At 73.9% G+C, this 56673-nt stretch carries 49 protein-coding genes and 2 pseudogenes (2 of these 51 running past the window's edge); 30 read left to right on the forward strand and 21 right to left on the reverse strand.

Annotated elements, in window-relative coordinates; all coding sequences use genetic code 11:
• Together VE614_RS31015 and thpR are read left to right on the forward strand one after the other, a co-directional pair.
• On the forward strand, positions 1 to 339 hold the 3' end of the coding sequence (locus tag VE614_RS31015; protein ID WP_324944723.1) for an MFS transporter. Its footprint begins 1029 nt before the window's first position; only the last 339 of its 1368 coding nucleotides appear in the window; its start codon lies beyond the left edge, outside the window; its stop codon occupies positions 337 to 339.
• Between the two features lie 42 nt (positions 340 to 381).
• Complete coding sequence (gene thpR, locus VE614_RS31020) at positions 382 to 954, forward strand: RNA 2',3'-cyclic phosphodiesterase (protein ID WP_324944726.1); 573 nt, start codon at positions 382 to 384, stop codon at positions 952 to 954.
• A 191-nt stretch (positions 955 to 1145) separates the two neighbouring features.
• Here the strand turns inward: thpR and VE614_RS31025 are convergent, their stop codons facing one another.
• Both VE614_RS31025 and VE614_RS31030 read right to left on the reverse strand, forming a co-directional pair.
• On the reverse strand, positions 1146 to 2138 hold the full coding sequence (locus VE614_RS31025; protein ID WP_324944729.1) for an aldo/keto reductase: 993 nt from the start codon (positions 2136 to 2138) through the stop codon (positions 1146 to 1148).
• A 162-nt stretch (positions 2139 to 2300) separates the two neighbouring features.
• Positions 2301 to 2975: a GDSL-type esterase/lipase family protein gene (locus VE614_RS31030; protein WP_324944732.1), complete on the reverse strand. Its 675-nt coding sequence runs from the start codon at positions 2973 to 2975 to the stop codon at positions 2301 to 2303.
• Positions 2976 to 3074: 99 nt separating this feature from the next.
• On the opposite strand from VE614_RS31030, the gene VE614_RS31035 reads away from it, so the two are divergent.
• Positions 3075 to 4061: a WD40 repeat domain-containing protein gene (locus tag VE614_RS31035; RefSeq protein WP_324944735.1), complete on the forward strand. Its 987-nt coding sequence runs from the start codon at positions 3075 to 3077 to the stop codon at positions 4059 to 4061.
• Positions 4062 to 4097: 36 nt separating this feature from the next.
• On the opposite strand, the gene VE614_RS31040 is transcribed toward VE614_RS31035, so the two are convergent.
• Both VE614_RS31040 and VE614_RS31045 read right to left on the reverse strand, forming a co-directional pair.
• Positions 4098 to 4847 carry a sporulation protein gene (locus VE614_RS31040; RefSeq protein WP_324944739.1) on the reverse strand — a complete coding sequence of 250 codons (750 nt, stop codon included), beginning with the start codon at positions 4845 to 4847 and terminating at the stop codon, positions 4098 to 4100.
• Positions 4848 to 4904: 57 nt separating this feature from the next.
• Positions 4905 to 5690, reverse strand: a complete 786-nt coding sequence (locus tag VE614_RS31045) for a TetR/AcrR family transcriptional regulator (protein WP_324944743.1) — start codon at positions 5688 to 5690, stop codon at positions 4905 to 4907.
• A 94-nt stretch (positions 5691 to 5784) separates the two neighbouring features.
• Between VE614_RS31045 and VE614_RS31050 the strand changes: the two genes are divergently transcribed.
• Both VE614_RS31050 and VE614_RS31055 read left to right on the forward strand, forming a co-directional pair.
• Complete coding sequence (locus VE614_RS31050; protein WP_324944747.1) at positions 5785 to 6750, forward strand: ATP-binding cassette domain-containing protein; 966 nt, start codon at positions 5785 to 5787, stop codon at positions 6748 to 6750.
• Complete coding sequence (locus VE614_RS31055; RefSeq protein ID WP_324944751.1) at positions 6747 to 7568, forward strand: ABC transporter permease; 822 nt, start codon at positions 6747 to 6749, stop codon at positions 7566 to 7568. The genes VE614_RS31050 and VE614_RS31055 overlap by 4 nt, the downstream gene beginning before the upstream one ends.
• A gap of 106 nt (positions 7569 to 7674) precedes the next feature.
• Here the strand turns inward: VE614_RS31055 and serC are convergent, their stop codons facing one another.
• Positions 7675 to 8793, reverse strand: a complete 1119-nt coding sequence (serC, locus tag VE614_RS31060) for a phosphoserine transaminase (protein ID WP_324944753.1) — start codon at positions 8791 to 8793, stop codon at positions 7675 to 7677.
• 106 nt (positions 8794 to 8899) lie between these two features.
• Here serC and VE614_RS31065 point away from each other — a divergent pair, with 106 nt between their 5' ends.
• Both VE614_RS31065 and VE614_RS31070 read left to right on the forward strand, forming a co-directional pair.
• Positions 8900 to 11740: an FAD-binding and (Fe-S)-binding domain-containing protein gene (locus VE614_RS31065; protein ID WP_324944756.1), complete on the forward strand. Its 2841-nt coding sequence runs from the start codon at positions 8900 to 8902 to the stop codon at positions 11738 to 11740.
• A 100-nt stretch (positions 11741 to 11840) separates the two neighbouring features.
• Complete coding sequence (locus VE614_RS31070) at positions 11841 to 12773, forward strand: EamA family transporter (RefSeq protein ID WP_324944759.1); 933 nt, start codon at positions 11841 to 11843, stop codon at positions 12771 to 12773.
• On the opposite strand, the gene VE614_RS31075 is transcribed toward VE614_RS31070, so the two are convergent.
• Positions 12770 to 12985, reverse strand: a complete 216-nt coding sequence (locus tag VE614_RS31075; protein ID WP_324944762.1) for a DUF397 domain-containing protein — start codon at positions 12983 to 12985, stop codon at positions 12770 to 12772. The two genes, VE614_RS31070 and VE614_RS31075, sit on opposite strands and share 4 nt — an antisense overlap.
• Before the next feature lie 74 nt (positions 12986 to 13059).
• On the opposite strand from VE614_RS31075, the gene VE614_RS31080 reads away from it, so the two are divergent.
• The 9 genes and pseudogenes from VE614_RS31080 to VE614_RS31120 all read left to right on the forward strand — a co-directional run bounded on the left by VE614_RS31080 (position 13060) and on the right by VE614_RS31120 (position 22730).
• Complete coding sequence (locus VE614_RS31080) at positions 13060 to 13875, forward strand: TIGR03084 family metal-binding protein (protein ID WP_324944764.1); 816 nt, start codon at positions 13060 to 13062, stop codon at positions 13873 to 13875.
• On the forward strand, positions 13872 to 15548 hold the full coding sequence (locus VE614_RS31085; protein WP_324944767.1) for an acyclic terpene utilization AtuA family protein: 1677 nt from the start codon (positions 13872 to 13874) through the stop codon (positions 15546 to 15548). Before VE614_RS31080 ends, VE614_RS31085 begins: the two co-directional genes overlap by 4 nt.
• Positions 15545 to 17143, forward strand: a complete 1599-nt coding sequence (locus tag VE614_RS31090) for an acyl-CoA carboxylase subunit beta (RefSeq protein ID WP_324944770.1) — start codon at positions 15545 to 15547, stop codon at positions 17141 to 17143. Before VE614_RS31085 ends, VE614_RS31090 begins: the two co-directional genes overlap by 4 nt.
• 8 nt (positions 17144 to 17151) lie before the next feature.
• Positions 17152 to 19059 carry an acetyl/propionyl/methylcrotonyl-CoA carboxylase subunit alpha gene (locus VE614_RS31095; protein WP_324944773.1) on the forward strand — a complete coding sequence of 636 codons (1908 nt, stop codon included), beginning with the start codon at positions 17152 to 17154 and terminating at the stop codon, positions 19057 to 19059.
• An 8-nt stretch (positions 19060 to 19067) separates the two neighbouring features.
• A complete protein-coding gene (locus VE614_RS31100; protein WP_324944940.1) occupies positions 19068 to 20219 on the forward strand; it encodes an acyl-CoA dehydrogenase family protein in 1152 nt (383 codons plus the stop codon).
• Between the two features lie 25 nt (positions 20220 to 20244).
• A pseudogene (locus VE614_RS31105) lies at positions 20245 to 20697 on the forward strand (AMP-binding protein); the annotation flags it as partial.
• A gap of 47 nt (positions 20698 to 20744) precedes the next feature.
• Positions 20745 to 21479, forward strand: coding sequence for an enoyl-CoA hydratase family protein (locus VE614_RS31110; RefSeq protein ID WP_324944776.1), 735 nt, complete (start codon positions 20745 to 20747; stop codon positions 21477 to 21479).
• Positions 21480 to 21500: 21 nt separating this feature from the next.
• Positions 21501 to 22103 carry a TetR/AcrR family transcriptional regulator gene (locus tag VE614_RS31115; RefSeq protein ID WP_324944779.1) on the forward strand — a complete coding sequence of 201 codons (603 nt, stop codon included), beginning with the start codon at positions 21501 to 21503 and terminating at the stop codon, positions 22101 to 22103.
• 6 nt (positions 22104 to 22109) lie between these two features.
• Positions 22110 to 22730: a hypothetical protein gene (locus VE614_RS31120; RefSeq protein ID WP_324944782.1), complete on the forward strand. Its 621-nt coding sequence runs from the start codon at positions 22110 to 22112 to the stop codon at positions 22728 to 22730.
• Here the strand turns inward: VE614_RS31120 and pdxH are convergent.
• Positions 22679 to 23368, reverse strand: coding sequence for a pyridoxamine 5'-phosphate oxidase (gene pdxH, locus VE614_RS31125; RefSeq protein WP_414719675.1), 690 nt, complete (start codon positions 23366 to 23368; stop codon positions 22679 to 22681). The two genes, VE614_RS31120 and pdxH, sit on opposite strands and share 52 nt — an antisense overlap.
• A gap of 292 nt (positions 23369 to 23660) precedes the next feature.
• Here pdxH and VE614_RS31130 point away from each other — a divergent pair, with 292 nt between their 5' ends.
• From VE614_RS31130 to VE614_RS31140, 3 genes are all read left to right on the forward strand, one after another.
• Positions 23661 to 24761, forward strand: a complete 1101-nt coding sequence (locus VE614_RS31130) for a citrate synthase 2 (protein ID WP_324944785.1) — start codon at positions 23661 to 23663, stop codon at positions 24759 to 24761.
• 326 nt (positions 24762 to 25087) lie between these two features.
• A complete protein-coding gene (locus VE614_RS31135) occupies positions 25088 to 25480 on the forward strand; it encodes a RidA family protein (protein ID WP_324944788.1) in 393 nt (130 codons plus the stop codon).
• A 138-nt stretch (positions 25481 to 25618) separates the two neighbouring features.
• Entirely contained in the window at positions 25619 to 27013 is a 1395-nt protein-coding gene (locus VE614_RS31140) for a PAS domain-containing protein (RefSeq protein WP_324944792.1), read from the forward strand.
• Between the two features lie 73 nt (positions 27014 to 27086).
• On the opposite strand, the gene VE614_RS31145 is transcribed toward VE614_RS31140, so the two are convergent.
• A complete protein-coding gene (locus tag VE614_RS31145) occupies positions 27087 to 27842 on the reverse strand; it encodes an SIS domain-containing protein (protein WP_324944795.1) in 756 nt (251 codons plus the stop codon).
• Positions 27843 to 28195: 353 nt separating this feature from the next.
• Between VE614_RS31145 and VE614_RS31150 the strand changes: the two genes are divergently transcribed.
• The gene (locus VE614_RS31150; RefSeq protein WP_324944798.1) at positions 28196 to 28888 is read left to right on the forward strand and encodes a metal-dependent transcriptional regulator; all 693 of its coding nucleotides are present in this window, start codon (positions 28196 to 28198) and stop codon (positions 28886 to 28888) included.
• A 583-nt stretch (positions 28889 to 29471) separates the two neighbouring features.
• Complete coding sequence (locus VE614_RS31155; RefSeq protein ID WP_324944801.1) at positions 29472 to 30338, forward strand: alpha/beta hydrolase; 867 nt, start codon at positions 29472 to 29474, stop codon at positions 30336 to 30338.
• A gap of 17 nt (positions 30339 to 30355) precedes the next feature.
• Here the strand turns inward: VE614_RS31155 and VE614_RS31160 are convergent, their stop codons facing one another.
• The 7 genes from VE614_RS31160 to VE614_RS31190 all read right to left on the reverse strand — a co-directional run bounded on the left by VE614_RS31160 (position 30356) and on the right by VE614_RS31190 (position 39682).
• Positions 30356 to 31015 (reverse strand): hypothetical protein, encoded by a 660-nt coding sequence (locus VE614_RS31160; protein ID WP_324944804.1) that lies wholly within the window; start codon positions 31013 to 31015, stop codon positions 30356 to 30358.
• Positions 31012 to 31179: a hypothetical protein gene (locus VE614_RS31165; protein ID WP_324944808.1), complete on the reverse strand. Its 168-nt coding sequence runs from the start codon at positions 31177 to 31179 to the stop codon at positions 31012 to 31014. Before VE614_RS31165 ends, VE614_RS31160 begins: the two co-directional genes overlap by 4 nt.
• A 39-nt stretch (positions 31180 to 31218) precedes the next feature.
• A complete protein-coding gene (locus VE614_RS31170) occupies positions 31219 to 35646 on the reverse strand; it encodes a CHAT domain-containing protein (RefSeq protein ID WP_324944811.1) in 4428 nt (1475 codons plus the stop codon).
• 3 nt (positions 35647 to 35649) lie between these two features.
• Positions 35650 to 36444 carry a hypothetical protein gene (locus VE614_RS31175; protein WP_324944814.1) on the reverse strand — a complete coding sequence of 265 codons (795 nt, stop codon included), beginning with the start codon at positions 36442 to 36444 and terminating at the stop codon, positions 35650 to 35652.
• Positions 36445 to 36522: 78 nt separating this feature from the next.
• Complete coding sequence (locus VE614_RS31180; RefSeq protein WP_324944818.1) at positions 36523 to 38124, reverse strand: transporter; 1602 nt, start codon at positions 38122 to 38124, stop codon at positions 36523 to 36525.
• On the reverse strand, positions 38121 to 38894 hold the full coding sequence (locus tag VE614_RS31185; RefSeq protein WP_324944821.1) for an ABC transporter ATP-binding protein: 774 nt from the start codon (positions 38892 to 38894) through the stop codon (positions 38121 to 38123). Before VE614_RS31185 ends, VE614_RS31180 begins: the two co-directional genes overlap by 4 nt.
• Before the next feature lie 134 nt (positions 38895 to 39028).
• Positions 39029 to 39682 carry a bifunctional DNA primase/polymerase gene (locus VE614_RS31190; protein ID WP_324944824.1) on the reverse strand — a complete coding sequence of 218 codons (654 nt, stop codon included), beginning with the start codon at positions 39680 to 39682 and terminating at the stop codon, positions 39029 to 39031.
• 353 nt (positions 39683 to 40035) lie between these two features.
• On the opposite strand from VE614_RS31190, the gene VE614_RS31195 reads away from it, so the two are divergent.
• Together VE614_RS31195 and VE614_RS31200 are read left to right on the forward strand one after the other, a co-directional pair.
• Positions 40036 to 41421, forward strand: a complete 1386-nt coding sequence (locus VE614_RS31195; protein ID WP_324944828.1) for a transcriptional regulator — start codon at positions 40036 to 40038, stop codon at positions 41419 to 41421.
• Between the two features lie 176 nt (positions 41422 to 41597).
• A complete protein-coding gene (locus tag VE614_RS31200; RefSeq protein ID WP_324944831.1) occupies positions 41598 to 43352 on the forward strand; it encodes a hypothetical protein in 1755 nt (584 codons plus the stop codon).
• Between the two features lie 31 nt (positions 43353 to 43383).
• On the opposite strand, the gene VE614_RS31205 is transcribed toward VE614_RS31200, so the two are convergent.
• Positions 43384 to 44709 (reverse strand): ABC transporter substrate-binding protein, encoded by a 1326-nt coding sequence (locus VE614_RS31205; RefSeq protein ID WP_324944834.1) that lies wholly within the window; start codon positions 44707 to 44709, stop codon positions 43384 to 43386.
• Between the two features lie 117 nt (positions 44710 to 44826).
• Here VE614_RS31205 and VE614_RS31210 point away from each other — a divergent pair, with 117 nt between their 5' ends.
• Both VE614_RS31210 and purU read left to right on the forward strand, forming a co-directional pair.
• The gene (locus VE614_RS31210; RefSeq protein WP_324944836.1) at positions 44827 to 45336 is read left to right on the forward strand and encodes an SCO4402 family protein; all 510 of its coding nucleotides are present in this window, start codon (positions 44827 to 44829) and stop codon (positions 45334 to 45336) included.
• A gap of 69 nt (positions 45337 to 45405) precedes the next feature.
• A complete protein-coding gene (gene purU / locus VE614_RS31215; RefSeq protein ID WP_324944840.1) occupies positions 45406 to 46287 on the forward strand; it encodes a formyltetrahydrofolate deformylase in 882 nt (293 codons plus the stop codon).
• A 189-nt stretch (positions 46288 to 46476) separates the two neighbouring features.
• Here the strand turns inward: purU and VE614_RS31220 are convergent, their stop codons facing one another.
• Complete coding sequence (locus VE614_RS31220) at positions 46477 to 47733, reverse strand: maleylpyruvate isomerase N-terminal domain-containing protein (protein WP_324944843.1); 1257 nt, start codon at positions 47731 to 47733, stop codon at positions 46477 to 46479.
• The gene (locus VE614_RS31225; RefSeq protein WP_324944846.1) at positions 47730 to 48308 is read right to left on the reverse strand and encodes a sigma-70 family RNA polymerase sigma factor; all 579 of its coding nucleotides are present in this window, start codon (positions 48306 to 48308) and stop codon (positions 47730 to 47732) included. The genes VE614_RS31220 and VE614_RS31225 overlap by 4 nt, the downstream gene beginning before the upstream one ends.
• Positions 48309 to 48669: 361 nt before the next feature.
• Between VE614_RS31225 and VE614_RS31230 the strand changes: the two genes are divergently transcribed.
• From VE614_RS31230 to VE614_RS31240, 3 genes are all read left to right on the forward strand, one after another.
• A complete protein-coding gene (locus VE614_RS31230) occupies positions 48670 to 49086 on the forward strand; it encodes an STAS domain-containing protein (protein WP_324944849.1) in 417 nt (138 codons plus the stop codon).
• Positions 49087 to 49222: 136 nt separating this feature from the next.
• Positions 49223 to 49735: an EF-hand domain-containing protein gene (locus tag VE614_RS31235; protein ID WP_324944852.1), complete on the forward strand. Its 513-nt coding sequence runs from the start codon at positions 49223 to 49225 to the stop codon at positions 49733 to 49735.
• A 771-nt stretch (positions 49736 to 50506) separates the two neighbouring features.
• A complete protein-coding gene (locus VE614_RS31240; protein ID WP_324944946.1) occupies positions 50507 to 50965 on the forward strand; it encodes an ATP-binding protein in 459 nt (152 codons plus the stop codon).
• Positions 50966 to 51326: 361 nt separating this feature from the next.
• On the opposite strand, the pseudogene VE614_RS31245 reads toward VE614_RS31240, so the two are convergent.
• Positions 51327 to 51440: pseudogene (locus tag VE614_RS31245) on the reverse strand (cyclase family protein); the annotation flags it as partial.
• A 178-nt stretch (positions 51441 to 51618) separates the two neighbouring features.
• Here VE614_RS31245 and VE614_RS31250 point away from each other — a divergent pair.
• Positions 51619 to 52977: an MFS transporter gene (locus VE614_RS31250; protein ID WP_324944855.1), complete on the forward strand. Its 1359-nt coding sequence runs from the start codon at positions 51619 to 51621 to the stop codon at positions 52975 to 52977.
• Here the strand turns inward: VE614_RS31250 and VE614_RS31255 are convergent.
• Complete coding sequence (locus VE614_RS31255) at positions 52873 to 53916, reverse strand: GlxA family transcriptional regulator (protein WP_324944858.1); 1044 nt, start codon at positions 53914 to 53916, stop codon at positions 52873 to 52875. The genes VE614_RS31250 and VE614_RS31255 overlap by 105 nt on opposite strands.
• Positions 53917 to 54131: 215 nt before the next feature.
• Between VE614_RS31255 and VE614_RS31260 the strand changes: the two genes are divergently transcribed.
• Entirely contained in the window at positions 54132 to 55376 is a 1245-nt protein-coding gene (locus tag VE614_RS31260; RefSeq protein ID WP_324944949.1) for an MFS transporter, read from the forward strand.
• Positions 55377 to 55554: 178 nt separating this feature from the next.
• Here VE614_RS31260 and VE614_RS31265 read toward each other — a convergent pair whose 3' ends face one another.
• On the reverse strand, positions 55555 to 56673 hold the 3' portion of the coding sequence (locus tag VE614_RS31265) for an NAD(P)/FAD-dependent oxidoreductase (protein WP_324944861.1). The gene runs 108 nt beyond the window's last position; only the last 1119 of its 1227 coding nucleotides appear in the window; its start codon lies off the right edge, out of view — the gene reads right to left on this strand; it ends in the stop codon at positions 55555 to 55557.

The raw sequence follows: 56673 nt of genomic DNA on the forward strand, positions 1-56673 counted from the left end.
CTCGGCGTCTTCGGCATGACGGTGAACGTCACCGCCAACACCGGCATCCAGATGGCCACCGACCCGGCCATGCGCGGCCGGGTGATGGCCTTCTACATGATGGTGTTCCTCGGCGGCTCCCCGGTCGGCGCCCCGGTCGTCGGCTGGATCACCGACACCTACGGCGCGCGGGTCGGCCTCGCCGCGGGCGGTGCGATCGCCGCGCTGGCCGCCGCCACGATCGGCCTGATCCTCGCCCGCACCGGCGGCCTGCGCCTCGCCGTCGGCTGGCACCACGGCCACCCGACCCTCCGCTTCGTCCCGCGCGAACGCCGGGAGCGGCTGGCCACGGCGGCGTGACACCGCCCCCCGGGGGCAGGCCGGCTGTGCCAGGGTGACCGCATGAGACTCTTCGCCGCCGTGCTGCCCCCCGACGACGTCGCCGGGGAACTCGCCGCGGAGCTGGCCGTCCTGCGCGAGCTGCCCGGCGCCGACGGGCTGCGCTGGACCGGGCGCCCCGGCTGGCACTTCACCCTCGCCTTCTACGGCGAGGTGGACGAGCATCTGGTGCCCGGGCTGTCGGCCCGCCTGGAGCGGGCCGCGCACCGCACCGAGCCCTTCCCGCTGGCGCTGCGCGGCGGCGGCCGGTTCGGGCACGGGCGGGCCCTGTGGACCGGCGCGGACGGCGATGTGTCGACCCTGCGACTGCTGGCCGACCGCGCGGAGTCCGCGGCGCGCAAGGCGGGCGTGCCGATGGGGGAGCACCGCCGGTACAAGGCCCACCTGACGGTGGCCCGCAGCCGGACGGACATGGACGTGCGGCCGTACGTCCAGGCCCTCCAGGCCTTCACCAGCCGCACCTGGACCGTGGCCGAGCTGACCCTGGTCCGCAGCAGCCTTCCGACCTCCGGAGAACCCGGCGAACAGCCGCGCTACGAGACGGTCGCCCGCTGGCCGCTGGGCGGGGCCGGTTAGTCTCGGTGCGTGGACCCGAAAACCCGGAACCGGATCATGGCCGGTGCGCTTGTGCTGATGTTCGTTCTCGTGGCGGTGGCTTCCGCCCTGGGCGGGTAGCGGGGGAACTGCCGCCGTCCCTCGACGCGGGCCGTGTGTGGCCGGATCGCGCAGTTCCCCGCGCCCCTACCGGAGCTCCTCGTGCCCGGTGTCTACCAGGCGAAGGCCTCGGGGGACGGGCCCGGGCCCGGGAAGATCTCGTCCAGGCCGGTCAGCAGGTCCTCGCTCAGCTCCAGCTCGACCGCTCGCACGGCCGACTCCAGCTGGGTCAGGGTGCGGGGGCCGACGATGGGGCCGGTGACGCCGGGGCGGGTGAGCAGCCAGGCCAGGGCGACCTCGCCGGGCTCCAGACCGTGCTTGTCGAGCAGGTCCTCGTAGGACTGGAGCCGGGCCCGTACGGCCGGGTCGGCGAGGGTCTCGGCGGACCGGCCGGAGGCGCGGCGGCTGCCCTCGCCCTCCTTGCGGATCACCCCGCCGAGCAGGCCGCCGTGCAGCGGCGACCAGGGGATGACCCCGAGGCCGTACTCCTGCGCGGCCGGGATGACCTCCATCTCGGCGCGCCGCTCGAACAGGTTGTACAGGCACTGCTCGCTGACCAGGCCGAGCGAGCCGCGCCGGGCGGCGATCTCGTTGGCCTGGGCGATCTTGTAGCCGGGGAAGTTGCTCGACCCGGCGTAGAGGATCTTGCCCTGCTGCACCAGGACGTCGATGGCCTGCCAGATCTCGTCGAACGGGGTGGCCCGGTCGATGTGGTGGAACTGGTAGACGTCGATGTGGTCGGTGCCCAGCCGCTGGAGGCTGGCGTCGACCGCGCGGCGGATGTTCAGCGCGGACAGCTTGTCGTGGTTGGGCCAGACGGGGCCGCCGTCCGCGCCCATGTTGCCGTACACCTTGGTGGCCAGGACGACCTTGTCGCGGCGCCCGCCGCCCTTGGCGAACCAGCTGCCGATGATCTGCTCGGTGCGGCCCTTGTTCTCCCCCCATCCGTACACGTTGGCGGTGTCGAAGAAGTTGATGCCCGCGTCCAGGGCGGCGTCCATGATCGTGTGGCTGTCGGTCTCGTCGGTCTGCGGGCCGAAGTTCATGGTGCCGAGGACGAGCCGGCTGACCTTGAGTCCCGTACGTCCGAGCTGCGTGTACTCCATGAGCACCTAGCCAACGGCTTGAAGTGCGCTCGAAGCAAGGGGGGTCAGCCGCGGGGGAACCCGTGGGTCTTCGGGACGAGGTCGACGACGGTGCCGGTGACCTCCTTCATCCTTGGCAGCGGAGTCACTGAGCTCGGCGACGTGATACGAACGGCGGCCCGGTCACGCCGCGTACGCGCCGCCGACCCCCCAGGCCTGCCACATCGCCTTCGCGAAAGCGCCCGCGATCTTGTGCTCGCCGCCGGCGTTGGGATGCGTGCCGTCGTAGGTGTCGCGGTGGATGTCCCACGCGGCCGGGAGCGGGGCGAGGAGCAGGGGGGAGCGGGCCTCGTCCAGATCGGCGACCGTCTTCGCCAGCAGTTCGTTGAAGCGGGTGACCTGCTCGGCGAACGGGGCGTCCTGCTGGGCGCGAATGTTGGGGATCACCGGCAGCACCACCATCCGCACCCTCGGCCTGGCCTCGCGGGCCGCGGCGACGAAGGCGTGCACGTTCTCCGCGGTCTGCTCGGCGTTGGTGTAGAAGCCCAGGTCGATGAGGCCGAGGGAGACGAGCAGGACGTCCGCGCGGGTCTCGCGCACCGCGTCCGCGATGAGCGGTGCCATGTGCAGCCACCCCTCGCCCCAGCCGGCCAGGTGGGCGCGGGGGAAGTCAGGGTCGGCGTAGGCGTGCGACGTGGGGGCGTCGGCCGTCTTGTCGTACAGCGTCTCGCGCGGGCCGACGAGGGTGAACGGGCCGCCGTACGTCGCGCACAGGTGCTGCCACATACGGTGACGCCAGGTGTGTTCGCCCGCGCTGCCGATGGTCATGGAGTCGCCTACCGGCATGAACCTGAGCATCCGCTCATGATGAACGATCCGCGGGACGGCCGGGATCGGCGCGGGGTGTGAGGCCTGCCACGCGCCGTGAACTCCGGCCGGGGGTGGCAGGCTTGGGGCATGCGCCGAACGTTCGTGCTCCTCACCGCGGCCCTTCTCACGGGCGCGCTCGCCCTGCCGCCCGCCTCCGCAGCCGACGAGGGGTTCACCATCAAGGACCCGCGCATCACCGAGTCCAGCGGCCTGGCCGCCTCCCGGCAGCACCCGGGGATCTACTGGACCCACAACGACAGCGACGACGGCGCCCACCTCTACGCCGTGGACGGCCGGACGGGCGAGACGGTCGCGACGCTCACGCTCACCGGGGTGGGCACCCCGCGGGACGTCGAGGCCATCTCCATCGGGCCCGGGAACCAGATCTACGTCGGCGACATCGGCGACAACCTCGGCGGCACCTGGCCGCACGTCTGGATCTACCGGCTGCCCGAGCCGAAGACCCTGAAGGACGCGACCGTACCCGCCACGCAGTACGTGGTGACGTACGCGGACGGCGCCCGGGACGCCGAGTCCCTGGTGGTGCACCCGCGGACGGGGCGCGTCCACATCGTCGACAAGGACGAGCGGGGCAGCCATCTGTACGAGGGCCCGGCCGAACTCTCCGCCTCCGGCGGCAACGTGTTCCGGCGCGTCGCCGACGTCCCCGACCTGGAGGCCACCGACGCCGCCCTGTCCCCGGACGGCGAACAGCTCGTCGTGCGCAGCTACTTCGGGGCGGTCGCGTACGACTGGAACGGCGGGAAGATCAGGAAGACCGGGCGGCTGAGCGTGCCCTTCCTCGGGCAGGGCGAGTCCGTCACGTACACCGCCGACGGGTCGCGGCTGATGTACGGCGCGGAGGGCGCGGAGAGTTCGGTGGAGCCGGGGGAGGTGCCCGGGGGACCCGAGTCGCCCGCGGAGGCGGGTGGTTCCGCGCCGAGCACGGACGGGGACGGGGGCGCAGACGGTGACGGCGGCGGCGACGGGATCAGCATCGGCAAGGGGGCCCTCGCCGTGGGCGCGGCCGTCGTCGCCCTGGTGGGGCTGAGCAGGCTGCGGCGCGGGAAGTGACCGCCGGGGCCCTGCGGGCGGGCCCCGGCGGGCCGGTCAGGCCCAGTAGGCGCGGATGTGCTCCTCGACCGCCTGCCGCCAGACCGCGCGGTCGGGTTCACCGGCGGGCAGCGTCACCGGCGGGTAGCCGCCGGGGTGGACGTCGAGTGCGTCGGGGCGGGTGATGAGCACCGTCTCCAGCTCCTGGGCGCCCCGGTTCCAGGAAGCCGGGAAGTGGAAGTCCAGCTCCTGCCAGAAGGGCGCGGTGCGGCGGTCCTTCATCCGGTCCGGCCAGCGCTCCTTGCCGAGCTTGACCTCGGACTCGCGGAAGCGGAAGCCGAGGTCCTGGTAGACCTGGAAGAGCAGTTCCTGGGACGGCAGCGCGTGCACCTGGATCTCGTCGAAGTCGCCCTTGTCGACCGCGCTGTCGACGGCGAGTTCGGTGCGGACCGCGACGCGGCTGCCGGACAGCCTCAGGCCCCGCTCGTGGGTGAGCGGCATCTCCCAGGGCACGTCCAGCGCGATCCGCCGGACGACGGTCTCGCCCGCCGGCAGCCGGAAGGAGTCCACGGTCGCCTCGGTGACGACATAGGGGTTGTTCCAGCTCGTGGAGCCGTCCGGCTCCAGGTCCTCCGCGCGGACGACGAGTTCGAGCCGCAGCCGCTCCACGGTCAGGTCCGCGCCGCCGCCGCGCACGGTGACCTCGCACCGGAGCGGGGCGCCGGGCTGGACGCGGGCGGTGGTGACGACGGTGTCGACGGACGGGGCGCCCGCGCCGAGCGTGCGCAGGAACGTACGAAGTGCCATGTGGTGGGTTCCCCTCCCTGAGCCGGCGGTTCACCGTGAAGCGCCGACGCCGGGAGCCTACGTGTCCGCTGATCGTTCCCGCGCCCGCTGTGACACGAACACGTCCAGTCCGTCGAGGATCCGTTGCAGTCCGAACTCGAAGTGGTCGAAGTCGCTGGTCCAGGTGTCCTCGGAGAGACCGGCCATGATCGGGTAGCGCCCCTCGGCCATGACCCTCTCCAGGACCGGGGCCTGCGCGGCGAAGAACTCGGCCGTGGTGAGCCCGGACCGGCGCTCGGCCTCCTCCTGGTAGACCTGGGTGCGCGCGGCGCCGACGACGTAGGAGTCGATCACCAGGATCGCCGAGATCAGCTCGGGGTCGCTCAGTCCCATCGGCCGGATGCGGGAGAGCACCTTCTCCAGGCCGTCCAGCGCGCTCGGGCCGAGGATCGGCCGGGACTGGTTGACGTGCAGCAGCCAGGGGTGGCGCCGGTAGAGGGCGAGGGTGGCGCGGGCCATGCCCTCCAGGGCGGAGCGCCAGCCTTCGTCGCCGAGGCCGTCGGGGTCCTCGCCGGGGCGCTGCACGCGGTCCAGCATCAGGTCGAGCAGCTCGGCCTTGCCGGGGACGTACCGGTACAGCGACATCGCGCTGGTGCCCAGTTCGGCGCCGACGCGGCGCATGGAGACCGCCTCCAGGCCTTCGGTGTCGGCGACCCGGACGGCGGCTTCCACGATCTGGTCGAGGGTGAGGGCGGGCTTGGGGCCCCGGCTCGGGCGTCGCCCGGTGTCCCAGAGCAGTTCCATGGTGCGCGCGATGTCGCCGCTGCCGCTGGTGTCGGTCATTCCCTTGCCGCCGCTCGTCATGACCTCAGCTTATGTCCCGGTCAAAAAACTGCTTACATCGTACGCGCAATCGGGTACGGTGTAAGCAGTTAAGGGCAAGGGGAGGAAGAGAGCGATGAACGGTTACGCGGTACACGCCGAGGGCCTGGAGAAGCGGTACGGCGAGAAACGCGCCCTGGACGGCTTCGACCTGGCGGTCCGCGAGGGCACCGTGCACGGCCTGCTCGGCCCGAACGGCGCCGGCAAGACCACCGCCGTGCGCATCCTGTCCACGCTGATCCGGCTGGACGGCGGGCGGGCCGAGGTGGCCGGGCTCGACGTGGTCCGGCAGCCGCGCGAGGTGCGCGCCCGGATCGGCCTCACCGGCCAGTACGCGGCGGTGGACGAGGTGCTGACCGGCCGCCAGAACCTGGAGATGTTCGGTCGCCTGTTCCACCTCGGCGGCAGGCGGGCCCGGCTGCGGGCGGCCGAGCTGCTGGAGCAGTTCGACCTGACCGACGCGGCCGACAAGGGCGTGGGCGGCTACAGCGGCGGTATGCGCCGCCGCCTGGACCTGGCCGCGTCGATGATCCTCGCCCCGGCCGTGCTGTTCCTGGACGAGCCGACGACGGGGCTGGACCCGCGCAGCCGGGGCGAGGTCTGGGAGTCGGTGCGGGACCTGGTGGCGAGCGGCACCACGGTCCTGCTGACCACGCAGTATCTGGAGGAGGCCGACAAGCTGGCCGCCCGCATCACCGTCATCGACCAGGGCCGCGCCATCGCCGACGACACCCCGGACGGGCTGAAGGACCGGGTCGGCGGCGACCGTATCGAGGTGGTGGCCGCCGACCGGGCGGACCTCCCGCGCGTGGCGAAGGCGATCGCCCGGGTCTCGGACGGCGAGCCCGAGTCCGACGAGACCGAGCTGCGCGTGCACGCGTCGGTCACCGACCGGGTGGCCGCCCTCACCGACGTGGCCCGCACCCTCCAGGACGAGGGCGTGAAGGTCGAGGACATCGGGCTGCGCAGGCCCAGCCTCGACGACGTGTTCCTGCGCCTGACCGGACACCGCGCCAAGAAGGACGAGGAGACCGCGGCATGAGCACACTGAATGTCACCGAGGCCTCCGCGCGCGGGCGCGGTTACTGGCTCCTGTCCGACTGCTGGAACATCGTCCGCCGGGGCCTGACCCACTACCAGCGCCAGCCGGTCAACATCGCCTGGCAGCTGGGCTTCCCGATCCTGTCGGTCCTCCTCTACGGCTATGTCTTCGGCAGCGCCATGCAGGTGCCCGGCGGCGGGGACTACAAGGACTTCCTGATGCCGGGCATGTTCGTCATGACGATGGCGTTCGGTTTCATCAACACCGCGACGGTGGTGGTCTACGACTCGACGAAGGGCGTCATCGACCGCTTCCGCTCGATGCCGATGGCGTCGTCGGCGGTGGTGGCGGGCCGGGGTGTCACGGACCTGCTGGTGGCCTGCGCCGAGCTGGCCATCATGATGCTGACCGCCCTCGCGATGGGCTGGCGCCCGGACGGCGGCTGGGGCTTCCTCGGCGCGTTCGGTCTGCTGCTGTGGCTGCGGTTCTCGCTGATCTGGGTCGGTGTCTGGCTGGGCCTGATCGTGCCCAACCCGGAGGCGGCGGGCGGCCTCTTCGCGGTCGCCTTCCCGCTGACGATGATCTCCAGCATCTTCGTGGCCCCGCAGCTGATGCCCGACTGGCTCGGCTGGGTCGCCGCCTGGAACCCCATCTCCTCGACGGCGGCGGCCGCCCGCGACCTGTTCGGCACCCCGGCCGGCAACGGCGACTCCTGGGTGGAACAGCACGCCCTGCTGATGTCCGGGATCTGGCCGCTGATCCTCACGGCGATCTTCCTGCCGCTGGCGGTACGGCGGTTCCAGCGGCTCGGCCGCTGACGGCCTGCCGCCCGGCCACGACGACGAGGGGCGCCCGGTGTTCGCCGGGCGCCCCAAGCCGTCGTACGGGAGTGTCTTCCTAGGGAGCGTCGTCTGCGGGAGAAGGTCAGAGCTTCTCGATGACGTAGTCGACGCACTTGGTCAGCGCCTCGACGTCCGACGGCTCGATCGCCGGGAACATCGCCACGCGCAGCTGGTTGCGGCCGAGCTTGCGGTACGGCTCGGTGTCGACGATGCCGTTGGCGCGCAGCACCTTGGCGACCGCGGCGGCGTCCACCTCGTCGGTGAAGTCGATCGTGCCGATGACGGCCGAGCGCTTGGCCGGGTCGGCGACGAACGGGTTGGCGAACTTGACGTCCTCGGCCCAGCCGTAGAGCGTCCGCGCGGAGGTGGCCGTGCGGCGCACCGCCCAGTCCAGGCCGCCCTGGCCGTTGATCCACTCCAGCTGCTGGTTCAGCAGGAAGAGGGTCGACAGGGCCGGGGTGTTGTACGTCTGGTTCTTGCGGGAGTTGTCGATCGCCGTCGGCAGCGAGAAGAACTCCGGGACGTGGCGGCCGGAGGCGTGCACGCGCTCGGCGCGCTCGATCGCCGCCGGGGAGAACACGCCGATCCACAGGCCGCCGTCGGAGGCGAAGGACTTCTGCGGGGCGAAGTAGTAGACGTCCGTCTCGGCGATGTCGACCGGGAGGCCGCCCGCGCCGGAGGTGGCGTCGACCAGGACGAGCGCGCCCTCGTCGGCGCCCTCGACCCGCTTGATGGGCATCGCGACACCGGTCGAGGTCTCGTTGTGCGTGAAGGCGTAGACGTCGACGCCCGCCTCGGCGGCCGGCTCCGGGTGGGTGCCGGGGTCGCCGGCGATCACGGTCGGCTCGGCCAGCCAGGGGGCCAGCTTGGCGGCCTTGGCGAACTTGGAGCTGAACTCGCCGAAGCTGAGGTGCTGCGACTTGTTCTCGATCAGGCCGTGGGTCGCGATGTCCCAGAACGCGGTGGAGCCGCCGTTGCCGAGGACGACCTCGTAACCGTCGGGCAGCTGGAACAGCTCGGAGATGCCCTCGCGGACCTGGCCGACCAGGTTCTTGACCGGGGCCTGGCGGTGGGAGGTGCCGAGCAGGGACGTACCGGTGGCGGCCAGGGCGTCCAGCGCCTCCACCCGCACCTTGGAGGGACCCGCGCCGAATCGACCGTCCGCGGGCTTGATGTCAGCAGGAATCTGGATCTCAGCCACGAGGCGGAGCGTATCCGGTCGCCGAAACCCGGCGGAGACGTGTCCGTCGGATGAGACAAGATCTCCACCCCATGGACCTGTAGGAATCTGTAGGAACCTGGGAGGCATGACGGATCTCGAAGGGGAGCTGCGGGCCGCCGTCCGGGGCGAGGTGCGGTTCGACGCCACCGCGCGGGCGCTGGTGACCATGGACGCGTCCAACTACCGGCGCGTCCCGCTGGGCGTCGTCGCACCCCGGGACGCCGACGACGTGGCGGCGGCGCTGGAGGTGTGCCGGGAGCGCGGGGTGCCGGTGGTGGCCAGAGGCGGCGGCACGTCGATCGCGGGGCAGGCCACGGGGACCGGGCTGGTGCTGGACTTCACCCGGCACATGAACCGGGTGCTCGCGCTCGACCCGGAAGCGCGCACGGCCGTCGTCCAGCCGGGGCTCGTCCTGGACCGGCTCCAGGAGGCCGCCGCGCCGCACGGGCTGCGCTTCGGACCCGACCCGTCCACGCACAGCCGCTGCACCCTCGGCGGAATGATCGGCAACAACTCCTGCGGCTCCCACTCGGTGGCCTGGGGGACGACCGCGGACAACGTGCGCGAGCTGTCGGTGGTCACCGCGCGCGGGCGGCGAGCGCGGCTCGGGCCGGGCTGGGCCGGGGCGCCGGACGGGCTGCGGGCGCTGGTCGACGGGGAGCTGGCCCGGCTGCGGACCGGCTTCCCCCAGCTTCCGCGCCGGATCTCCGGCTACGCCCTGGACGCGCTGCTGCCCGAGAAGGGCGCCGACGTCGCCCGCTCCTTCTGCGGCTCGGAGGGCACCCTCGGGGTGCTGACGGAGGCGGTCGTACGGCTGGTGGAGTCCCCGCGCGCGCGGGCGCTGGCGGTGCTGGGGTACGCCGACGAGAGCGCGGCGGCGGAGGCGGCGGCCGGTCTGCTGCCGTACGGGCCGCTGACCGTCGAGGGCATGGCCGCGGACCTGGTGCCGTCACCGGCCGCGCTGCCGAGGGGCGGGGCCTGGCTGTTCGTCGAGACCGGCGGGGAGTCGGCGGCGGAGGCCCACGCGCGCGCGGAGGCGGTCGTGCGGGCCGCCGACGTCGTCGACGCCCTGGTGGTGACCGACCCGGGCGGGCAGCGGGCGCTGTGGCGCGTCCGGGAGGACGCGAGCGGCACGGCCACCCGGATGCCGGACGGCACCGAGGCATGGCCCGGCTGGGAGGACTGCGCGGTGCCGCCCGCCCGGCTCGGCGCGTACCTGCGGGAATTCCGGGGCCTGCTGGCCGCCCACGGGCTGCGCGGCACGCCGTACGGCCACTTCGGGGACGGCTGCGTCCACGTCCGCATCGACTTCGACCTGCTGACCGAACGGGGCGTGGCCCGCTTCCGCCGCTTCTCGGAGGAACTGGCGGACCTCGTGGTCGCCCACGGGGGCTCGCTCTCCGGGGAGCACGGGGACGGGCAGGCGCGGGCGGAACTCCTGCCGAGGATGTACGGAGCGCAGATGTGCGCACTGTTCGAGCGCGCGAAGGCCGTGTGGGACCCGGACGACCTCCTCAACCCCGGCATGCTGGTCCGCCCGCACCCCCTGGACGCGGGTCTCCGCTTCGCGCCCCTGCCCCGCCGCCCGGTCCCCGTGGCCTTCGGCTACCCGGCCGACGGCGGTGACTTCTCGGCGGCGGTGCGGCGTTGCGTGGGCGTCGCGAAGTGCCGTACGGCCACGGCGAGCGGCCCGGCGGTCATGTGCCCGTCCTTCCGGGCGACCGGCGAGGAGGAGCACTCCACGCGCGGGCGGGCCCGGCTGCTGCACGAGATGCTGGCGGGCGAGGTGGTCACCGGCGGCTGGCGCTCGACGGAGGTCCGGGACGCGCTCGACCTCTGCCTGTCCTGCAAGGGCTGCCGCTCGGACTGCCCGGTCGGCGTCGACATGGCCACGTACAAGGCGGAGTTCCTGCACCACCACTATGCCGGGCGCCGCCGCCCCGCCGCCCACCTCAGCATGGGACGGCTGCCGGAGTGGCTGGGCGCGGTGGACCGTACGCGTACGGCCCCGCTGGTCAACGCGCTGGCCGGGGCGGGGCCGCTGGCCCGGCTGGGGAAACGGCTGGGCGGGATCGCGGCGGAGCGGCAGATCCCGCGGCTGGCACCGGAGACGTTCACCCGGTGGTGGGGGCGGCGGCGATCCACCGGCACGGGGACACGGGGCACGGGGGTGGTGCTGTGGCCGGACACCTTCACCGAACACCTCTCGCCCTCGGTGGGCCGCGCGGCGGTGCGGGTCCTGGAGGCGGCGGGCCTGGACGTGACCCTGCCGCCGTCGCCGCCTCGCGGCCGGTCCCGGGTCTGCTGCGGGCTGACGTACGTCTCCACGGGCCAGCTCGACCGCGCCCGTACGGTCATGCGCCGCACGCTGGACCTGATGACCCCCGTGCTGGAGACCGGCACACCGGTGGTGGTCCTGGAACCGAGCTGCGCGGCGGCCCTGCGCACCGACCTGCCCGAGCTGCTCTCCGGCGACCCGCGCGCGGCCCGGCTCGCCTCCCGCGTCCTCACCTTCGCCGAGTCCCTGGACCGCCTCGCTCCCCACTGGATCCCGCCCCGCCTCGACCGCCCGGCCACCGGCCAGACCCACTGTCACCAGCACGCGGTCCTCGGCGACGCCCCCGACCGCCGGCTGCGCGCCGCCGCGGGCCTGACCGGTGACCTGTCCGGCGGCTGCTGCGGCCTCGCGGGCAACTTCGGCTTCGAACGGGGCCACTACGAGGTCTCGGCGGCCTGCGCGGAGGAACAGCTGCTGCCCGCGGTCCGGCTAGCCCCCGAGGACGCGGTGATCCTGGCGGACGGCTTCTCCTGCCGGACCCAGCTGGAGCAACTGGGCGGAGTGCGGGGGCGACACCTGGCGGAGGTGCTGGCGGAAGGGCTGGAGGAGGAAGGGCTGGGGGAGACTCCGGGGCAGGCGGCCAAGTAAGTGGCATAACCGCTTCACACACCTGATGTAGTCCACTACCCTGGACTGCGAAGTACAGCTAGATGAACGAACGTCAGCGAACGAGCCCCCTGGACCGCCCGTGACCACCCCGGACACCGCCACGACCGCAGCCGTCGCCGCCTCCCACTCCACCGCGCCCCCCGGCGCCCCGCGCCGGTTCGGCTCGCTCGGGCCCGTGGGGCTGGTGTTGGCGGGCGGGATCTCGGTGCAGTTCGGCGGTGCCCTGGCCGTGCTGCTCATGCCGAGGGCGGGCGCCCTCGGGGTCGTCGCGCTGCGGCTGGCGGTGGCGGCGGTGGTGCTGCTGCTGGTCTGCCGGCCCCGGGTGAGGGGTTACTCCCGTGCCGACTGGGGGACGGTCGTCGTCTTCGGCGTCACCATGGCCGGCATGAATGGCCTCTTCTACCAGGCCGTCGACCGCATCCCGCTCGGTCCCGCCGTGACGCTGGAGGTGCTGGGCCCGCTGGCGCTGTCGGTGATCGCCTCCCGCCGCGCGGTGAACCTGATCTGGGCGGGCCTCGCGCTGGCCGGAGTCTTCCTCCTCGGCGGGGGAGGCTTCGGCGACCTGGACCCGGTGGGTGCGGCGTTCGCGCTGGGCGCGGGCGCGATGTGGGCCGCGTACATCGTCTTCAGCGCCCGCACCGGCCGCCGCTTCCCCCAGGCGGACGGACTGGCGCTGGCCATGGCGGTCGGCGCGGTCCTCTTCCTCCCGCTGGGCATCGCGGAGGCGGGCGCCAAGCTGCTCGACCCGGTCACCATCGGCCTGGGCGCGGCGGTCGCCCTGCTCTCCTCCGTCCTCCCCTACACCCTCGAACTCCTCGCCCTGCGCCGCCTGCCCGCCTCCACCTTCGCCGTCCTGATGAGTCTGGAGCCCGCCATCGCCGCCACAGCGGGCTTCCTCCTCCTCGACCAGGCCCTCACCCACACCCAGGCCCTGGCCATCGCCCTGGTCGTCGCGGCCAGCATGGGCGCGGTGCGGACGCAGGTGGGGCGGGGGAAGGCGCAGGTCTCCTAGCCGGGCAGGTCGTTCGCGGCGGCGCCGACGAAGGCCGCGAAGGCGTCAGGGGTGATGGTGAAGGCGCCCGCGGCGGGGTTCCTGGAGTCGCGGACGGCTGTGCGGGGCTCGAGGCCGGCGGTCTCTGCACACGTACCGCCGGTGTCACCGCTGTACGACGACTTGCGCCACGTGGTGCCCGTCAGGTTCAGGTTCGCTGTCTGCGCACACACCGCGTGCGGTCTGTGGAAAACCGATTCATGCAAGCACGCTTGATTGTTTTCACTCTCGCTGCCATGCTCCCCCCATGGCCGACCCGACGCCCCCGCCGACGTCTCTGCCCGTCTTCGACGACCTCCGTGCCGAGAGCGACGAACTCGACCGGCTCGTGGCCGGCTTGGGCCCGGAGCGGTGGAAGCTCCAGACCCCCGCCCCCGGCTGGACCGTCGCCCACCAGATCGCCCACCTCGCCTGGACGGACCGCTCCGCGCTGCTCGCGGTGACCGACGCGGACGGGTTCCGGGCACTGGTCGAGAAGGCGCTCGCCGCGCCGGACAGCTTCGTGGACGAAGGAGCCGAGGAGGGCGCGACGCTTCCGCCCGGTGAGTTGCTGAGCCGCTGGAGGGACGGCCGTACCGCTCTCGACCGCGCCCTGCGCGACGCCCCGGCCGGTGCCCGTTTCCCCTGGTACGGCCCCCCGATGTCCGCCGCCTCCATGGCCACCGCCCGGCTCATGGAGACCTGGGCCCACGGACTGGACATCGCGGACGCGCTCGGCGTCACCCCCGACCCCACGGACCGTATCCGCCACATCGCCCGACTCGGCGTCCGCACACGGGACTTCGCCTACACCGTCCACGGCCTCCCGGCCCCCGCCGAGCCGTTCCGCGTCGAACTGGCCAGCCCCGCCGGGGAACTGTGGGCCTACGGTCCGCAAGACGCCGCCCAGCGCGTCACCGGCCCCGCCCTCGACTTCTGCCTCCTCGTCACCCAGCGGGCCAACCGCGCCGACCTCGCCCTGCGCGCGGACGGCCCGGACGCCGACCACTGGCTCGGCATCGCGCAGGCCTTCGCGGGGCCGCCCGGCGCCGGACGGCCGGCGAAGGGGGACGGCGCCCCGTGACCGCACTCCGCATCGGCAACGCCTCCGGCTTCTACGGGGACCGCTTCGACGCGCTGCGCGAGATGCTGACCGGCGGTGACCTGGACGTCCTCACCGGCGACTACCTCGCCGAGCTGACCATGCTGATCCTCGCCCGGGACCGGCTGAAGGACCCGGCAGCCGGGTACGCGCGCAGCTTCCTGCGGCAGCTGGAGGACACCCTCGGTCTCGCGCACGAGCGGGGCGTGCGGATCGTCACCAACGCGGGCGGGCTGAACCCGGCGGGACTCGCCGGCGCCGTACGGAAGCTCGCCGACCGCCTCGGCGTTCCGGTCCGTGTCGCGCACGTCGAGGGCGACGACCTCACCGCCGCCCACCCCGGCAGTCTCGCCGCCCACGCCTACCTCGGCGGGTTCGGCGTCGCCGCCGCCCTGCGCGCGGGCGCCGACATCGTCGTCACCGGCCGGGTCACGGACGCCGCCCTGGTCACCGGGCCCGCCGCCGCCCACTTCGGCTGGCGGCCCGCGGACCACGACCGGCTGGCGGGGGCCGTCGTCGCCGGGCATGTGCTGGAGTGCGGGACGCAGGCGACCGGCGGCAACTACTCCTTCTTCCGCGACGGCGACGTCCGCCGGCCCGGGTTCCCGCTCGCCGAGATCCACCCGGACGGCAGCTCGGTCATCACCAAGCACCCCGGCACGGGCGGGTTCGTGGACCTCGGCACGGTCACCGCGCAGCTGCTCTACGAGACCGGCGGCGCACGCTACGCCGGACCCGATGTCACCGCCCGGCTGGACACCGTAAGGCTCAGCCAGGAGGCCCCCGACCGGGTGCGGATCGAGGGGGTGCGCGGGGAGGCGCCGCCGGACACGCTCAAGGTCGGCGTCAACCGGCTCGGCGGCTTCCGCAACGAGGTCGCCTTCGTGCTGACCGGGCTGGACATCGAGGCCAAGGCGGCGCTGGTGCGCGAGCAGATGGGCGATGTCCTGGCCAAGTCGCCGCCCGCCGAGGTCCGGTGGGAGCTGTCCCGCACCGACCGGGCCGACGCCGCCACCGAGGAGACCGCGAGCGCCCTGCTCCGGCTGGTCGTCCGCGACCCGGACCAAGCCGTCGTGGGACGGCCGCTCACCGCCGCCGCCGTGGAACTCGCCCTCGCCAGCTATCCCGGCTTCCACGTCCTGGCTCCGCCCGAAAAGGGCTCGCCCTACGGGGTGTTCGAGGAGGTGCACGTCCCTCAGGGCAGCGTCGAGCATGTGGCCGTGCTTCCCGACGGGCGGCGGATCGCCGTGGCGCCGCCCGAGGACACCCGGCCCCTCCGGCCACTCGACGAACCGGCCCTCCCCGAGCCCCTGCCGCCCGGTCCCGTCCGCCGCGCGCCCCTCGGTCTCGTCGCGGGGGCCCGCAGCGGGGACAAGGGCGGGAACGCCAACGTCGGGGTGTGGGCGCGGACGGACGAGGCCTGGCGGTGGCTGGCCCACACCCTCACCGTGGACGTCTTCCGGCGGCTGCTGCCCGAGACCGCCGGGCTGACCGTCGTACGCCACGCACTCCCGAACCTGCGCGCCCTGAACTTCGTCGTCGAGGGGATCCTCGGCGCGGGTGTCGCCGCCCGGCACCGCTTCGACCCGCAGGCCAAGGCCCTCGGCGAATGGCTGCGCTCCCGCCACCTGGACATCCCGGAGGCTCTGCTGTGACGGTTCTCCCGTCCGCCCTGGACACCCACGACCCCGCCTACGCGGCGAACCGCGAGGCCATGCTCGCCAAGCTCGCCGCACTCGACGCCGAGTACGTCAAGGCCCTCGCGGGCGGCGGCGAGAAGTACGTCGAGCGGCACCGGCGGCGCGGCAAGCTGCTCGCCCGCGAGCGGATCGAGCTGCTGCTCGACCCGGACACACCGTTCCTGGAGCTGTCCCCGCTGGCCGCGTGGGGGAGCGAGTACACCGTGGGGGCCTCCCTCGTCACCGGGATCGGGGTCGTCGAGGGCGTCGAATGCCTGATCACCGCCAACGACCCGACCGTGCGCGGCGGCGCCAGCAATCCCTGGTCGCTGAAGAAGGCGCTCCGCGCGAACGACATCGCGCTCGCCAACCGGCTGCCCTGCATCAGCCTGGTGGAGTCGGGCGGGGCCGATCTGCCGTCGCAGAAGGAGATCTTCATCCCCGGCGGGGCGATCTTCCGGGACATCACACGGCTGTCCGCCGCCGGGATCCCGACGATCGCGGTCGTCTTCGGCAACTCCACCGCCGGGGGCGCGTACGTGCCCGGCATGTCCGACCACGTGATCATGGTCAAGGAGCGGGCGAAGGTGTTCCTCGGCGGGCCGCCGCTGGTGAAGATGGCCACCGGGGAGGAGAGCGACGACGAGTCGCTGGGCGGTGCCGGGATGCACGCGCGCGTGTCCGGCCTCGCCGACCACTTCGCCGTCGACGAGCCCGACGCCCTGCGGCAGGCCCGGCGGGTGGTCGCCCGGCTCAACCACCGCAAGGCGTACCCGGATCCGGGGCCCGCCGAGCCGCCGAAGTACGACCCCGAGGAACTGCTGGGCATCGTCCCGGGCGACCTGAAGATCCCCTTCGACCCGCGCGAGGTGATCGCCCGGCTCGTCGACGGCTCCGACTTCGACGAGTTCAAGCCGCTGTACGGCACCAGCCTGGCCACCGGATGGGCGAGCCTGCACGGCTACCCCGTCGGCATCCTCGCCAACGCCCAGGGCGTCCTCTTCAGCGAGGAGTCCCAGAAGGCCGCCCAGTTCATCCAGCTCGCCAACCAGCGCGACATCCCGCTGCTGTTCCTGCACAACACCACCGGCTACATGGTCGGCAGCCGCTACGAGCAGGGCGGGATCATCAAGCACGGCGCGATGATGATCAACGCGGTCAGCAACTCGCGGGTCCCGCATCTGTCCGTCCTCATGGGCGCCTCGTACGGCGCCGGGCACTACGGCATGTGCGGGCGCGCCTACGACCCGCGCTTCCTGTTCGCCTGGCCCAGCGCCAAGTCGGCCGTCATGGGCCCGCAGCAGCTCGCCGGCGTCCTGTCGATCGTCGCCCGGCAGTCGGCCGCCGCCAAGGGACAGCCGTACGACGACGACGCGGACGCCGCCCTGCGCGCCATGGTGGAGCAGCAGATCGAGTCCGAGTCGCTGCCCATGTTCCTGTCCGGGCGGCTGTACGACGACGGCGTCATCGACCCGCGCGACACGCGCACCGTCCTCGGCCTGTGCCTGTCCGCCGTCCACACCGCGCCCTACGCGGGCGTGCGCGGCGGCTTCGGCGTCTTCCGGATGTGAGGGACCGCATGATTTCCACGTTGCTGGTGGCCAACCGGGGCGAGATCGCCTGCCGGGTCTTCCGCACCTGCCGCGAGCTGGGCATCCGGACGGTCGCCGTGTACTCCGACGCGGACGAGAACGCCCTGCACGCGCGCGTGGCCGACACGGCCGTACGCCTGCCGGGGGCGGCCCCCGCCGACACCTACCTGCGCGGCGACCTGATCGTGCGGGCCGCCCGCGCCGCCGGCGCCGACGCCGTGCACCCCGGCTACGGCTTCCTCTCCGAGAACCCCGGCTTCGCCCGCGCGGTCCTCGACGCGGGCCTGGTGTGGATCGGCCCGCCGCCCGAGGCCATCGAGGCCATGGCGTCCAAGACCCGCGCCAAGGAGCTGCTGGGCCTGGCCCCGCTGCGCCAGGTCACCGAGGCCGATCTGCCGGTGCTGGTGAAGGCGGCGGCGGGCGGCGGCGGACGCGGCATGCGCGTCGTACGGCGCCTCGCCGACCTCGAGGGAGAACTGACGGCCGCCCGCGCGGAGGCGCTGGCCGCCTTCGGCGACGACGAGGTGTTCACCGAGCCGTACGTCGAGGACGGCCGCCATGTGGAGGTGCAGATCCTCGCCGACACCCACGGCACCGTGTGGGCGCTCGGGACCCGCGACTGCTCCCTCCAGCGCCGCCACCAGAAGGTCGTCGAGGAGGCCCCCGCGCCCGGCCTGAGCTCCGGACTGACCCGCGACCTGCACGAGACCGCCGTACGCGCCGCCCGCGCGGTCGGCTACACCGGCGCCGGAACCGTGGAGTTCCTGGTCTCGGGGGGCCGGGCCCACTTCCTGGAGATGAACACCCGCCTCCAGGTCGAGCACCCCGTCACCGAAGCCGTCTTCGACGTCGACCTGGTCGCCCTCCAGATCCGCGTCGCCGAGGGCCACGCCCTCGAGAACGAGCCCCCACGCGCGCGTGGGCACGCCGTCGAGGCCCGCCTCTACGCCGAGGACCCGGCGAACGGCTGGGCGCCCCAGACCGGCACCCTGCACCACCTCGCCGTCCCGGACGGCGTCCGCCTGGACACCGGCTACACCGGCGGCGACCCGATCGGCGTCCACTACGACCCCCTGATCGCCAAGGCCGTCGCCCACGCGCCCACCCGCGCGGAAGCGATCCGCAGGCTCGCCGGCGCGCTGGAGCGGGCCGCGATCCACGGCCCGGTCACCAACCGCGACCTCCTCGTCCGCTCCCTGCGCCACAAGGAGTTCACCTCCGGCCACATGGACACCGGCTTCTACGACCGGCACCTGGCCGAACTGACCGAGCCCGCACCCGACCCGTACGCCCCGCTCGCCGCCGCCCTCGCCGACGCGCACGGCCGCTCCCGCTTCGGCGGCTGGCGCAACCTGCCCTCCCAGGCGCAGACCAAGCGGTACAGCATGGCCGGCGAGGAGCACGAGGTCCGCTACCGGCACACCCGCGCGGGCGGCCTGGAAGCCGACGGCGTCCGCGTCCTGCACGCCGACGCCCGCCGCGTCGTCCTGGAGGCGGACGGCGTCCGGCGCACGTACACGGTGGCCCGGTACGGCGACGACATCCACGTCGACGGCACGACCCTGCGCGCCCTGCCCCGCTTCCCCGACCCCACCGCCCAGCACGCCCCGGGCTCCCTCCTCGCCCCCATGCCCGGCACGGTCGTCCGCATCGCCGGCGGCCTGACCGAGGGAGCGTCCGTACAGGCCGGACAGCCCCTCCTCTGGCTGGAGGCGATGAAGATGCAACACCAGATCTCGGCCCCCGCGACGGGGACGCTGGAAACCCTGCGCGTAACCCCGGGCCGGCAAGTGGAAGTCGGCACCCTCCTGGCCGTGGTGACCACGACTCCCCAGGGGCGCGGGGAACTGCGCGATCAGCCACCCACCACCCGCAGACCGAAGGAGCCCCGGTGACCACCCACATGGAATCCGAAGAACACAAAGCCCTGCGCGTCGCCGTAGCGGCCCTCGGCACCCGCCACGGCCGCCACCACGACCACCAGGAACTCTGGTCCGAGGCGGGCAAGCTCGGCTACCTGGGCGTCAGCCTGCCGGAGGCGTACGGCGGCGGAGGCGGCGGCATCACCGAACTCTCCATCGTCCTCGAAGAGCTGGGCGCGGCCGGCTGCCCCCTCCTCATGCTCGTCGTCTCCCCGGCCATCTGCGGCACCGTGATCGCCCGCTTCGGCACCGAGGAGCAGAAGCGGACCTGGCTCCCCGGCCTCGCCGACGGCACCCGCCTGATGGCCTTCGGCATCACCGAACCCGACGCGGGCTCCAACAGCCACCGCATCACCACCACGGCCCGCCGCGACGGCGCCGACTGGCTGCTCACCGGCCGCAAGGTCTTCGTCTCCGGCGTCGACATCGCCGACGCGACCCTCATCGTCGGCCGCACCGAGGACGCCCGTACGGGCCGCCTGAAGCCCTGCCTGTTCATCGTCCCCCGGGACGCGCCCGGGTTCGGCCGCCGCAAGATCGACATGGAACTCGCCGCGCAGGAGAAGCAGTTCGAGCTGACCCTGGACGACGTCCGGCTGCCCGCCGAAGCCCTGGTCGGCGGGGGCCCCTCCCACGCTCTCGGCAGCGGGGGAGAGGACGCGGGCCTGCTCCAGCTGTTCGCCGGACTCAACCCGGAGCGGATCATGACGGCCGCGTTCGCGATCGGCATGGGCCGGTACGCGGTCGCCAGAGCCGTCGAGTACGCCCGCGACCGCACCGTCTGGAAGTCCCCCATCGGCGCCCACCAGGCCATCGCCCACCCCCTCGCGCAGGCCCACATCGACCTGGAGCTGGCCCGGCTGATGATGCAGAAGGCCGCCCGCCTGTACGACGCGGGGGACGACGTCGGCGCCGGCGAGGCCTCGAACATGGCCAAGTACGCCGCCGGGGAGGCCTGCGCGAGGGCCGTCGACCAGGCCGTGCACACCCTCGGCGGCAACGGCCTCACCCGCGAGTTCGGCCTCGCCTCGCTCATCACGGCCGCGCGCGTGGCTCGTATCGCACCGGTGAGCCGGGAGATGATTCTCAACTACGTCTCCCACCAGACCCTCGGTCTGCCGAAGTCGTACTGACCCGCCCCCGCGCGAGGAGGAACCGATGTTCCGCAGCGAGTACGCAGACGTCCCGCCCGTGAACCTGCCCATCCACGAGGCGGTCCTGGGCCGCGCCGCCGAGTTCGGCGACGTGCCCGCGCTCGTCGACGGCACCGACGGCACCGACGGCACCGACGGCACCACCCTCTCCTACGAGCGGCCGGACCGGTTCCACCGGCGCGTCGCCGCCGAACTCGCGGGCGGTGTCCGGGAGATCCTCGTCTGCGACAGCGCGCCCGGACACCGCTCCCTCACCGACATGCTCGGCTCCACGGCTCCCGAGCCCTGCGTCGCCATCGACCCCGCCGAGGACCTGGCCGCCCTGCCGTACTCCTCGGGCACCACGGGCACCCCCAAGGGCGTCATGCTCACCCACCGGCAGATCGCCACCAACCTCGCCCAGCTGGAACCCGCCGTCGACGCGGGCCCCGGCGAACGCGTCCTTGCGGTCCTGCCCCGCGCCGCCTCCGGGAAGATCCTGCGCCGCGAACTGCGGGAGCGGGCATGACGTCGATCACGCGTGCGCGCACGCGGGGGATCGAGACCCTGGCCCTCGACTCCCCGCACCACCGCAACGCCCTCTCGGCGGCCCTGGTCGGCGAACTGGCCGACGCCCTCGCCGACTGCGGGAAGCACGACGGCGTCCGCGCGGTCGTCCTCACCCACACCGGCAACACCTTCAGCGCGGGCGCCGACCTGCGCGACCCGCCCGACCCCGACGCGCTGGTCGCCCTGCTCAGGCAGCTCGTCGAACTGCCCAAGCCGGTCGTCGCCCGCGTCACCGGGCACGTCCGCGCGGGCGGCCTCGGCCTGCTCGCCGCCTGCGACATCGCCGCCGCCTCCCACACGGCCACCTTCGCCTTCACCGAGGTACGCATCGGCGTCGCCCCCGCGGTGATCTCCCTGCCGCTGCTGCCCCGCACCGACCCGCGCGCCCTCGCCCGCTACTACCTCACCGGAGAGCGCTTCGACGCCGCCGAAGCCGCCCGCATCGGCCTGCTCACCGCGGCCGACGACGACGTCGACGCCGTGCTGGAACCCGTCCTCGACGGGCTCCGGCGCTCCGCGCCCGAGGCCCTGGCCGAGACGAAACGGCTGCTCACGGCTAGGGTGCTGGAGACCTTCGACCGGGACGCGGCCCAGCTGACCGCGCTCTCGGCCCGGCTGTTCTCCTCCCCGCGGGCCCGCGAGGGGATGACGGCCTTCCTGGAACGACGGGATCCCGCATGGGTGCTGTGACGGAATGGGTGCAGTGACGGAATGAGTGCTGTGACGACAGTCGACCGTGTCCCCAAGCAGGACCGCAGCCGGGCCACCCGGCAACGGCTGCTGGCCGCCGCCGTGGCCTGCCTCGCCGAGCACGGCTGGGCCGGATCCACGGTCTCCGTCGTCGCCGAACGCGCCGGCGTCTCCCGCGGCGCCGCCCAGCACCACTTCCCCACCCGCGAAGACCTCTTCACCGCGGCCGTCGAGTACGTCGCCGAGGAACGCTCCGGCGCCCTGCGCGCCCTCTTCCCCGAGGGCGCCGCGGGCGACCGCCGGGCCGTCGTCTCCGCCCTCGTCGACCTCTACACCGGCCCCCTCTTCCGCGCCGCCCTGCACCTGTGGGTCGCCGCCTCCAACGAGGAGCAGCTGCGCCCCCGGGTCACCGAACTGGAGGCCCGGGTCGGCCGCGAGACCCACCGCATCGCCGTGGAACTCCTCGACGCCGACGAAACCCGCCCCGGCGTCCGCGAGACCGTACAGGGCCTGCTCGACATGGCCCGCGGCCTCGGCCTCGCCAACCTCCTCACCGACGACGCCGTGCGCCGCGATCGGGTGGTGGCGCAGTGGGCGGCGCTGCTCGACGGGGCGCTGGACTGACTGACCGTGGGCGACCGGTTCCAGGTGATCGCCGACCTCGACGCGACCGCCGCCGACGCACCACGCCTCGCGGACCGGGTCGTGGCCTGGCTGGCGGCCGAGGGCGTCGTACGCGCCGGACGCACGCGGTGCGTCCCCGGGCAGCCCCTGGGCCACCCGCCCGGCCCCCACTGGGAGCGGGCCGTGCGCGACGACTGGGACCGGCCGCCCTCCGACGGGCTCGCGGTCCACACCCGGCGCACCGGCTTCACCAGCGGAGCCGACCTGCCGGACGCGGCCGTCTGCCCCCGCTGCACGGCGCCGACCCCGCTGGACGACACGGTGTGGCCGCGCTTCAGCGACGCGATGCGGGCCTGGCACGACACCGGCTCAGCGGCCGTCACCTGCCCGGCCTGCGCCGCGCCCGTCGCCGTACCGGACTGGACCTGGGACGACTGCCCCCTGGCCCTCGCCCACCTCGGCTTCGAGTTCTGGAACTGGCCCGACCTCGACGGCGCCTTCCGGACCCGCCTGACCGGACTCCTGGACGGCCACCGAACGGTGTACCTCTGGGGCGCCTGCTGGCGTCACCCGCCTTACGGACTGAGCCGCTCCACCCGCCAGCTCCCGTCCGGCCGCGCCACGTAGCGCAGCCGGTCGTGCAGCCGGTTCTCCCGGCCCTGCCAGAACTCCACCGACTGCGGCGCCACCCGGAACCCGCCCCAGTCCGGCGGCACCGGCACCTGCTCGCCCTCCGGGTAACGAGTCTCCAGCTCGGCGTAGGCGGCGTCGAGTTCGGCCCGCGTCGGGATCACCGAGGACTGCGCGCTCGCCCACGCGCCGAGCTGGGAGCCGTGCGGCCGGGACCGGAAGTAGGCGGCGGTCTCCTCCCGCCCGGTGCGCCGGGCCACGCCCGAGACGATCACCTGCCGGGCCATCGGATACCAGGGGAACAGCAGCGAGACGTACGGGTTCTGCGCGAGGTCGCGTGCCTTGCGGGATTGGTAGTTGGTGTAGAAGACGAAGCCCTGCTCGTCGAACTGCTTCAGCAGCACCGTGCGCGAGCTGGGCCGCCCCTCGGCGTCCGCGGTGGAGACGACCATCGCGTTGGGCTCGAACAGCCGGCCCTCCGTCGCGGCCTGCCGGAACCAGCGGGCGAACTGCCGCACCGGCGTGGCGGCGAGATCGGCTTCGGCGAGCCCTTCCTCGCGATAGTGCTTGCGCATCACCGACGGGTCGGGGACGGGGGCGGGACGGGCGGCGGAGACGGCGTCATGCTCGGTCACGCGGTCATCTTGCCGTATCGGTCCCGGCGGCCACCCGCGGCGGCGGGCAGCGGTGTCCTTCATCACGCCGTGGCACTGAGTGCCGCGAACCCTCCCCAAGGCTGGCACTCAGGGATATCGTGCTCATGCCGTCCCGGTGTGGGGTGACCGCCCTCCGTACGGGGCATCAGTCGAGTGACCGTTCGAGACCGCGAGCCCGTCCCAGGCCGTGGATCCCAGGGCGGTCACTCACGACCACAGCTGCCGCCGGGCCCGCCCACCACCCGTCGCACACATCACGAGGAGCCGCCTGATGTCCGACTTCGTACCCGGACTCGAAGGAGTCGTCGCGTTCGAGACGGAGATCGCCGAACCGGACAAGGAGGGCGGCGCCCTCAGGTACCGGGGCGTCGACATCGAGGACCTGGTCGGCCAGGTCTCCTTCGGCAACGTCTGGGGCCTGCTCGTCGACGGCGCCTTCAACCCCGGCCTGCCGCCCGCCGAGCCGTTCCCCATCCCCGTGCACTCCGGCGACATCCGCGTCGACGTCCAGTCCGCGCTCGCCATGCTGGCGCCGGTCTGGGGCCTCAAACCCCTCCTCGACATCGACGTCGAACAGGCCCGCGAGGACCTCGCCCGCGCCGCCGTCATGGCCCTGTCCTACGTCGCCCAGTCCGCCCGCGGCCAGGGCCTGCCCATGGTGCCGCAGCGTGAGATCGACAAGGCCCAGTCCGTCGTCGAACGCTTCATGATCCGCTGGCGCGGCGAGCCCGACCCCAAGCACGTCGCCGCGGTCGATGCCTACTGGACCTCGGCCGCCGAGCACGGCATGAACGCCTCCACCTTCACCGCCCGGGTCATCGCCTCCACCGGCGCCGACGTCGCCGCGGCCCTCTCCGGCGCCGTCGGCGCCATGTCCGGCCCCCTCCACGGCGGCGCCCCCTCCCGCGTCCTGCACATGATCGAGGAGATCGAGCGCACCGGCGACGCCGAGGCGTACGTCAAGCAGACCCTCGACAAGGGCGAACGCCTCATGGGCTTCGGCCACCGCGTCTACCGCGCGGAGGACCCCCGCGCCCGTGTCCTGCGCCGCACCGCCCGCGAACTCGGCGCCCCCCGCTTCGAGGTCGCCGAAGCCCTGGAGAAGGCCGCCCTGGCGGAACTCCACGCCCGCCGCCCCGACCGCGTCCTCGCCACCAACGTCGAATTCTGGGCGGCCATCGTCCTGGACTTCGCCGAGGTCCCGGCGCACATGTTCACCTCGATGTTCACCTGCGCCCGTACGGCCGGCTGGTCGGCGCACATCCTGGAACAGAAGCGCACCGGCCGCCTCGTCCGTCCCTCCGCCCGCTACATCGGCCCCGGCCCGCGCGACCCGCGGGAGATCGAGGGGTACGCGGACATCGCCCGGTAGCGGTCACGGACCGAAACGCAGACGACCCGCGAGCCTGGTCCTCCGGAAAGGAGGAGCCGGTCGGACGTACCGGCAGCTCGCGGGTCGGGTGACTGCTTGGGATTGGGCCGGCTGCGCGCATCGCTCACGCGCTGATCCGGCACCGCACTGAGTGTGGTGACGGGCGCTAGCCCGCAGCCACCTCACGCGTCCGGTTCTGATACATCTGCCGAACCACCTCCCTTCTCGTGTACCGCACACCCTAGGAAGTGCCTCCGGGACCGCTCAACCCCTTTTTTCGCGGACCCGTGCTCCAGCGTTCGGTGCCGGGCTCTAGCGTTTGGTACATGACAATGCGGCGGGCGATTCTCAGTGGTTCGGTGTTCGAGGAGCGGATCGGGTATGCCCGGGCCGTGGTGGACGGTGACTGGGTGCATGTCTCCGGGACGACCGGCTACGACTACGCCACCATGACGATCTCCGACGACGTCGTGGAGCAGGCCGAGCAGTGTCTGCGGAACATCGGGGCGGCGCTCGCGGAGGCGGGGTGCACGTTCGCCGACGTGGTGCGGGTGCGGTATCTGCTGCCCGAGCGGGAGGACTTCGAGCCGTGCTGGCCGGTGCTGCGGGAGTGCTTCGGCGAGGTGCGGCCGGCGGCCACGATGATGGTGTGCGGGCTGGCCGACCCGAAGATGAGGATCGAGATCGAGGTGTACGCGCGGCGGCCTGCGGCTTCCTGATTCCTTGATCGCCCGCGGTCTTGATTCCTCGCAATCTTGCGGGAACCATATGTGGGCTGCGTCACGTTCGAGTTGAATGAATGCTCGTGAGCACGACCGACGTGCCGTACGTGCGGACACAGCCTGCAGGGGGTCCAGGTGAGTGCTTCCCGGCGTAGTGGGACCACCGACGAACTCGGGCCGGACGAGCCCGAGCGGGACGGTGCGGATCTGCTGGCCGCACTGCTCGACGGCATGGACGCCGCCTTGTGCGCGTTCGACGCCGACGGAGTCGTCACGCACTGGAACCGCGAGGCCGAGCGGATCCTCGGCTGGACCGCGGCCGAGGCCGTGGGCCGGCACGGGTTCGCCGGCTGGGCGGTGCGCAGCGCGGACGCCGAGGAGGTCGAGGCGCGGCTGCTGTCCGCCATGCACGCGCCGGGCCGGCAGGTGCACGAGTTCGCCCTGCTGACCAAGGACGGCGGCCGGGTCCTGGTGCGCACCCAGTCGGCCGCCGTGCGTGGTCCGGACGGCAAGCCTGCCGGGGTGTACTGCGCCTTCGGCGAGGTGCACACCCAGATCGATCTGGAGCGGTCCATCGCGCTCAGCGAGGCCCTGTTCGAGGACGCCGGCTGGGGAGTCGTGCTGGTCGACGCCGATCTGCGCCCGACGGTCGTCAACGCGCACGCGGCCCGCGCGCTGGGCACGCGGCGTACGGCGATGCTCGGCCGGCCGCTCGGCGATCTGCTCGCCCAGGGCGTGGAGGAACTGGAGGCCGTGCTCACGCATGTGCTGGCCGAGGGCGCGCCGCCCGCGCCCGCCGAGATCTGGGTGGGGGTGCGCACCCCGGAGGGGGAGCGACGGCGCTGCTGGCGCTGCGGGTTCGTCCGGCTGTCCTCGCCGCTCGCGGAGGAGCCGGTGCCGCTCGGTGTGGGCTGGCTGTTCCAGGACGTCACCGAGGCCAAGCAGGGCGAGCAGGAGGCGGCGCTGCTGCGGTTCCGGACCAATCAGCTGCATCGCGCGGCGCGGGCGGCGGCGGAGTGCGAGGACCCGGCGGAGGCGGCGGCCGTCCATCTGGATTTCGCGCTCGCCGGTTTCGCCGATCACGCGCTGATCGACCGGGTCGCGGGCGGTGCGATCGCCGACGGTGAGGACGCGGGCCCGGTGCGGTTGCTGCGGGTCGCGGCCACCCCCTCCGGCGCTCCCGGTCCGACCCTGTCCGCGGGCCGGGCCGGTCTGCCGGTGCGGTACGGGGAGGGGCATCCGGCGTTGCAGTGCGTGGCGCGCACCGGCACCGTGCGGGCCAGCGTGGGCGCGGTGCCGGCCGATCAGGCGCGGGCCTGGGCGCGGGCCCGGCAGTGGCCGGAGGACGCGGTGCACGCGTTGTGCGCGGTGCTGCGGAGCCGGGGGCGGACGCTGGGTGTGGTGACGTTTCTGCGTGGGGGCGGGCGCAGTGCGTTCGAGCGTTCCGACACGTCGTATGCCGAGGATGTCGCTGTGCGGGTCGCCGGGGCGCTGGATCTGGCGGAGCTGGTGGGGCGGGGGGCGCCGTAGGGGGTGCGGGCCGTGGCCGGGTGCGGGCCGGTGGGGGTGTCCGCGCGGTTCCCCGCGCCCCTGATGGTGGTGGTCAGTGGTGGTAGAAGATCCGGTCGCCGTAGTCGTCCAGTACGCGGGCGTTCCACTCGTGGCCGCCGTCGACGTTGCCGGAGCGCAGGAGCGGCGGGTCGATGCCGCGGTCGGCGAGGACGCCGGCGGCGGTGGCCATGGTGGCCTGGAGGAGGGCGGTGGTGACGACGGTGGAGGCGGGGGCGAAGGGCGCCGGGACGCCGTCGAGGGTCAGCTCGGCGTCCCCGACGGCGATCTTCGAGTCGAGGACGATGTCGCAGTGGTCCTTGAGGAAGGTGCCGGAGGCGTGCCGTGAGCCGGTCTGTGCGGCGTAGGCGACGGAGGTGACGCCGATGACGCGGATGCCGAGGGCGCGGGCGTTGACGGCCATCTCCACGGGGAGCGCGTTGCGGCCGGAGAGGGAGACGATCACCAGGGTGTCGCCCGCGCGGAGCGGGGAGCTGTCCAGGACGGCGGCGGCGAGGCCGTCGACGCGTTCCAGGGCGGAGCCCAGGGTCGCGGGCATCACGTCGACGCCGACGACGCCGGGGACGGCGAGCAGGTTCATCAGGGCGAGGCCGCCGGCGCGGTAGACGAGGTCCTGCGCGGCGAGTGAGGAATGGCCGGCGCCGAAGGCGAACAGCCGGCCGCCGGCGGCGACGGTGTCCGCGAGCAGGGTGCCGGCCGCGGTGATGGCCTCGGCCTCCTCGTCGCGGACGCGTTGCAGCAGGCCGATCGCGGCGTCCAGATACCGGTCGGCCAGCTTGCTGTCGCCCATGCGAGCTCCTTCGCGCCGTTGCGGGGGCTGTGCGTGTGTCGCGGATCACCGTGCGGTCTGGACCACTGTGCTGTCAATACGGGGCCGGGGCGGGCCGGGGTGTGGCGCGGGGGCGGGCCGGGGTGCGGCGCGCGGGCGGGCCGGGGTGCGGCGCGCGGGCGGTGCGGGTGTGGCGCGGGACGGTGCGGAAACCGGGCGGCGGAGAGGGCCGATCCGGCCAATGCCCCCTTGGTTTCGGCGGCGCCGCACGGTTGTCAGTGGTATCCGGCAGAATTGATGGCAGGGCCAGCGCAGGAGCCGAGCGCCGTCGAGCCTTCGGCAGAGCTAATCGCAGAGCTAATCGAGGGGCACGTATGTCCGGACTGATCGACACCACGGAGATGTATCTCCGCACCATCCTCGAGCTGGAGGAGGAAGGTGTGGTCCCCATGCGCGCCCGGATCGCCGAGCGGCTCGACCAGAGCGGGCCGACGGTCAGCCAGACGGTGGCGCGGATGGAGCGTGACGGCCTGGTGTCCGTGGCCAGCGACCGGCATCTGGAGCTGACGGAGGAGGGCCGCCGGCTGGCCACCCGGGTGATGCGCAAGCACCGCCTCGCCGAGTGCCTGCTCGTCGATGTGATCGGCCTGGAGTGGGAGCAGGTGCACGCGGAGGCCTGCCGCTGGGAGCACGTGATGAGCGAGGCGGTGGAGCGGCGCGTCCTGGAGCTGCTGCGCCACCCGACCGAGTCGCCGTACGGCAACCCGATCCCGGGCCTGGAGGAGCTGGGCGAGAAGGACGGGGCCGACCCGTTCCTGGACGAGGGCATGGTCTCGCTGGCCGAGCTGGACCCGGGCCTGGAGGGCAAGACGGTGGTGGTCCGCCGGATCGGTGAGCCGATCCAGACGGACGCTCAGCTGATGTACACCCTGCGTCGCGCGGGGGTGCAGCCCGGTTCGGTGGTGAGCGTGACGGAGTCGGCCGGCGGTGTGCTGGTGGGCAGCGGCGGCGAGGCCGCCGAGTTGCAGGCGGACGTCGCCTCCCACGTCTTCGTCGCCAAGCGCTGACACCGGCCGGAACACCGGCCCGAACACCGGCCGGGACCGCTGGTTCCGCTGGCGTACCGCTGGGTGCCGCTGATCCGGCGGCCGCCCGTGAGTGACCCCGGGCGGGCAACGCCCGTGCCCTGAGTGAGCCTTGTGACGTAGTCCCGTCGATCGCGTCGAATCCCGGACTCCGTGTGCCGAATCGCAGCGCCCGGCCGCTTCGCGTGCCAGGCTGTCGCGTGAGGCGGTGACCGTGAGGGGGTGGGCGCGTGGTTGACGGAACGTCCGGTTCCGTGGAGGGCCCCGGCGCCTTGCGGCGCCGGGGCCTGTCCTCCCCTGTTCCGACCCGGAGCCCCGAGCTCTCAGGGTCGTTCCCCTCGGACCGTTTTCCCCGAGCGGTCCGCCTCCCGCTGAAGATCTCCCCCCAGGAACGGCGATCATTCCTCGAACGGGGTCACTCGAACGAGGGGTGTTGCCCGCCCGGACCTCATCCTCGAATGCGCTTTCGATAGTCTGCGGGGGCGGACAGCACACCGCACAGCAGCACCAGAGCACGACCAGCAGGACTCAGGCGTACGAGCGGAGCTTGGGGGGTGCCGGGACCATGGCGCGGCGCATCGAGGTGACCGGAGCGGGCGGGGTACGGCTCGCGGCCTGGGAGTTCGGCGACCCGCCCAAGACCGGCCCCGATCCGGCACCCGCCGCCCCCGGAGTGCTGTTACTCCACGGCCTCATGGGCCGCGCCTCCCACTGGGCCCCCACCGCCCGCTGGCTCTCCGAACGCCACCGCGCCGTCGCACTCGACCAGCGCGGCCACGGCCAGAGCGAGAAACCCCCGCAGGCCGCCCTCACCCGGGAGGCCTACGTCGACGACGCCGAAGCGGCCCTGGAACAGCTCGGCCTCGCCCCCGCCGTCCTGATCGGTCACGCCATGGGCGCGCTGACCGCCTGGCAGCTCGCCGCCAAACGCCCCGACCTGGTCCGCGCCCTGATCATCTGTGACATGCGGGCCTCCGCGCTCGGCGCCGCCTCGCAGCGCGAGTGGACCGACTGGTTCAGGTCCTGGCCGGTGCCGTTCACCACCCTCGCCGACGTCCGCAAGTGGTTCGGCGAGGACGACCCCTGGCTGGAGCGGCCCAACCCGGCCCGCGGCGCCTTCTACGCCGAGGTCATGACCGAGACCCCGGACGGCTGGCGGCCCGTCTTCGAGCCCGAGCAGATGCTGAGGTCCCGCGAGACCTGGGTCTACGACGCCCACTGGGAGGAACTGGCCCAGGTCCGCTGCCCCACCCTGGTGGTCCGCGGGCTCGACGGCGAACTGGGCCGGGCCGAGGCACAGGAGATGGTCCGGGTGCTGCCCCGGGGCGCGTACGCGGAGGTGGCCGACGCCGGCCATCTCGTCCACCACGACCAGCCGGCGGCCTGGCGCGCGGCGATCGAGCCGTTCCTGGAGGGCGTCCGCGCGCTCTGAGCCCCGTACGACCGGCCCTACTTCCCGCCCGTGACCGTCAGGAACCCCACCGCCCCCGCCGCCACCAGCAGCACTGCCAGCAGGCACCAGCGGCGGGCGGTGTGCAGGGCGGCGCGGATCTGCCAGACGTGGGCCATGGCGAGCAGCCAGCGGACATAGGGGTCGGTGCGGGCGACGTTCGCGCGGGCGCGCTCCAGGTGCCGCCCGAGCAGCCGGCGGCGGCCCGGGTCGGTCTCGGCGGCCAGCGCCCGCTGGATGTTCGCGGCGACGACCCGGTGCCGCAGCAGATCGTCCACCCCGGTCGCGGCGGTGCCGAAGAAGTCGCCGGGAGCGGCGTCGAGCAGCTCCCGCAGCCCGCGCAGCGCCGGTTCGCCGAGGGTGGCGGTCGTGGTGACCGGCGGGATGAGCACCCGGCTGACCTGCCACACCGCCAGGCTCACCCCGCCCAGCGCGACCAGCAGCGCCACCCCGGCGATCACCGCGTCCCCGAGCCCGTGCACCTTGCCCACGGCGACCAGCGGCCCGCCGCCGATCAGCGCGGCGCCCACCATCCCGAACGCGGCGATCATCCACCGGGCCGCCGCGCGCAGTTCGGGCACGGCGTCGAGGGGAGAGGGCAGCGCGTCGAACGGCAGCGGCGGCGCCGCGGCACCCGTGCCGGGCGGCGGCGTGGTCACCGGTCCTCGGCCGGATCGCGATCCGACCTGGCCACCAGGAACGGCGTCCCGTCGTCCTCGGCCACGTCCGGATACGGCACCCAGTCGGTGCCGTCGTAGAACTCCAGGTCGCCGTTCTCACCGAGCCGTACGTCGTTCACCCGCGGCTGCTCCGGCTCCGCCATACACCCCTCACCCACCCCGCGCTCACTCACCGCCGACGCTCACCGACGGTCCTGTTCGATGTTCTTGATGCACCGCAGCACGGCCGAAACCACCGCCCGCTGGGTCGGCTGGCCCAGCCGCCCGGCGAGGGCCGGGTCGCGGGCGCCGGCCACGATCTCCGCCAGCACCGGGGCCAGTTCGGCCAGCACGGGGTCGGCGCGAAAGCCGTCAAGGCTCTCCCGGGTGAGCGCGCCGTCGTCACCGAGGCCCGTGACGGCGGCGGCGAGACTGCCGAGCACCAGACCGAGATGCATGGCCGGCCACAGGGCGACCGGCACCTCGTCCCCGCTTGCCGGCTCGCTCGTCCCCTCGCCTGTCCCCTCACCTGTCGTCCCGCTCCGCAGCGCGGCCAGCGCACGGGCCGCGACGGGCGCGTCCAGCGGCCCGAGACCGGCGACGACCAGCCCGTCCCGCTCCCCGTCGAGGATCCGCCCCAGCACCCCCGCCAGCGCCGCGAACCGCGGATCCAGCGCGCCGTACCGAGCGAGCTGTTGACGCACCTTCACCCGGGCCGCCGTGTTGCCCCGCCCGGCGGACACCAGCCCCGCGAGCACCGGTTCCCAGACCAGCGCCCACACGGCCGCCACGGCAGCGGCGGACCCGGAGGCCCGCCCCGCGCCCCCGTCCTCCCCCTCCCCCCTCTCCCTCTCCTGCCTCTCTTCCTCCGCTGCCGCCAGCGCCCGGGCCCGCGCCACCAGCCCGGTCAGCGCCTCACGGACCCGCCCCGGATCTCCGGCCACCCGCGTGAGCAGCCCCTCCAGGGCGACCCCCGGCACCTCGCCCACCCGCGCGCACAGCACCGCCGGATCGTCCGGCGGGTCGGCGGCCTCCGCCCCGAACACCCGCAGGTCGTGGGCGACGGCCGGCACCGCGTCCGCCGTCCGCCCCCCGGTCAGCACCCCCAGCAGCGCACCGGCCAGATGGTGGGCGACCGCGCCCGGCGCGTCCCGGGCGTGCGCGTGCAGAAAGCCGCCGAAGTTGGCGTGGCCGACCGCGACGGTCGCCGGGACGCCGGCGCGGTAGGCGTAGCGCAGGCAGTCCCGGCCCCGGGCGAGGGCGAGCGCACCGCGCCCGCGGGCGTCCTCCACGGTCGCCAGAGCGCCGTAGATCTCCCCGAGGTGCAGGGGATCGTCGGCGGCCTCGAAGATCTCCCGGCACCGTTCCAGGACCTCCAGGGACTCCCGCGCGCGGCCCAGCCGCAGCAGGGGCAGATACGAGGGGAAGAGGGCCTGGGCCAGATCGGCGCCGGACGCGCCCCGCCCCGACTTGGACGCGCACAGCTGAGCGTTGTACTCCAGCGCCGTCTCCCACCGCTCCGCGTGCACCGCGGCCCGCTGCACGGTGTCGCAGAACTCCTCCCAGACCTCCCACCACTGCACGCCATCCGGCTCCCGCCGTTCCCGCGGCAGCGCGTCCATCCGGCGGCGCAGCCCCGGCGCCTCGGCCAGCACCGCCTCCGCCTCCGCCCGCTCCACCCGCACATGCAGCCGGTGCACCTCGCCGAGCAGCCGGGTCCAGGCGCCCAGCGAGGACCGCCGGGCGTGCTCGGTCTCGGCCCCGGCGAAGGCCAGCGCCTCGTCCAGCCGTCCCGCGCGCAGGCACAGCCCGGCGAGCGAACCGGCCGCCATGGCCGCCGCCGTGTGGTCAGCCGCCGCCAGGGCGGCGGCCAGTTCCGCGCGGGCCTGCCGTTCGGCGGTCGCCGGATCGGTCGCCCACAGCACCTCGGCCAGCGCGCCCGAGGACGGCCGGGCGCCGCCGTGGGCGGCGGCGAGGGCGGCGACCCGGCGCAGTACGGGCAGCACGCGCGCGCGGGTGGGCCGGGTGCCGTCCCGGCGCAGTACGGCGTGCAGCAGGGCCTCGGCGCCCTCCCCCTGCCGGATGCGGATCAGGTAGGGCGCGGCGGCCAGTCCGGCCCGCGCCAGCACCGGACCGGCGAGCCGCGCCCCCTCGGCGCCGGTCCCCTCCCGGTCCCAGGCCATGGCGAAGACCCGCACCCAGTACCCGGCCAGCCGCTCGTCCACCAGCCGCCGGAACTCCGCCCCGGCCCTCCGCCGCCCCTCGGCGGCCACGACGGACTGGATGTCGTACGACTCGGAAGCGGGCACGGGGCCCGGCCGCGGCGTGACCAGACCGCACGCCACCAGGGCCGCCGTCCCGCTCCCGGCCGGCTCCTCCGGGTGGCCCGGACGGGCGGACAGCTCCGGCCAGTTGTGGTCGACGACGGGGCGCGTGCGGTCGTCCTCCTCCAGACAGCACAGGAAGTGGAACAGGTCGCGGTGGGCGGGCGGGAGCCCGTCGGCGATGCCGTCCGCCCAGGCGCGCAGGACGCGCAGACAGTCACGGCCGTCACCGCTCCCGTCGTCACCGGGCCGCCCGGTCGTGAAGAAACTCTCCGGCAGCCCGCCGCCCTCCGCCCGGGCCCGCCCGGCGGCCTCCAGCAGCGCCGCCGGCCGCGCCGGGTCGGCGGCCTGCGCGTCGGCCAGCTCCAGCAGCTGGGGATGGCCGCGGGTCACGTCCAGCAGCGCGGTGACATACCGCCGCCCCGTGCTCGCCGGTACGCCGGGCAGCCGCCCGTCGGCCAGCGCCGCCAGGTGGGGCAGCTCCCGGGCGAGCAGCACGGACTCGTCCCGGTCGAGCAGGTCGACCGGTTCGGTGGGCAGCAGGGGTCCGGCGTCCGGCGGCCGCACCCGGCCCGTGACCACCAGCCGTCCGGCGCCGGCCCGCGCGGTCAGCCCCGCGAGCAGCCGCCCCCACCGCCCGTCCCGCCAGCCGCCGTCCGGGGCGAGCAGCCCGTCCACCCGGTCCACCACGACCAGCAGGCGCCGCCGGTCCAGACAGCCCGCGACGGCCGCGACGAACTCCCCGAACCGCGCCGGGGCGTCGAGCAGCGGCGCGCACTCCAGTCCCGGCACCGCCCGTTCGAGGGCCAGCGCGAGCGCGGCGAGCACCGAGCCCGGCTCCGCCTCCTCCGGCACCCCGCACCACACCACCCCCTCGAAGGCATGCGCGTGCGTGGCCGCCAGCTCCCGCGCACACGCCGTCTTCCCCGCCCCCGGCATCCCCAGCAGCACCACCCCGCACATGCCACCACGCGGCGCCAGCGCGGCACTGGCCCGCGCCATCACCCCACCCCGCCCGACGAACCGCTCAGCGACACCGGGGGCTGCGCCGCCCCCGGCGACGAAAACGTCCCCCTCGCACGGCCCCGGCTCCGAATCCGCGGCCGTGCTCGCGCGCGGGCTCCGCCCGGAATCGGCACCCCCGCCCGGCCCCGCCGCCGGCCGCAGCCCCGCCGTCAGCCGCAGCCCCGCCGCCCGTGCCCCGAAGAGTGCCGGAGTGACGGACTGGAGCGCCGGATCGGGTGACTCCGAGGCGGCGGTCACCGCCTCCGTCAGCGCCTCGGGCAGAGCGCGGCCGTCCCGGAGCAGCAGTCCGTACAGCGACTCCGCGAGGGCGATCGCGAAGGAGTCGGCGACCGGGTAGCGCATGGCGAGCACCGCGCAGTCCAGTCGCTCGACCAGTTCCCCGGCCAGCGCGCCCACCGTCTCCACACGAGGCCCGGCGCCCTCGTCCGGCTCGTCGTCCCCGGTGGGCACGCCCAGCGCCCGTCGCTGTTCCCGGGCGGCCAGCGCCCCGGACCAGCAGGCGGACAGCGTGACCAGGCGGACCCCGCGCGCCCCCGCGAGCAGCCGGGCCAGGTCGGGCGCGGGCACGCGGTCCGGTCGCCCGGTGTCGGTCTCCAGGAGCAGTTCGCCGGGGGTGCCGTGGGCGGAGACATGGACGACGTCCCAGCCGTCCGGCCGCTCCAGCAGAGCCCGGAGCCGGTCACGTGTCACCCCGTACTGGAGGGTGTGCAGCCGCACCGCCCGCCCGGCCCGGTCGCACAGCCGGGTGAGTGCCATCCGCTCGCGCCGCAGGTTCAGGGCCCGGCTGCCCTCGGGCAGGCTGAACAGGGCCAGCATCCGCACCGGACGCCCGGCGGCGGACGCGTCCGGATCCCGCGGCCGCGCGTCGCCGATCTGCGTGACCGGGGTCAGGCCCCACGCGGCCAGGGGACGCCCCCGCAGACGGGCCAGCTCCAGCGGCACGTACAGCAGCCGCCGCGCCTGCGGGACGTCCGCCGGGAGCACCACGCGCAGCACCGCCGGGGCCGTGTCCGGCAGGAGCCCGGCCAGCGGTCCGAGGATCCGGTCCCCGGCCCACGCGCCGACCTCCCGCACGATCTCCCGCTCCCGGGTCACCCGCTGGTCGGGCGCGGTGTTCCGGCGCACATACCCGGGGAGGTCGAGGAACGCCTCGTACTGCGGCGCCTCCGGGTCCAGCCGCACCGCGTGCCGGGCCAGCACCCGCCCGTCCGGCGCGCACAGCTCCCAGCGCCACCGGTCGGGTCCGGCGAAGTCCCGCACGCGCAGGATGAGTTCGCGCACGGCTCAGAGCCCGAGCATCCGGCGCAGCGCCCGCAGCTGCCGCACCGAGTCCCGTACGGCCGCGCGGGCCGGGTGGGACGACGGGAGCTCCCGCAGTGCCTGTTCGTACATCTGCTGTGCCTCGGCCAGGTGCCGCACCTGCCCGCTCTGCGCCAGTCCCGCCAGCGCGCCGCCGAGGTTGACCAGGCGCACCGGGTGCATCGGGTCGTGCCGCGGGGTGTGGTCGAGGGCGGACCGGGCGTACCGGACGGCTTCGTGCAGGGCGGTGGGGTCGGGGTGCCTGCGGGCCCGGCGCAGCAGGGCGTTGGCGAGGTTGGACTCGGTGCCGGCGTACTCGGGGTGGCTGGTGGCGAGGACGTCGAGGCAGCCGCGGTACAGGGCGATCGCCTCGTCGATGTCCGCGGTCCGGCCGCGGTGGTCGAACGCCTCCTGCAACGACGTGGCCAGCGAGGACATGTGGCGGCCCAGCTCGGGGTCGCCCGGCGGGGAGGCGTCGACCGCCTGCCGCCCGTAGGCCAGCGACAGGTCGAGCTGCCCGGGGTCACGCTCCCGTTCCCAGCGCAGCCGGTGCAGCATGCACAGCGCGGACAGCGCGGAGGCGTGGTGCGGATCGGACTCGGGATGGCGGTCCCGGGCCCGCTCGGCGGCGGTCACCGCGCCCCGCAGCAGCGTCACGTCCCCCGTCTGCCCGTACGCCAGCCGCAGCCGGTCGGCGACTTCCAGGGCATCGTCGGACGGGCCGACCGAGGGGACCTGCGGCGTCCCGGACCTCTTCGGCCTGCCGAACCATCGGGCCACAGTCGCCCCCCGCGTAGGTGGATGCCGTCCACGACCCCTACGAGATTGCCGAACTGCCGTCCCTCGAAACCGAATCCGTCACGCTTTGCTGACCGCCGTCAGGATCTCCGGCAGCCGCGCGGCGGTGCGCGGCGCGGCCAGTCGCAGACCGGCGTAGGCGATTGCCGCCCCGTAGACGGTGCCGGCCGGCAGCAGCAGCCGGCCCCACTCCGCGGCGTCCGTGCCCGTGCGGAACCAGATCGTCGCCACGATGACGGGGGCGCACAGGACGGCGCCGGCCACCATCCCGCCGAAGATGGAGATCCAGGCGAGCCCGACCTGTCCGGGGGCCACGTTCTTGTAGCCCTCCTGCGGGATGGAGTACGGGAACCGGGCCGAGGTCCACGCCCCGGTCGCCAGCATCGCCCCGAGCAGCGCGAAGGACAGCCCCAGCGTCTCCGGCAGCCGCGCCCAGTCGCCGAGCAGCGCCGTCGTCAGAACGGTGACCAGGGTGGCGTACGGCAGGGTGATCACCAGCAGGGCCAGCGCCCGCGCGCGCAGCTCGACGTAGGCGTCCCGGGTGGACGAGATCGTCATCGCCACCATCCAGAACGCGGAGGTGTCCTGCCCGAACTGGTTGTACATCTGGATGCCGAGCATGCCCGCCGCGAAACAGGCGAAGTAGACCGACCCGGTGCCCTGGAGCGCGTTGAACACCGGCACGATCAGCCCGATCGCCAGCGAGGTCACCCACGCGGCCTTGGTCTTCGGGTCCCGCCACACATAGCGCAGGGTGCGCTCCATCACCGTCCCGGTCCGCCCGCCGGGCAGCAGCCGCCCGAGCCGCGTCGAGGGCCGCTCCCGCCCGGCCGTCTCGGCGCCGTGCAGCGTGGATCCGTCCGGCGAGGTCATCAGCCGGGTCAGGTGCCGTGCCCATACGGCGATCAGCGCGGCGAGCGCGAGCCCGCTGAGCGCGAGTTGCCCGGCCGCCGTCCCGTACGCGCCCTCGCTCACCGAGTGCACCGCGCCGAGCGCCGACGCCGGCGGCACCCAGCGCAGTACGTCCGCCACCGGATCGAGCTGCCCGAGCCCGGCGGAGCCGAGCCGCTGCGCCCCGAAGTTGACGACCTGCGCGCCGACCGCCACGACCAGCCCGCTCAGCACCGCCAGATCCCGCCCCCGGCGGGAGGTCAGCAGCCGGATGTTGGCGGCGGCGACGGCCCGCGCGAGGGCCACGCAGACGAGCAGCGCCAGCGCGACCGCGACGATCCCGACGACGTACGCCGCCGCCCCGCGCGCCACCGTGATCACCGAACCGGCGAACAGGCACACCGTGAACAGCGGCCCCATCCCGACCAGCGAGGCCGCGAGCAGCGCCCGCACCAGCGGCCGGGGCCGCAGCGGCAGCATCACCAGCCGGGTCGGATCGAGGGTCTCGTCGCCGCCGGGGAAGAACAGCGGCATCACCGCCCACCCCAGCCCCAGCACCGCCACCAGCAGCACCACCAGGGAGTCGGCGTGCGCGGTGCCGCGCAGCAGGACCAGGCCCAGCACCTGGAGCACGGCGAACAGCAGGGTGACGACCACCGACGCGACGTAGGCGGCCTTGCGCCCGCCGGACTGCCGCAGCCCGTTGCGCAGCAGGGACAGCTTCAGCCGTACGACGGTGGCGGTGACGTTCGCTTCCGTGGCCGCGCTCACCGGGCGCCGCCGCCGAGCCAGTCGAGGTCGGTCCCGGCGTTCCGCCCGTGCGCGCCGACCAGTTCCAGGAAGGCCCGCTGGAGGGTGGGCGCGGTGCCGCGCACCTCGGCGAGGGTGCCGTGCGCGCGGATGCGCCCGGCGGCCATGACGGCCACCCAGTCGCACAGCGACTCGACCAGTTCCATCACATGGGAGGAGAAGACGACGGTGGCGCCGGACGCGGTGTACCGCTCCAGGACGCCCCGGATGGTCTGGGCGGAGACCGGGTCGACGCCCTCGAACGGCTCGTCGAGGAAGAGCACCTCGGGGTTGTGCAGCAGGGCCGCCGCGAGCCCGATCTTCTTGCGCATACCGGTGGAGTAGTCGACGACCAGCTTGTGCTGGGCGCCCGCCAGGTCCAGCACGTCCAACAGCTGGGCCGCCCGCTTGTCCACCTCTGCCCCGGGCAGGCCGCGCAGCCTGCCCGTGTACGCCAGCAGCTCCCGCCCCGACAGCCGCTCGAACAGGCGCAGTCCCTCGGGGAGCACCCCGATCCGTGCCTTCACCTCGACGGGGTCCCGCCACACGTCGTGCCCGACCACCTCGACGGTCCCCTGATCGGGCCGCAGCAGCCCCGTCACCATGGAGAGCGTGGTGGTCTTCCCGGCCCCGTTGGGCCCGACCAGCCCGACGAACTTCCCCGCGGGCAACTCCAGATCGATCCCGGCGACAGCGACTTGCTGCCCGAACCGCTTCCAGAGCCCATGAACACGTACAGCGGCTGAGGTCATGTCCGAACCCTACGGTCGGACGATCCGCCCGAGAGGCGCGGGCCCTGCCGATATGCGGCTGCGCCGCGCGGGCGCGAGCAACCACGCACGACCCGCGGCCGCCGACGATCGTCAGCCAGGCAGCCGGCCCGGCGTCATCGGTCCCGCCCGCACGCGTAGGCGAGCGGCGAGATCAGCTCCTCGGCGTCCGGCAGCCACCGATTCGCCGGAGTCGGCCGGCACGCCCACTGCACGGCCCCCCGCGACCCGTACCGCGTAGGCGGCGCGGCCACATAGCCGCCCTCCCCCAGCGCCGCCAGATCCAGCGACGCCGGCGACCAGCCCAGCTTCCGCACCAGGTCCGGCACCTTCGCCGCCGCACCGGGAAGCACGAAGAACTGCATCCGTCGCGTCGGCGTCAACGTCACCGGGCCCAGGGTGAGTTCCATGCGCTCCATGCGCGCCAGCGCGAGGAAGCCGGCCGTCTCCGGCACGGAGATGGCGTCGAACGTGCGCCCCGTCGGCAGCAGGATCGACGCGTTCGGCTGCTTCTGCCACATACGGCGCGCCACGGTCGCGCTGCCGGTCGCCTGGGTCGCCCAGTCCGCGCGCGCGGGGTGCGCGCCCGGCTCCTCGCACAGGGCGTTGCCGCAGGAGCAGCGCTGCTGTCCGTCGACGGCCTCCAGCCAGGTGCCCGGGAACACGTCCCAGTGGCGTTCCTCGGCGTAGCGAACGGCGGTCTCCAGCAGCGATTCCCCGCGCTGCTTCGGAATCTGTGCGGCTTCGGTGGCCGGGATCGTCTTTTCCACGTGGAACTCAACTCCCGCACCCACCTCGGGTTACGGCTCCGGCCGCGCGCGGGGGAGGAGCATCGATTCGGCGTCCGGGGCGCATGGGTGCACGGGTGGGGGCGCGCGGGAGGATCCGCGGCGGCGCTTGGGTAGCCAGGAGGGGGACGGGTGGGCGGGGGGTGCTGTTCACCCTTGCTTGTCCTGGAAATCCGCGCATGTTTCGCGTTTTCAGGGCATATCCGCATTTTCCGTATGACCGCGGGGCATTGATCTTCACGACCGGACTCCACGCCGCCGGCGGCGTGGAGCGGCAGGGGAAGACACGACAACTCGGTGCGCGGGCAGGCACCGCAGCCACAGGGGGTTACGCCATGGCCGCAAGGCCTCTCGTCGCGCGGCAGCCGAACGAACGGCTGCAAGCGCTCATCCAGGAGGCGGGGTGCTCGAACGCCGGGCTCGCCCGCCGGGTCAACATGTGCGGCGCCGAACACGGACTCGACCTGCGCTACGACAAGACGTCCGTGGCACGCTGGCTGCGCGGACAGCAGCCGCGCGGACGCGCTCCGGCGATCATCGCCGAGGCGCTGGGCCGCAAACTCGGCCGTACGGTCACGATCGACGAGATCGGCATGGCCAACGGCAAGAACCTCGCGTCGGGCGTCGGCCTCCAGTTCTCGCCGACGGTACTGGGAGCCATCGAGCAGGTCTGCGAACTGTGGCGCAGCGACGTGGGGCGCCGCGACTTCCTGTCCGGATCGTCCGTCGCCGCCTCGGCGCTGGTCGAGCCGAGCCGCGACTGGCTGATCTCGGCGCCCGACGCGCAGGTGGCGCGTTCGGCCGGTCCCCGCGTGGGCCGGCCGGACGTGGCCGCCGTGCGCTCCATGACCCAGGCGCTGGTCGACCTGGACCACCAGTACGGCAGCGGGCATGTCCGCCCGGTCGTCGTGCACTACCTCAACAGTGTCGTCTCCGGCCTGCTCGCCGGCTCCTACCGGGAGGCCGTGGGCCGCGAACTCTTCGCGGCCGTGGCGCGGTTGACCGAGCTGGCGGGGTACATGGCGGTGGACACCGGGCAGCCGGGCCTCGCCCAGCGCTACTACATCCAGGCGCTCCGGCTCGCCCAGGCGGCGGGCGACCGCGGCTACGGCGGTTATGTCCTCGCCGCCTCCATGAGCCATCTGGCCGCCCAGCTCGGAAACCCGCGGGAGATCGCCCAGTTGGCGCGGGCTGCGCAGGAGGGGGCGCGGGGGCGCGTGACCCCGCGCGCGGAGGCCATGTTCCACGCGGCGGAGGCGCGTGGCCACGCGCTCATGGGGGACGCGCGCGCCGCCCAGGTGTCGGTGGGGCGCGCGGTGAGCGCCATGGACCAGGCGGACCCGTCCTCGGGGGACGATCCCGCGTGGATCGCGCACTTCGACGAGGCCTACCTCGCCGACGAACTCGCGCACTGCCATCGTGACCTGGGGCAGGCCGAGGCCGCCGCGCGGGCCGCCCAGCAGTCCCTGGACGGGCACCCCGATTCCCGGGCCCGGCGGCGCGCGATCGGCTATGTGCTGCTCGCCACGGCCCAGGTGCAGCAGCGCGAGATCGAACAGGCCTGTCACACGGGGCTGAAGGCGGTGGAGCTGCTGGAGACCCTGCGGTCCAACCGGGGCGCCGAGTACCTGGAGGACTTCCAGGCGCGTCTGGAGCCGTTCCGGGACGAGGCGGTGGTACGGGAGTTCGGGGCGCGGCTGGATCTTCAGCAGGCGGCGTGAACGGGTGCCGGCGGCGGCCGACAGGGGGGAGGTGACGTGAGCGGCGTGCCGCCGGGCGGTGTTGTTACCGCCGTCACAGGGAAACAGGTCACGCCCTGTGCTGCGTGGCACCCCGCTCCGGGGACCCGGTAGCGTGAGCCGACGATTCCGAAGGTCCCCCATTCGTAGGAGTCCCGGTGACGCAGAGTGGACAGGGCGAGGAGCCCTCGGCGCAGCCCGCGCACGAAGGCATCGTGCTGCCCTCCGACGGTGGCGAGCCCCTGCTGCCGGGCACGCAGGCAGGCCCCGGCCGCCCCGCCGACGGCCCGCTCCCGGCCCAGGCGCCGCCCGGCGGCCAGGCCTGGGGCCAGCCCTGGGGACCCGGCGAGCAGCAGTACGCCCCGCAGCAGCAGAACTGGCCCACGCCGCCGGACCAGGGGTGGGGCGCGCCCCAGGGCGGCCACCCCGCGCCCCAGCCCGCCCCGGGCGCCGGCCCGCTGCCGCCCGAGGGCGCGGCCGGACCGTCGTACGGCGGGCACCAGGGGGCGTACGGCGGGGATCAGGGGGCGTACGGCGCCAACCAGGGGGCGTACGGCGCGACCCCGGGGGCGTACGGCGCGAACCAGGAGGCGTACGGCGCCCCCGCCTATCCGGCGCAGGACGGCGCGAGCGGGGGATACCCCGGGCCTTCCGGCGCCGCGCACGGGGCGTACCCGGGAGCCTCCGGTGCCGCGCACGGTGGTGCCATGCCGCCGCAGGGCGGCGGTGCGCCCCTGCCGCCGGCCGCCGGGGCGCCGCTGCCGCCGCCCGGTGACGAGGGCGCCACCCAGTACATACCCCCGGTCGGCGGCGGTTCCGGCATACCCGGGGGTGACCCCGGGGCCGCGGGCCCGGACGGTGCCACCCAGTACCTGCCGCCCGTGCAGCCCGGGTCCGCGTCCGCCCACGAGGGCGCGACCCAGTACCTGCCGCCGGTGACGCCGGGCGCGCTGCCGCCCGAGATGCCCGCCGCCGGGGCCGCCGAGCGGCCCGCCGAGACCACCCGGTACCTGGGGCGCGCCCACGCCGGCGGCGCACCCGGTGCGGGCGCGCAGCCGCCGGCCGGGCCGCAGCCGTCCGGGCCGGACGCCGACGCCACCCAGTACATCCCGCCCGTGGCCGGGGCGCGGCAGCCGCCGGCCGAGTTCGACAACCTCTTCCGCGCCGCCGGCGCCCCCGAGGGCACCCAGCGGATGCCCCGCGTCCAGAGCCCGCAGCCGCCCTCGCCGGCGTCCGGCGAACCCGGGCCGAGCCGGGGCCGCGGCGGCCGTACCGGCTCCCGGCTGCCGGTGATCGCGGCCTGCGGCATCGGTATCGCGGTGGTCGGGATCGGCGCGGGCGCGCTGCTCGGCAGCGGTGGCAAGGACGAGGAGACGCCGGAGACGGTGTCCGCCTCGGCGTCCGTGAGCGAGTCCGCCCCGGCCTCCGCGTCCGCCTCGCCGTCCCCGGACCCGGGCGAGCAGCAGGCGGTCGCGCTGGACAAGCTGCTCGCCGACAGCGGTGCCAGCCGTACCGCGGTGATCAACGCGGTGAACGACGTGAAGTCGTGCAGCAACCTCACGCAGGCGGCGAAGGACCTGCGCGACGCGGCCAAGCAGCGCAACGCGCTGGTCACCCAGCTGTCCGGGCTGGCCGTCGACAAGCTGCCGGACCACGCGGCGCTGACCACCGCGCTCACCGACGCCTGGAAGGCGTCCGCGTCCGCCGACAACCACTACGCGGCCTGGGCCGACCAGGTGGCCTCGCACAAGGGCAAGCTCTGCAAGAAGGGGCAGGCCCGCAGCACCGCCCAGACCGAGGCGGGCAACCGGGAGAGCGGCACCGCGACCACGCAGAAGGCGGAGGCCGCCAAGCTGTGGAACGCGATCGCGCGGACGTACGGACTGACCGAGCGCCAGCCGACCCAGCTGTGAGCGGCGGGCCGGCCGGGAGCACCGGGCGGCCTCAGCCGACCTCGGCGCCCTCCAGGGTGCGGGTCACGTCGACGAAGCCCTCGCGGGCCGCGACCAGGCGGCCGTCGCGGACGACCTGGAGGGTGACGTCCGCGTTGACCAGACGCGGGAAGCCCACCGATGCCAGCCGGTCCTGGAACCGCCAGCGCAGGGTCGGGGTGAGCCCGCCCGTGCTGACCTCGATGCCGTCGTCCAGGGTGCGGCGCACCGTGCTCGCGGTCACCTCCTCGCCGTCGGCGATCGCCTCGACGACGGCCCGGAAGACGGTGTACGCGATCCAGGTGGTCTGCACTCCGGCGTCCGCCGGGTCGATCCGGGTGTCGGCGAAGGCCTGCTCCCGGATCACCCGCTTCATCCCGTCCCAGCGCTCGTCGGTCTCCACCGGGTACCAGCCCGTGATGTACGCCCCCTCGTACGGCCCCGACCGGCCGCCGGAGGCGTCGATCACCGTCTGGTCGACGCTGCCCAGCACGGTCCCGGTGCGGACCTCGGGGTAGTCCTGCCGGGCGCGCCGGAAGGAGTCCATGAAGGTGCTGGTGCGGTCGCCCAGCGCGGGCACCACACAGCCCCGCTCCGCCGGGTCGGCGGTGGCCCGCTCCAGCGCCCGCTCGGACTGCGCGGAGTACTCGGTGGCGTCCTCGGCGGCGCGCAGGTCGTCCGCGTTCCCGTGGCCGCCCGCCTTCAGCCCGGAGTCGATCAGGGCGGGCAGTTCGTCGCCGGCGATGGTGTCGGGGCGGACCAGGGTGACCGGGCCGCAGCCGGCGGCCAGCTCCTTGCCGAGGCCGGCCAGCAGCGCGGGCTGGCCGCCGTTGACCGGGTAGGACATCGGGCTGGTGAACTCGTCGTTCGTCACGCCGTAGCCGCCGATGTAGGGGATGCCGGCGCCCTCCAGGACCGGGAAGAACGAGTCGGCGTACTGGCTGTAGGAGCCGACGACCGCGACCGCGTCCTCCTTGACCGCGCGCCGGGCGCACTTCGCGGCGTCCACGCTGTCGTTGTGGTCGTTGCAGATCAGCACCTTGATCTTGCGGCCGTCGATGCCGCCCTGGGCGTTGACATGGCGGGCGTAGGCGAGGGCGAGGGCGGGCATGCCGGGCTTGTTGGTCGCGCCGGTCTCCAGCGGCGCCCAGGTCATGACGGTGATGGTGTCGTCCCCGGAACCCCCCGTGACACCGGGGACGACACCGCATCCGGCAGCGAGCGACGTACACGCCACCACGGCTGCCATGGCGCGGGCGCCCGCTGTGGTGGATCGGGCGAGGGCGGATCGGGCGATGATGGGGAGGAATGTGCTGCGGGTGCGCCGCCTGCCGGTCATGGCTCCGCACGATTCCGTCACATCGCTAACCTGGGAGTGACCTTCGGTCACCGAAGGGTGACGTGCAGGTGAATTGCGGGGGCCGGTGAGCGGCTCGTTGGGGGGAACGTACGATCGATGACCGTGCAAGGTGTCCAAGGTTCGGAGAACTCTTCCCGTCGCGGCCGTCGCTCATCCACGATGGGTGGCATGCCACTGAACGACATGCCGTGGTGGCGCTGGCGCAGCAATGTGCGCTCCGCGCTGCACATGCTCTCCGATCCGGTGTTCCAGCGGGACGTCTGGCTGGCGGGTGTCGAGGGGTACGGAGACGTGACCGACGCCGTCTACCGGCTGGTCGAGGACACCTGGCTGGACCACTGGTCCGCCGAGAAGTACGTCGGGACGATCTTCCGTGACTCGCAGGAGGCGGCGCTGGTCGACAGTGCCGTGCTCCGGGTGCTGCGGATCATGCACCAGGTGGGGCCGGACGCCCCGGTGTCGTCGTACCTCCGCCACCAGGACTGGCCGGAGGCGGTGCGGGCGGCCCGGGACGCGCATGTGCGGATGGCGGTGAGCGACGGGGAGGACCCGGACGCGGCCCCGCGGACGCTGGACCTGCTGCGCCTCCTCACGCGGGTCGCGTGACGGGCGGGGCGGGGTCCGTCTGACGGGACGGTTGCCGGGGGTGCGGCCCGTTGTGGGACCCTGTGCTGCATGAATGAGCAGTCCACCGGAGCCACGGCCCCCGCCGAGCAGTACGTCCTCACTCTCTCCTGCCCCGACAAGCAGGGCATCGTGCACGCCGTGTCGAGCTACCTGTTCATGACCGGCTGCAACATCGTGGACAGCCAGCAGTTCGGTGACCAGGACACCGGGCTGTTCTTCATGCGCGTCCACTTCTCGGCGGAGGCGCCGGTGACGGTGGACAAGCTGCGCGCCAGCTTCGCCGCGATCGGTGACTCCTTCCACATGGACTGGCAGATCCACCGGGCCGAGGAGAGGATGCGGGTCCTGCTGATGGTCAGCAAGTTCGGGCACTGCCTGAACGACCTGCTGTTCCGGGCCCGGATCGGGGCGCTGCCCGTGGACATCGCCGCGGTGGTGTCGAACCACACGGACTTCGCGGAGCTGGCGGGGTCGTACGACGTGCCCTTCCACCACATCCCCGTGACGAAGGACACCAAGGCGGAGGCGGAGGCGCGGCTGCTGGAGATCGTGCGCGAGGAGGGTGTCGAGCTGGTCGTGCTGGCCCGCTACATGCAGGTGCTCTCCGACGATCTGTGCAAGCAGCTGAGCGGGCGGATCATCAACATCCACCACTCCTTCCTGCCGAGCTTCAAGGGCGCGAAGCCGTACCACCAGGCGCACGCGCGCGGTGTGAAGCTGATCGGCGCGACCGCGCACTATGTGACGGCGGACCTCGACGAGGGGCCGATCATCGAGCAGGAGGTCGAGCGGGTCGGCCACGACGTCACCCCCGACCAGCTGGTCGCCATCGGACGCGACGTGGAGTGCCAGGCGCTCGCGCGCGCGGTGAAGTGGCATGCGGAGCACCGGATTCTGCTGAACGGGCGCCGCACGGTCGTGTTCGCCTAGGGAGGCGGAAGGGAGGCGGACGTCCGCCGCCGGGCGGCTGCGGGCCGGTCGGTGCTTTCTCGCGCAGTTCCCCGCCCCCCTGAGGTGGGTCCACTGGACGTGCCTCTAGGGGTGCGGGGCGCGGGGCGCGGGGAACTGCGCGATCAGCCGCCGATCATCCGCAGCCGACGACGAACCCGACCCGTCCCCTCACATCCGGCTCAGCGAAGCCGCCGCGAGGAGTACGTCCTTGATGGCCTCGCGGTCACCGCGCTGCCCCGCCGCCGCGTCCTCCGGCGCCAGCCGCCCCGCGGCCAGTCTGCAGAACTCCACCCCGTCCAGGGCGACATGGGCCACCTCGTGGTCCGTGGAGGCCGCCGCCGCGGGCGAGTCGAGCGGGATCAGCCATTGCCCTCCGCCGGAGCCCTCGATCTCCAGGCGCAGGGTGCGGCCGGGTTCGCCCGCCGCGACGAGACGGCGGCCGGGCCGCGCGGGCGCGGCCAGGCCCGACCGGCGGCGCTCGGCCAGCGCCTCCGGCAGCATCCTGGCCGCGAGGTCGATCATGCGGTTCAGATGGCGTCCGGACGGCGCGTGGTAGGGATAGTCCACGGCGACCGCGATGTCCTCCGCGTGCACCCAGCACTCGAACGCCCGGTCGATCATGGCGTCGTGCAGGGGCAGGGAGAAGCCGGCGTACGACACCGGTGTGCGGCCCGCGCCGCCGCCGGTGAGGGCGACCGTCCGCACGATGCCGTGGCTCTGCTCCCGCCAGGACCCGCGCACGGACCGGGTGGGCGAGCGGGAGGCGCGCCAGTACGCCTCCGTGCGCCCCGCCGGGGTGGGCGGGTCCGGGTCGAGGCCGCCCAGCGGGTCGTCGAGTCCGAGGGCGAGCCCGACCAGTCCGTCGACCGCGAGGAGATGCGCGATGACCCCGGCGACGGTCGTCCGCCGGCTCGCCGGTTCCTTGCCGTCGTACCAGCGCAGCCGCACCGGCGCATGCCACTCCGCGTCCCCGAAGTCCTGGAGCAGCGCGTCCAGCCGCGCGGTCTCCGCGTCGTACGCGCCCGCCCACTCGGGGACCGGGATGCGGGGCGGGCGGCGGTCCAGGCAGTTCTCCAGGACACGGGCGCGCAGGGACGGGTCCAGGTCGAGGGAGTCGGGCCGTTGCAGCAGTCCGACGGCCTCGCGCAGCCGCCGTGCCTCGTCCGCGCAGCCTCCGCAGCTGCCGAGGTGGTCCTCGACGGCCGCCGTCTCCTCCGCGGAGCAGGCGGCCAGGGCCCAGGCGCCCAGCAGGGACTTCAGGACGGGGTGGGGCAGTTCGAGCGGTGTCATGGCCGCGCGCAGTTCGTCGAGGGCGGGCAGGGGCAGGTCGCCGTCCTCCACGGAGGCGCGGGGCAGCGGAATGCGGGGTGCGCGGTCCTCCTCTCCCCGGCGGTCGTCGTCCTCGAAGCGGCTCGGCTCGGTCACACCGCACCCCCGTATCCGGGAGGACCGCCGGGCGCACCGGTGTCGTGGGCGGTGGACAGCAGCTGGAGGCCGAGGCGGAGCCGGCGGCGGGCCTCGTCCTCGGTGACGCCGAGGTCGGTCGCGGTCTGGCGGTAGTCGCGGCGCTGGAAGTAGGCGAGCTCCAGCGCGGTGCGCAGCGGGGCCGGCATGGCCTGGACGATGTAGTCGGCGCGGGCGGCGACGGCGGCGTGGCGGACCTTGCGTTCCAGTTCCTCGGAGGTGCCGTGGCCGCCGGCCAGGGCGGCGGTCTCGGTGGCCCGCAGGCGCTGCACGGCGAGGCGGTGGGTGAGGCCCGCCACCCAGGAGCGCAGGGGGCCCTGTTCGGGGTCGTAGGCGTCGGGGTGCTCCCAGACGTGGGCGAAGACCTCGCGGGTGACGCCGTCGGCCGCGCGTTCGTCGCCGAGGACGCGGTGGGCGAGTCCGTGGACGAGGGTGGCGAAGCGGTCGTACAGCTCGCCGAGGGCGGCTGCCTCGCCGCGGGTGAGCCGCTGCTGCATCGTGCGGTCCCAGCGGGGTGGTGCGTCCTTCTTCGTCACAGGGCCCCCTCCCCTTGCGTCGGCGCCGGGTCCGGTCCTGGCTCCAGCGTGTCCACCGTCGTCCCGAATGTAGTCGGCACGTCTGACAGCGCACGCCCCTTTGTGGCAATGCGCGCCCCCACGGGCCGTGGGTGATAACGGACCTCTCTTTCTGGTGCGTACCCGACCATTCAGCACCCAGACCTATATGGAATTTGATCGAACTGGATCGAAGTCGACTGAAACAAGCCCTTTACGATCGGTTTCCGTTTCCGGCCCGGTGTTTCAGGGAACGGCCGGTGGGCAGCCACGCTCAGAGAAGCGTAGGGACTGCTTCCGTTTTCCGGGCGGTGGTTCCGGGAAGTTCCGGCGAACGAAGGGCATGGTGGTGGCGTTCAATGTGACGGGTGACGAGCGGGGCGAGTGGGCCGTGCTCCATGTGTCGGGCGAGCTGGACCTGGTGACGTCTCCGGTGCTGCGTCAGCGGGTGCACGACGTGGTGGCCGAGGGCCGCCACCGGCTCGTCCTGGACCTCTCCGAGGTCTTCTTCTGCGACTCCAGCGGCGTCGGTGTGCTCATCGCCACCCGCCGTCTGCTGCGCTCCTGCCAGGGCCGGCTGCGGCTGATACTCCCCGCGGAAGGGGCGGACGGGGGCACCTCCCGCGCGAGCGCAGCCGAGCGTGGGGGCGGCTCGCACGTCAACCGCGTGCTGGGTGCCCTGGGCGTCCGTCGCCTGTTCGACGTCCACGGCGATCTCGCCTCGGCCGTCTCGGAGGAGTCCCGCCCGCTGCCGGCGTGAACGCTTCGCCACACCGTTGTCCCGAAATTCCCCCGGTCTTGGCACAACCGTCGTTTTCCCGCTCCCGGAGCGGCCGCCGCGTCGTACGCTCCGTGCGAGACGCACCTCCACGTGATGTAAGGCGGCCCGAGTAGACATGGTCAGCAGCGAGTACGAGCGCAGGATCGCGGCCAGGTTCGCCACCTTCGACCAGGACGGCAACGGCTCCATCGACCGCGAGGACTTCAGCAGGGCGGCCAAGGCGCTGCTCGCGGAGTTCGGTACGGCCGCCCGGTCCGACAAGGGACAGGCGCTGTACGGCGGCGCCGAGGCGTTCTGGCAGGGCATGGCGGGGATAGCGGACCGGGACGGTGATCAGCGCATCACCCGCGACGAGTTCGTGAACGGGGCCGTGAAGCGGCTGCGGGACAACCCGGACCGCTTCGCGGAGATCGCCCGGCCCTTCCTGCACGCCGCCCTCGCCGTCGCCGACACGGACGGCGACGGCGCGGCGACCGTCGAGGACACCGCGCGGGCGCTGGCCGCGCTCGGTGTGCCCGGGGACGGCGCCCGCGCGGCCGCCGCCGCACTGGACGCCGACAACGACGGCAAGGTCGCCGAGGCGGACGTCGTGCCCGCCTTCGCGCGCTACTTCACCGTCTCCGAATAACACTGCCGCAGCCAGTAGTCGGGCAGCTCGCGCAACGTCTCCCCGCGCGGGAGGGCGTCCACCGCCTCCGGCCGCTCCGGTGGCTCGTGGACGGAGAGCCCTTCCGCGCGGCGATACGCCGCCGGCGCGTCGAGGATCAGCGGCCCGGCCCCCGGGGGGGGCGTTCGGCCGGCGCGCGGCCCGGCACTGCCTCCAGGTCCACGGCAAAAGGGGATTCACCTGGGAGGCGGAGGTTCACGTCCGGCTGAGCGGGCCCGGTTGCGCGCTCGGCGTGTGAGTGGCGGGACGCAGAGTGAGGAACCGGTCGTAGTCGAACCGCTGTCCGGGCGGACTGAACGGCGCTGGACTGCGATGTCACGGGAACCGTGTCGGACGACAGGGTTCCACGCCGGTTGATGTCACGGATCGTGGCATCTCGGCGTTACTCAGCGTCGATCTCGGGGGAGGGCCGCGCGGGATTCGTCACGCCCCGGAGCGGCAGTCCCCCTCCGGTACCTTGTGCGGGGCGCGCCGCGTTCCGCCTGTTCGACTCCCCGCGAGGAGGGTCGCACAGTATGCCGCACGGTTACTCCTTCGCGCGGGAATATGCCCGAAGCGCTTGTTGGGGTGACGGTACGTCAACGAAGCTGTGCTGCAAGGGATTCACGTTCCGTGACCCTTGCTCTGGCCGTTGTTCTGGTCATGCGGAAAATGGCTACGATCGTGGCCCTCATGGGGCGCGAGCCCCGGTGTCCATCGGTTCGGATGGTGTGAGCGGTGCAGGTGCTTCAAGTGCAGCTGGAGATCCGGCCCGACCCCGCTGAAGTGGGGCGGGCCCGGAGGTGGGCACGCGCGCGGCTCGCCGGGTCCGCGATAGCGGCCGACGAACCGCTCGCCGAGACGCTCGTCCTGATCGTCTCCGAACTGGTCACCAACGCCGTGGTGCACACCGGCTGTCCGGCCGTGCTGCGGCTGCGCCTGCCCCAGACCCCCGCCCCCGAGGAGGCGACGGTCCGCCTGGAGGTCGCCGACGGCAGCACCCGGGCGCCGGTGCCGCGCTGGGCCGAGGGCGACGCGACCGGCGGCCGGGGCCTCGCGCTCGTCGACGGGCTCGCCGACCGCTGGGGCTGGAGCCCGGAGGGTGCCGGCAAGCGCATCTGGTGCGAACTGGACCGCCGTGGCACGCCGGCCGCGGTGTGTCCGGACGGCGGCGCGGCGGCGTACGGGGGACTGGCCTACGAAGCGGTGTGACGCCGTGTCGGGGCACGGGCGCACAGGCTTCCGGCCGATCGTGGCACGGGGTGGGGCGGTGCGCCGGGATGTGCTTCCGTGCGCGCCTCCGCCGCACCGGGCTCAAGCGGCGAATCACCGATCGGGTGTTGACGCCAGGTATCCGTTTGATCACGCTTGTGGTCAGCGATTCGCCGCGAGGGGACGGCGAGGGCTTCGGTGACGGACGCCCTCGGCGAGTGTGGGTCGTGAGCCGGCGTCGGTTCCCTCAAGGCCACGGGGGACCGGGGGTGGGTGCGCCGGGGCCGGATGGCGGCGCGCGGTGCCGTGCTCGGGGCGGGCACTCTCGCGCCGCCACCCGGACTTCCCCGTGGGCCGGCCGGAGGATCGCGACCGGTGTCACCGTGGCTCCCGTCGTGCCGGTGAACGGCTCCGGGGCCGCCGAGAGCGGGAACGCGCGACGGCCCGCTTGTCCACAGGCTGTGGACAACTCTTGAGCGGGAACGGTGTCGCGGACGGACACGGTGGAGTTCTTCGGGGGGCGTGGTGGACGCGGGGACGGTACTCGCTCTCGGCCCGAACTCCGTTTCACACCAGAGCGGTTGGTCCGAGTCGTCCACAGGGACGGGAAAACCACTGGGGTGTTGTCGGCGCCACCCCCTACCGTCTCCCGCATGACCTATCGCGAGCTCGCCACCCGGCCGGTCCTGACCTGGTCGCTCGTGGCCGTCGGTGCCCGGATGCCGGTGGCGATGGCGCCGCTGGCCGTGGTGTTCCTCGTGCGGGAGCGGCCCGGCGGGTATTCGCTCGGGGCGCTGCTCGCGGCGGCGTACGTGCTCGGGGAGATCGTCGGGGCGCCGGTGCTCGGCATGCGGGTACGGCCCGAGACGGCCCGGCGGCAGATGGCGGCGGGGCTCGTGGCCGGGGCCGCCGGATTCGCCGGGCTCGGGACGCTGCCGGAAGCGCCCGCGGTGGTGCTGGCGGGGTGTGCGTTCCTCGCCGGGGCCGCGCCCGCCGCCTCGGCCGGAGGACTGCGCTCGCTGCTCACCGGGCGGCTGGTGCCGAAACACGCCGTCACCCAGGCGCTGTCCGTCGAATCGATGCTGATGTCCGGGATATGGGCGCTCTCCCCGGCCGCGGTCACCGGACTGGCCCTCGGCGTGGCGCCCCGGGTGCCGCTGCTGCTCGCGGCCGTGCTGGTGCTGGCCGCCGCCGGCGGGCTGTGGCTGCTGCCCGAGGGCTGGGACGTGGAGGAGACCGCCGCCGAGGGCCGGTCGATGCTGCGGCTGCTCGCCGGGGCCTGGCCGGTGTACGTCACGGGCGCGGCCAGCATCGCCCTGCTCGCCCTCGCCGAACTCCTGCTGCCCGCCCTGCTCGAACACCGGGCGATCGGCGTCGGCTGGGCGGGTCCGCTGCTCAGCGGGTTCGCGCTGGGCTCCGCCGTCGGCGCGTTCCTGTACGGGATGCGGTCCTGGCCGGGGCGGCTGCGCACCCGCAGCGTGGTGCTGATGCTCGGGGTGTCGGGGTGCGCCACGCTGGTCGCCCTGCTGCCCGGCATCGCCGGGATCGCGGTGGTGCTGATCGTCGCGGGCATGCTCCAGGCGGGCGCGGTCATCACCCGGAACCTGGCCCTCCAGCGGACGCTGCCGTCGAGCGCGCTGGCGGCGGGCTACTCGGTGATGTACGCGGCGGCCAGCGCCGGGTACGCCGTGACCGGCTCGGCGGCGGGCGCCCTGCTCAAGGTGACGACCCCGGACCGGGCGATCCTGGCCGGGGTCGCACTGACACTGGTGCTGGTGGCGGTGGGCGCCTGGGGGGAGGGCCGGCTGGAGCGGCGGACCGCCGGGGGGCCGGGATCGGCCGCGGGGCGGACAACAGCCGCGGGGCCGGGGCCGGCCGCGCGGCGGAAGCCGGCTGCGGGGCGCGGGTCAGCCGCGCGGGGCGGGGTCACGCCGAAGGCCCCTGGCGCCGTCGCCTCCGGCCCGGAAGGTCCGGCGGTACGCGGTGGGGGTGACTCCCAGCGCGGCCTGTAGATGCTGGCGCATCGACTGGGCGGTGCCGAAGCCCGCGTCCCGGGCGACCCGGTCGACCGAGAGGTCCGTGGACTCCAGGAGGTACCGGGCGCGCTCGACGCGCTGCTGGGTGAGCCACTGGCCGGGGCTGACCCCGGTCTCCTCGCGGAAGCGGCGGGTGAAGGTGCGTACCGACATCGCCTCCTGCTCCGCCATGTCCCGCAGCTGGATCGGCTCGTGCAGACGGCCGAGCGCCCAGGCGCGGGCCGTGGTCGTGGTGGCCTGCTGCGGGTCGGGCACCGGGCGCTGGATGTACTGCGCCTGCCCGCCGTCGCGGTGCGGCGGGACGACCGTACGCCGGGCCACGTCGTTGGCGACGGCCGTACCGTGGTCGCGGCGCACGATGTGCAGGCACAGGTCGATGCCGGCCGCGACCCCGGCGGAGGTCAGCACATCGCCGTCGTCGATGAACAGCACGTCCGCGTCGACCCTGACCTTCGGGAACAGCCGCTGGAGGCGTTCCGCGTCGGCCCAGTGGGTGGTCGCCGGGCGGCCGTCGAGACGGCCCGCGGCGGCCAGGACGTAGACGCCGGTGCAGATGGAGGCGAGCCGGGTGCCGGGCCGGATGTGGGCCAGGGCGGCGGCCAGCTCCTGCGTCAGCACGCCCTCCTCGTAGACCGGGCCGAGTTCGTACGACGCCGGGACGATCACGGTGTCGGCGGTGGCCAGGGCCTCCGGGCCGTGCGCGACGTGGATGGCGAAGTCGGCGTCCGTCTCGACCGGGCCCGGCGGGCGCACGGAGCAGGTGACGACCTCGTAGACAGGCCGGCCCAGCGCGTCCCTGGGGCGGCCGAAGATGCGGTGCGGGATGCCCAGCTCGAAGGGGAGCAGCCCGTCGAGGGCGAGGACGACGACGCGGTGCGGACGGAAGTCGGGGTCGCTGCTCGGCGCACGGGTCATGGCCCGATCCTAGCGAATGCTGTCCTCCGGGCCACTCGTTCAAGATTGCCGCAGACCCGAAACTCTCTGACGTGAGCCAGACAACCGATGCGACAGCCGTCGACAACACGGCGGAGGACACGGCGGAGAAAACGGCCGGAAACACGGCAGGGAACACCGCCGGGAACACCGCCGGGAACACCGACAAGGAAGCCCGCCCCGCCCGGACCCGCCGGATCCACCGAGCCTGGTTCGTCGCCGCCGTCACCTTCGTGACGATCATCGGCGCCGCCGCCTTCCGCTCCCTGCCGGGCCTGCTCATCGACCCGCTGCACCAGGACTTCGGCTGGTCACGCGGCACCATCGGCGCCGCCGTCTCCGTCAACCTCGCCCTCTACGGCCTCACCGCGCCGTTCGCGGCGGCCCTGATGGACCGCTTCGGCATCCGCCGGGTCGTCGCCGTCGCGCTGATCGTGATCGCGCTCGGCTCCGGGCTCACGGTGTGGATGACGGCCGCCTGGCAGCTGATGCTCTGCTGGGGGCTGCTCGTCGGCCTCGGCAGCGGCTCCATGGCGCTGGCCTTCGCCGCGACCGTCACCAACCGCTGGTTCACCGAGCGGCGCGGCCTGGTCACCGGCATCCTCACCGCCGCGTCCGCCTCCGGGCAGCTGATCTTCCTGCCGCTGCTGTCCTGGATCGTCGAGACCCACGACTGGCGCCCGGCCGCCGTCACCGTCTCCCTCGCCGCCCTCGCGGTCGTCCCCTTCGTCTGGCTCCTGCTGCGCGACCACCCGGCCGACGTCGGGCTGAAGCCGTACGGCGCGGAGGAGTTCGTGCCCAAGCCCCCGCCGGTCCCGGGAGCCGCGCGGCGCGCGGTCACGGTCCTCTTCCAGGCCGCCCGCACGGGCCCGTTCTGGCTGCTGGCCGGCACCTTCGCGATCTGCGGCGCCTCCACCAACGGCCTGATCCAGACGCACTTCGTGCCCGCCGCCCACGACCACGGCATGCCCGTCACCGCCGCGGCCTCGCTGCTCGCCGTCATCGGGGTCTTCGATGTGGTCGGCACGATCGCCTCCGGCTGGTTCACCGACCGCTTCGACGCACGCCGGCTGCTCGCGGTCTACTACGCCCTGCGCGGCGTCTCGCTGCTCTTCCTGCCGATGCTCCTCGGCCCGTCCGTGCACCCGCCGATGATCTTCTTCATCGTCTTCTACGGCCTCGACTGGGTCGCCACCGTCCCGCCCACCGTCGCCCTGTGCCGGGAGCACTACGGCGAGGACAGCGCGATCGTCTTCGGCTGGGTGCTGGCCTCCCACCAGGTCGGCGCCGCCCTGGTCGCCTTCCTCGGAGGCGTGGCCCGTGATGTCTTCGGCGAGTACGACATGGTCTGGTACGCGTCCGGCGCGCTGTGCGCGGCGGCGGCGCTGATGGCCCTGGTGATCCGGCGCCGGCCGGCGGCCGCACGGCTCGCGACGGCCTAGGGGGGCGTCTCCCCGATCGCGCCGGGCTCGCCTGATCGACGAGGCACCCCCTGTCGACGAGGCACCCCCTGTCGACGAGGCACCCCTCTATCGGCGAGACACCCCCTAAGGGCCCGCTCACCGGCACCGTCCCCGGTGAACTGCGGGCGCCCTTCGGGCCGGAGCGCTCGGGGAGCCGTCAGCCGGGCAGCCGCGACACCCGGTCCGCGTGTCTCCGGGCGACCGCCTTGGCGATCTTCTCGGCGTCGATCGCCAGTTCCCGCAGCATGCCGCTGATGGGGTTGGTGTACCCGGTGAAGTACAGGCCGGGGGTGTGGCGCGGGGCGCGGGCGCCGTGAGCCACCGGACGGCCGTGCGCGTCGAGCACGTCGAGATGGCCGACCAGGCCCTCCAGCGCGCGGACGTATCCGGTGGCGGCGATCACCGCGTCGGGGGCGATGCGGTCGCCGTCGGCGAGGACGACCTTGCCGTTCTCGAAGGAGTCCACGGCGGCGACGATCTCCACCGTGCCCCGGCGGACGGCGTCGATCAGGCCCGCGTCCTGGACCGGGACGGCACCCTCGCGCTGCCGGCTGTAGAGACCGGTGTCCGGGCGGGGCAGGCCGTGCGCCGACAGGTCGGGCACGCTGATCCGGGCCAGCGGCCGGGCCAGCACGTCGACCAGGCGCACGGGGAGACGGCGGACCAGGACGCCGTTGTACTGCGCGGCCCACCCGGCCGTGGAGCGGCGGCAGATGTGCGGGACGGTGCGCACGGCGAGCCGTACCCGCGCGGCCCCGCCCTCCACCAGGTCGACGGCGATCTCGGCGCCGGTGTTGCCGATGCCCACGACGAGCACGTCACGGCCGGCGTAGGGCGCGGGGTCGCGGTAGTCGCGGGAGTGCCGGAAGTCGCCGGTGTAGTCGGCGAGACCGGGCCAGTCGGGGACGCGGGGGGTGTGGTTGTAACCGGTGGCGACGACGACGGCGGCGCCGGTCAGCTTCCGGCCGCCGGTGGCGTGCAGCAGCCAGCCGGTGCCGTCGGGGGAGCGGTCGACGCGGGAGACCTCGACGCCGGTGACGACGTCCAGCTCGTGGTGCTCGGCGTACTTCTCGAGGTAGCGCACCACGTTGTCGCGGGAGACCCAGCGGCCGAAGCGGCGCGGCATGGGCAGTCCGGGGAGGCCGGACAGCCGACGGGTGGTGTGCAGGTGGAGCCGGTCGTAGTGGCGCCGCCAGGAGGCGCCGACCCGGTCGGCCTTCTCCAGGACCACGGCCCGTACGCCCCGGGCGCGCAGCGCGTACGCGGTGGCGAGGCC

Source organism: Streptomyces sp. (assembly GCF_035645055.1).
Taxonomy (GTDB): domain Bacteria; phylum Actinomycetota; class Actinomycetes; order Streptomycetales; family Streptomycetaceae; genus Streptomyces.

Bases quoted from the DNA above. Each gene is read 5' to 3' on its own strand.
- thpR (WP_324944726.1), top strand. From the start codon at position 382: ATGAGACTCTTCGCCGCCGTGCTGCCCCCCGACGACGTCGCCGGGGAA.
- VE614_RS31025 (WP_324944729.1), bottom strand. From the start codon at position 2,138: ATGGAGTACACGCAGCTCGGACGTACGGGACTCAAGGTCAGCCGGCTC.
- VE614_RS31030 (WP_324944732.1), bottom strand. From the start codon at position 2,975: ATGCTCAGGTTCATGCCGGTAGGCGACTCCATGACCATCGGCAGCGCG.
- VE614_RS31035 (WP_324944735.1), top strand. From the start codon at position 3,075: ATGCGCCGAACGTTCGTGCTCCTCACCGCGGCCCTTCTCACGGGCGCG.
- VE614_RS31040 (WP_324944739.1), bottom strand. From the start codon at position 4,847: ATGGCACTTCGTACGTTCCTGCGCACGCTCGGCGCGGGCGCCCCGTCC.
- VE614_RS31045 (WP_324944743.1), bottom strand. From the start codon at position 5,690: ATGACGAGCGGCGGCAAGGGAATGACCGACACCAGCGGCAGCGGCGAC.
- VE614_RS31050 (WP_324944747.1), top strand. From the start codon at position 5,785: ATGAACGGTTACGCGGTACACGCCGAGGGCCTGGAGAAGCGGTACGGC.
- VE614_RS31055 (WP_324944751.1), top strand. From the start codon at position 6,747: ATGAGCACACTGAATGTCACCGAGGCCTCCGCGCGCGGGCGCGGTTAC.
- VE614_RS31065 (WP_324944756.1), top strand. From the start codon at position 8,900: ATGACGGATCTCGAAGGGGAGCTGCGGGCCGCCGTCCGGGGCGAGGTG.
- VE614_RS31080 (WP_324944764.1), top strand. From the start codon at position 13,060: ATGGCCGACCCGACGCCCCCGCCGACGTCTCTGCCCGTCTTCGACGAC.
- VE614_RS31095 (WP_324944773.1), top strand. From the start codon at position 17,152: ATGATTTCCACGTTGCTGGTGGCCAACCGGGGCGAGATCGCCTGCCGG.
- VE614_RS31100 (WP_324944940.1), top strand. From the start codon at position 19,068: ATGGAATCCGAAGAACACAAAGCCCTGCGCGTCGCCGTAGCGGCCCTC.
- VE614_RS31110 (WP_324944776.1), top strand. From the start codon at position 20,745: ATGACGTCGATCACGCGTGCGCGCACGCGGGGGATCGAGACCCTGGCC.
- VE614_RS31115 (WP_324944779.1), top strand. From the start codon at position 21,501: ATGAGTGCTGTGACGACAGTCGACCGTGTCCCCAAGCAGGACCGCAGC.
- VE614_RS31130 (WP_324944785.1), top strand. From the start codon at position 23,661: ATGTCCGACTTCGTACCCGGACTCGAAGGAGTCGTCGCGTTCGAGACG.
- VE614_RS31135 (WP_324944788.1), top strand. From the start codon at position 25,088: ATGACAATGCGGCGGGCGATTCTCAGTGGTTCGGTGTTCGAGGAGCGG.
- VE614_RS31145 (WP_324944795.1), bottom strand. From the start codon at position 27,842: ATGGGCGACAGCAAGCTGGCCGACCGGTATCTGGACGCCGCGATCGGC.
- VE614_RS31150 (WP_324944798.1), top strand. From the start codon at position 28,196: ATGTCCGGACTGATCGACACCACGGAGATGTATCTCCGCACCATCCTC.
- VE614_RS31155 (WP_324944801.1), top strand. From the start codon at position 29,472: ATGGCGCGGCGCATCGAGGTGACCGGAGCGGGCGGGGTACGGCTCGCG.
- VE614_RS31165 (WP_324944808.1), bottom strand. From the start codon at position 31,179: ATGGCGGAGCCGGAGCAGCCGCGGGTGAACGACGTACGGCTCGGTGAG.
- VE614_RS31185 (WP_324944821.1), bottom strand. From the start codon at position 38,894: ATGACCTCAGCCGCTGTACGTGTTCATGGGCTCTGGAAGCGGTTCGGG.
- VE614_RS31195 (WP_324944828.1), top strand. From the start codon at position 40,036: ATGGCCGCAAGGCCTCTCGTCGCGCGGCAGCCGAACGAACGGCTGCAA.
- VE614_RS31205 (WP_324944834.1), bottom strand. From the start codon at position 44,709: ATGACCGGCAGGCGGCGCACCCGCAGCACATTCCTCCCCATCATCGCC.
- VE614_RS31210 (WP_324944836.1), top strand. From the start codon at position 44,827: ATGACCGTGCAAGGTGTCCAAGGTTCGGAGAACTCTTCCCGTCGCGGC.
- purU (WP_324944840.1), top strand. From the start codon at position 45,406: ATGAATGAGCAGTCCACCGGAGCCACGGCCCCCGCCGAGCAGTACGTC.
- VE614_RS31230 (WP_324944849.1), top strand. From the start codon at position 48,670: ATGGTGGTGGCGTTCAATGTGACGGGTGACGAGCGGGGCGAGTGGGCC.
- VE614_RS31235 (WP_324944852.1), top strand. From the start codon at position 49,223: ATGGTCAGCAGCGAGTACGAGCGCAGGATCGCGGCCAGGTTCGCCACC.
- VE614_RS31250 (WP_324944855.1), top strand. From the start codon at position 51,619: ATGACCTATCGCGAGCTCGCCACCCGGCCGGTCCTGACCTGGTCGCTC.
- VE614_RS31255 (WP_324944858.1), bottom strand. From the start codon at position 53,916: ATGACCCGTGCGCCGAGCAGCGACCCCGACTTCCGTCCGCACCGCGTC.